We start from the raw sequence: 56150 nt of genomic DNA, 5'->3' as shown, positions 1-56150 counted from the left end.
ACTACCGGTCCATCAGGAGCAGATGCGCCGACACCGGAGAGCTGGGGCAGACGGCGTACTCCCACTGCGGCAGCCAGTTCTGGACCTACGACACCCCGGCCACCGTCGCCAAGAAGATGACCTACGCCCGCCAGTACGGTCTGGGCGGCGCGTTCCTCTCCAACCTGCGCGGCGACACCGCGGACGGCGATCTGAGCGCGGCCGTGGACCGGGCACTCGGCGGCCCGGTCCGCTGAACCGGGTCCGTCGGGGACCCGGTGGCCCCGATTCCCGTATTTGTGTTGCTTTGTGTCGCTTTGTTCCATGCGGGACAAAGCGACACGAAATGCTCCGGACGGCGGTAGCGGGGGCGGTCGGTGAGAGGGTGTGAGCGGGTTCCGGAAAACGCCGCCCGGATCCCTGTGGACAGCGGCCCGGAAAGGGTCCCGGCAGGCGTCTCGGCAGATGAGGGATGGGTCACGATCCGGAAAGATCCTCCGCTAGCACTAGGGCCGATGCTTTGCCGGCACATTACGCTTGACGCAAGGCCGCGCCCGGTGGCCATGGAGGAGTGAGATGAGGAGCAGTAACCCGGTCTTCTCGCGACGGGGGTTCAGCCGTGACAACGGCATTGCGGGCTTCAACGCGCAGCCGCAGGCCGGGGGCCCCGCCGTAGGAACCACCGCCGCGAACCCCTATGCCCAGGGCACCGGCAACCCGTACGCCACGAACCCGTACGCGCCGGCCGACATCCAGCCCGGTGGACCGCAGGCACCCGCGCGGTCCCAGGTGATGACCATCGACGATGTCGTCTCGCGCACCGCGATGACGCTCGGCACGGTCGTCCTCACCGCCGCGCTCTCCTGGTTCCTGCTGCCCGTGGACCAGGACAATCTGGGCAAGTCCTACGGCATCGCGATCGGCGCCGCGCTGATCGCGATGGTGCTGGGCCTCGTCCAGGCGTTCAAGAGCAAGCCCGTGCCCGCGCTGATCCTGGCGTACGCGGCCTTCGAGGGTGTGTTCCTCGGCGTCATCTCCAACACCGTCAGCACCTACATCAGCCCCGGCGTCGTCGTCCAGGCGGTCCTGGGCACGATGTCGGTGTTCGCCGGTGTGCTGATCGCGTACAGGATGCGCTGGATCCGCGTGACCCGCCGCTTCTACGGCTTCGTGATGGCCGCCGCGATCGGCTTCCTGCTGCTGATGGCCGTCAACCTGCTGTTCACCGTCTTCGGCGGCGGCGACGGGCTGGGCTTCCGCAGCGGTGGCCTCGGCATCCTCTTCGGTGTCATCGGCATCATCCTCGGAGCCTGCTTCCTCGCCCTCGACTTCAAGCAGGTCGAGGACGGCGTGACCTACGGCGCCCCGCGCGAGGAGTCCTGGCTGGCCGCCTTCGGCCTCACCCTGACCCTGGTGTGGATCTACCTGGAGATGCTGCGCCTGCTGTCGATCCTGCAAGGGAACGACTAGGGCGTGTTTCGAAAGTAGCGCCGTCCGCCCGGAGGGCGGGGCCTGCGGCGTCCGGTGCGTGCAATCGCAAGGCGGAGGGTCGCCCTCGTACTGGACGTACTTGGGGGATTCCGACAACGCAGCGAGTGTGCGTGCTGGGCGTCGCAGGCCAGGCGGGACTTTCGATACACGCCCTAGCCGCGCGCGGCGGCGTCCGATCCGGACGGCCGTCTGATGCGGACGGCCGTCTGATCCGGACAGCGTGACGAAGGGCCCGCAGGCAGCGCCTGCGGGCCCTTCGGCGTTTCGGGACTCAGGGGCCGGCAACCGACCGGGCCCGTCCTGTGGCTGTGGACCGGGCTCTAGAGCAGCCTGCGCGCGGCGCGCCTCAGGTCGTACTCGTGGATGATCGCCTTGGCGTGTCCGTACGAGAGGTTGTGCTCGCTCCGGAGCCAGCTGACCTTCTCCTCGAAACGGAAGAGAGATGGTCCTTCCTCGACGGTGTGCAGCCAGTCGGAGATCTCACGACCGGTGCAGTGGGGGATTCGGGAGAGCAGATTTCGATGGGTCTCTTCGGAGAAGACTTGGGACATCGGCGCCTCCGGACGCATTTTTGCGCGTGTGCTCCTTCACGCCACCGTGCCTGAGCGTTCGCGTATTGGCAACACTCCGTGGGCTGTGCATAGGCTGCGATGTGCCCGATACGACTGAGCTGCTCACCGCCCTGGACCACTTCGCCGATCAGCTGCGGGCCGCCCCGCAGAGTCGTCTCCAGCGGGGCGCGGCGGCGGAGGGGCTGGGGCTGGCCAGGGAGTTGGCACTGCGTGCCCAGCGCGTCGAGGCCCCCGGGCGCGAACCCCTGATCATGCCGGACGCCGGGATGTTCGCGGTGGCGGATCAGCTGACGGTGGCCGGCACGGATCTGGCGGAGGAGCTGCGCCGCGCCCCGGCCTCCCGGGCGCGGGAGGTGGACGAGGCCGTACGGCTGATCCGCGGGGCCGAGCGGCGGGCCTTCCCGTAGGAGTTCCGCCGGAGCCGGTCCCCCTGCCGGCGTCGCCCGCCGACGGGCCGGGGCCGGAATCCCCCTCGCGACCGCACACGGGGAAGGGCGTCGGCCGTCAGGCGGTGAACCCGTACCCCCACCCATGGGTGGGGGCGGAAGGGCTTCCTCCAGGCGGTTCGGCGGGTGGTGGCCGGGAGGGCCGGGGCGCGGGCCCGGAGGGGTCGCGCGGGCCCCTGGGGCGGCCCTGGCGGGCTCGGCGGCGGGGGCGGGTCTCCTGGGCGTGGGAGCGGATGTCCCGGGCGCAGACGGGCGCTGAAGGGCACAGGGTGCCAGGAGAGGATCGGCCGGGAGTACGGTGCGAAGGGGTGCGGAGGTCCGGAACCGGTGGAGTGTCGGGGGCCGGGGTTCGGGGCGCGGGCGGATGTCCCGGAGGATCAGGCTGCGCCTGCCCCTCCCGTGAGCCCGACAGGTGCTCTAGAGGGACGCTATGACACGGTCCGCCAGTATGTAGACCGTCTCCTCACCGCAGACGAACGTCAGGGCGTACGCGCCCGAGACGCTGGAGCCGCCCAGCAGCACCGGGGTGTCCCCGTCGCGCAGCGCCTGCGCCAGGCGTTCGGCGGTCTCCCGGTGTCCGGGCGTCATGCACAGGGTCGTGCCGTCCGCGAACACGTACACGTCGAGCGTGCCGAGCGGGCCGGGCCGTACGTCGGCGAGCTCGGTCCGCGCCTCCGCGAGCTTCTCCAGCCGGGACACCGTGCGCTCGTGGTCGGTGACCACGGGCGTCTGGACCGGTACGAAGTCGGGGTGCGAGGGGTGCCGGCGGCGGGCGGCGGCCAGTTCGGGGGAGTCCTCGGCGAACTCCGGCGACTCCGGCAGCTCCGCCACGTCCTCCAGCGCCTCGGCCATCTCGTAGTCGACGGCCTCCAGGCCCACGAAGTCGGCCTGGCGCGGCACGTAGTACGGGAGTTCGTCACCCGGTGCCGACAGTCCGCCCACCAGTGGCGCGGGCGCGTCGCCGCCGAGCCGGGCGGTGGCGTCCGCGGCGTCCCGGGACTCCTGCGCCGCCCAGAACGCGCGTGCCTCGGCGAGTTCGCGCTCCCGCTCCTCGGCGAGTGCCTCCGCGACCGCGGCGCGTATCTCGGCGGCGGGGGTGGACCGCGCCTGCGGCACGGCGGCCGTGCCGTGCGTGATCTGCGTGGTCGTCCCGGCGGTGGCGGCGAACAGCTCGGTGCGAAGAGCCGCGACCTGCTTGCGGAGCCCGTGGGCGGCGTGCAGGGCAGCGGCGCCGACGACCGTGGCAGCGGCCGTCGTCAGCAGCAGGGCAAAAGACATGGCGCTCACTGACGTACTCCCGGTTTCATTCGACACACCCCCGACTTCCTACATCAGCTTGCGATGACCGTGGGGCTCCTGTCAGTGCATTACGTCACGAAATGGACAGGACTTTTGGCCCGGCGTTTAGCGGGGGAGTGGTGCTGACCTGCGGAAACGATTCTCCCCCAGGAGGTAGGTCACATCCTGGGGGAGTTTCGGTCACGACTTGAGATCCCTGGGAGGATACCGGCGCGGGTCCGGCGCGAGCCGCGCGCGGGATTGCGCCCGAGGGACAGGGGTCCGGTCCCCGCCGAGGACGGGTGCCGGTGGCCGGCCGAGCGGCGGATGCCGGGGGTCGCTCAGCTGAGCCGCACGTGTTTGATGGTCGCGCTCGGTTTCGCCTTGCTGCGGGCAGGTGCCGCCCTCGTCCCTCGGGCGACCCCTACCCTCCGCTGCGGCTCAGCTGAGCCGCTCGATCACCATCGCCATGCCCTGTCCGCCGCCCACGCACATCGTCTCCAGCGCGAACTGCTTGTCGTGGAACTGGAGGCTGTTGATGAGGGTGCCCGTGATGCGCGCGCCGGTCATGCCGTACGGGTGGCCGACCGCGATCGCGCCGCCGTTGACGTTCAGCTTGTCGAGGTCGACGCCCAGATCCCGGTACGAGGGGATGACCTGCGCGGCGAACGCCTCGTTGATCTCGACCAGATCGATGTCGTCGATGGTCAGCCCCGCGCGGGACAGCGCCTGCTTGGACGCCTCGACCGGCCCGTACCCCATGATCTCCGGGGAGAGCCCCGAGACGCCCGTGGACACGATCCGGGCGAGCGGCGTCAGGCCCAGCTCGGCCGCCCGGACATCGCTCATGATGACCAGGGCCGCCGCGCCGTCGTTCAGCGGACAGCAGTTGCCCGCCGTGACCAGCCCGTCGGGGCGGAAGACCGGCTTCAGGCCCTCGACGCCCTCCAGGGTCACGCCCGCGCGGGGGCCGTCGTCCTTCGAGACGACCGTGCCGTCCGGGGTGGTGACCGGGGTGATCTCGCGCTCCCAGAAGCCCTTCTTGATGGCCGCCTCGGCGAGGTTCTGCGAGCGGACCCCGAACTCGTCCATCTCGCGGCGCGTCACGTCCTTGAGCCGCGCCAGGTTCTCCGCGGTCTGGCCCATCGCGATGTACGCGTCCGGCAGGAGGCCGTCCTCCCGGGGGTCGTGCCAGCTGTCGACCCCGCCCTCGGCGAGCTTCGCGCTACGGGCCTGGGCGTCCGCGAAGAGCGGATTCTGGGTGCCGGGCTGGCCGTCGGAGGAGCCGTTGGCGAACCGGGACACCATCTCGACACCCGCCGAGACGAACACATCGCCCTCACCGGCCTTGATGGCGTGCAGGGCCATCCGCGAGGTCTGGAGCGAGGACGAGCAGTACCGGGTGATCGTGCAGCCCGGAAGGTGGTCCATCCCCATCTGCACGGCGACGATCCGGCCGAGGTTGTGCCCCTGCTCACCGCCGGGCAGCCCGCACCCGAGCATCAGATCGTCGATGTCCCCCGGGTCCAGCTCGGGGACCTTGGCGAGAGCGGCCTGAATGATCGTCGCGGTCAGGTCGTCGGCCCGCAGATCCTTGAGGGAGCCCTTGAAGGCCCGGCCGATCGGGCTGCGGGCGGCGGAAACGATGACGGCTTCGGGCATCACGGCTCCAGAGGGAGAGAGGGTGGACGGTTCGGAAGCTACCCCTTGGTAGCGACGAGGTCACCGGTACCGGGGTGTGACACGGACCTCAATTCTAAGCGAGCGCTCGCTTTTGTGGTCGGTGGCGGGGACGGGTGTCAGCCGTCCGCCGCCCGGGTCCGCGTACGGCGCCTCCGGCGACGGCGGCCCGCCCCGGGCACGCGGTCGGCGGCCTGTTCCCGGTCCGAGCGGGGACGGTCCGAGCGGGGACGGTCCGACGGCCCGGCGGTGTCAGCCGCGGGTGGCCCGGGTGGAGGACGGTTCCGCGGTGCCGTGGGCCGTGGAGGCCGGGGACTCCTGGGGGATGCGCCGGCGGCGGCGGTGCTTGAGCAGGGCCCAGGGGGCCCGGGCGCCCGTGACCTCGGTGCCCGCTTCCCTGGCCGCCGTTGCCGCCGCCTTCGCCACCGGGAGCATGTCCTCGTCCCGGTCCGCGTCCAGGTGGTCCGTCTCGGGCCACAGGCCCAGCGCCGCGCAGAGCGTGGGCAGCATCGCCATGGCGGCCGTCGCATAGCCCTCGGCCGAGGGGTGGTAGTTGTCCATGCTGAACATCTCGCGCGGATTCTCCGCGAACTCCGGCCCCAGCAGATCGCCCAGCGACACCGTACGGGCGCCCTGCTCCACCGCGACGATCGTCTGCGCCGCCGCCAGCTGCCGCGACGCGCGCCGCGCCAGCCATCTCAGCGGCTGGTACACCGGCTCGATGGTCCCCAGATCAGGGCACGTGCCCACCACCACCTCCGCGCCCGCCGTACGCAGCCTGCGCACCGCGCCCGCCAGATGGCGCACGGACTCCGTGGGCGGCATGCGGTGCGTCACATCGTTCGCGCCGATCATGATCACGCAGATGTCCGGCATCCGGGAGGTGTCCGAAAGGAGCTGGGTCACCTGCCGCTCCAGATCGTCCGACCGCGCGCCGGCCAGCGCCACATTGCACACGTCCACGGGCCGCTCGGCCACCGCCGCCAGCCCGGACGCCAGCAGCGCCGCAGGGGTCTGCCCGGCCCTCCGTACCCCCTGTCCGGCCGCCGTCGAGTCCCCCAGCACCCCCAGCGACAGCGGGTCCTCGCGGCCGAAGGCCAGCCCGTACAACCCGTCCCCCCTCGGCGGCAGCGGCGCGATGCCCCCGCCGACCGAACGCTTCGCCAGCTGGACCTCCGCGAGCAGCAGGCCCACGGCCGCCACTCCGACCAGGCCGATGCCTCCGCCTCCGTAGGCCGCGCCCGCCGCGATACGCCGTGCCACTCTCGCCCTCGACACCGAGCCACCTCCTCTCATCAAGAGCTAACTGCCCGGTAACGGCCGTCGCCCAATCCCGTCCATGTCCGCATACTCTTGCCGCATTCACTACGGAGATCCCGGAGAACAATTGTGCGCTTCCACACCTCGATGATCAGTCTTGTCGGCAATACACCGTTGGTGAAACTGAACAGTGTGACCGCGGGCATCCAGGCGACCGTCCTGGCCAAGGTCGAGTACTTCAACCCCGGCGGCTCCGTGAAGGACCGCATCGCGCTGCGCATGATCGAGGCGGCCGAGGAGAGCGGAGCGCTGCTGCCCGGCGGCACGATCGTGGAGCCGACCAGCGGAAACACGGGGGTGGGGCTGGCGATCGTGGCCCAGCAGAAGGGCTACAAGTGCATCTTCGTCTGCCCGGACAAGGTCTCCACGGACAAGATCAACGTGCTGCGGGCGTACGGCGCGGAGGTCGTCGTCTGCCCCACGGCCGTCGATCCCGAGCACCCCGACTCGTACTACAACGTCTCCGACCGGCTCGTCCGGGAGACCCCCGGGGCGTGGAAGCCGGACCAGTACTCGAACCCGAACAACCCCCGTTCGCACTACGAGACCACCGGCCCCGAGCTGTGGGAGCAGACGGACGGGAAGATCACCCATTTTGTCGCGGGCGTGGGCACCGGGGGCACGATCTCCGGCACCGGGCGCTATCTGAAGGACGTCAGCGACGGCGCGGTGAAGGTCATCGGCGCGGACCCGGAGGGCTCCGTCTACAGCGGCGGCTCGGGACGTCCGTATCTGACCGAGGGCGTCGGTGAGGACTTCTGGCCCACCGCGTACGACCGCACGGTCACGGACGGCATCGTCGCCGTCTCCGACAAGGACTCCTTCCAGATGACCCGCCGTCTCGCCAAGGAGGAGGGCCTGCTCGTCGGCGGCTCCTGCGGCATGGCGGTCGTCGCGGCCCTGCGGGTGGCCGAGGGGCTCGGGCCGGACGACGTGGTCGTCGTCCTGCTCCCGGACAGCGGGCGCGGCTATCTCTCCAAGATCTTCAACGACGAGTGGATGGCCGACTACGGCTTCCTGGAGGACTCCGGGCCCTCCGCCTCCGTCGGTGACGTCCTGCGCCACAAGGAGGGCGGCAAGATCCCCAGCCTGGTGCACATGCACCCGGAGGAGACGGTCGGCGAGGCGATCGAGGTCCTGCGGGAGTACGGGGTCTCCCAGATGCCCATCGTGAAGCCGGGCGCGGGCCACCCGGACGTGATGGCCGCGGAGGTCATCGGGTCGGTCGTCGAGCGGGAGCTGCTCGGCGCGCTCTTCACCCAGCGCGCGTCGCTCACCGACCCGCTGGAGAAGCACATGAGCGCGCCGCTGCCGCAGGTCGGCTCGGGCGAGCCGGTGGCCGATCTGATGAACGTCCTCAGCGACCCGGGGACCGCGGCGGACGCGGCGATCGTGCTGGTCGAGGGCAAGCCCAAGGGCGTCGTCAGCCGTCAGGACCTGCTGTCGTTCCTCGCGGTCGGCGGGAAGTAGACGGTCCGGGCGGCCGGGCCGCCGGCGGGACCCGCGGCCCGGCGCCCGAACGCGGCGAGGGGCACGGCCGGGCCCGCGGCGGCCTCCCGGCCGTGGGCCGTCCGGTGTACGGCGGTGAGGCGGTCGTGCGGCCGGTGAACAGGGCGTGCGGCCGGTGAGCAGGGCTGCGGTCCGGATTCGGGTGCCGGGCCGTCGGCTGTACGGGCGGTGAGCCGGCCGGGCGGCCCGAACCGGGCCGGGTCCGCCCTCGGACGGGCCGCTGCCCGCGAACGGGCGGGCCGGGCGGGCTTCGCGGAATCGGTACGCGCGTGTCACGCGGGCGCAGCACCGGCTTAACACGCGTCCCGCACAGTGGTGGATGCCGACGGGAATCCGCGCAGGGACTCCGGTCGGCACCAGAGCGGCGTCTCGGACGTCCGGAGCGGCTCCCGGACCGAGAACGCCCCAGGGCGCGGCGGTCTGGCCCGATCGGCCCGCGTCCCCCGCGGAGACCGCCGCCGTCCCGCCCTCCGGCCACCCCCGGGGGTGCGGCGGTCTCCGCGCCGGCTTCCCGGCGGCGCGCTGGGCGTGAGCCTCTCGGGGGCGAGGGCCGCGGGGCGCGGGCACCGGCCCGTCACGGGCCTGCCGGGGCGCCCCCGGGTCACTCCTCCCAGTCGGAGTCGGGCGTGCTCTTGCGGCGCGTCCAGGGCCACCAGCGACCCGCGTGGACCGTGTTCACCCCGACGATGCCGAGCCAGGTGACGACCAGCCCCTCGATGCCGGCCTGGACCACGCCGATCGCGGAGAGCGGGATCGCGAGGATCATCGAGATGATCGCGAAGCCGAAGCGCTCGCCGAAATTGGGATCGGTGGCCTGCGGCGGGCGGGTACCGCGGGCGACCACCATCTGCTGTTCGGCGAGCTGACGCCGGACCCGGCGGTCCACCGTGCCGTCGAGGCGCTGCTCGACCTTCTCCAGAAAGGATTCGACGAGCGCCGACTCGTACTCCTCGCCCAGGTCACGGCGGGCGTGGAGGGTGGCGTCGAGTTCCTTCTTCAGCTCAGAGTCGCTGGCTTCCATGGCGAACACGCTACGGGCGGTCACACCTCCCGTCAGTGGGGGTAGCACCACTCTTTCCCGCGGGGTTGCCGGAGCAGCCGTGGTGACGCCCGCCCGCCGGGCGCCGCGCTGACCGATGATGTGACTGCGACGGCAACACCCCTCGCCCGGCGGTGGGGTGGTGTCGGCGGACGGGGTACGGGGACGAGGCCCACGGCACGGGGCGTCGGCCGGCGCCCCGGCGGGGCCGCCCGCGCCCGTCGGGAGACGGGACCGGGCCGGACGAGGACACGGCTCCGTATCGACGGCGCGGGCAGGACGGACGGTACGAGCAGCACGAACGGTGTGAACGGCACAAACAAAGCGGCACGAAACAGTACGAAACCGCAGGAAAAGCGCGAACGGCATGGACGGCATGGACGACACCAGGACGACGGCACACGGACGAGAGGGGACGGTATGACCGAGAGCCCTGCCGCACGGCTCCAGCAGCTCTTCGAGGGGCACCGGCTCACCCCCACCCAGCGCCGCATCGCCCACAGCATGGTCCGCCGCGCCGCCGACGTTCCCTTCCTGTCCAGCGTGGAGCTGGCGGAGGTCGCCGGGGTCAGCCAGCCCTCCGTCACCCGTTTCGCCGTCGCGCTCGGTTTCGACGGCTACCCGGCGCTGCGCAGGCATCTGCGGGATGTCGTGCCCCCGGAGAGCGAGCCGGCCGGAGACGTCCCCAACGAGTACCAGCAGGCCGTCCTGTCCGAGATCGAGAATCTGCGCCATCTCGCCGAGCTGCTCGCCGACCCGGCGCCCGTCGTCCGCGCCGGGGCCCTGCTCGCCGCCTCCCGCCCGCTGCCCGTCCTCGGACTGCGGGCCGCCGCCGCGCAGGCCCGCGGCTTCGCGTACTTCGCCGCCAAGGTCCACCCGGACGTACGCCTCCTCGACGAGGGCGGCAGCCTTCTCGCCGACCGTATCGAGGACGCCCGGCACGCGGGCGCGAGTACGCTCCTCTGCTTCGCGCTGCCCCGCCACCCCCGGGAGGTCCTGGACGCGCTGACCCACGCGCGCTCGGCGGGGCTGACCGTGGTGACCGTCGCCGACTCCGCGTTCGCACCGGTCGCGGGCCACAGCGACGTGCTGATCCCGGCCGCGGTCGGCACCGGACTCTCCTTCGACACCGCCTGCGCGCCGATGCTGCTGGGGCGGGTCCTGCTGGAGGCGATGTGCGACGAACTGCCCGGCGCACAGGCCCGCCTGGAGCAGTTCGACGCCCGCGCGGCGGAGCGGGGTCTCTTCGTCGACTGACATCGGCCGCTCAGGGATCTGAACATGTCATTTCTCAGGCGCGGTTAAGAAAGGGCGGCTAATCTCCGCGCGCAAGGAACATGCGCGGGACACCGATGAGAGGAGCACGGACGTGGGGCGCGGGGCGCAGTCGCTGGCGAGGGTGGCGGTGGTCGTACGGGCCGGGGCGGCGCCCCTGTGGTGGCTGGGGCTGTTCGCCGCAGGTATCGGCGCGCTGCTGCCGGGGCTCACCGGGCGCCGTATCGGGCTGCTCAGCGGGGCGGCGCTGTTCATCGTCGCCGCGGCCGTCACCGCCGTCGTACGGCGTGGCCGGTACACGCACTTCGCCGGGGCGGCGACCCGTGCGGGGCGCACCGACTTCCTCCAGGACCGGAAGGTGACCCTGCGGCACTGGCGGCGCGCCCGCCGGTGGTGGCTGCTGCTCGCGTTCCTCGCCGCCGTCGGCAGCTCGTTCGCGCTGCCGGGCGCGGGCGGCGGGCTGCTCGCGGGCATCGGCGCGGGGCTGTGGGCCAAGGCGGTCTGGCTCGGCCGCCGGGAGCGCGACGACGAGACCCTGCTGTGGCTGCGTACCGACTGGGTGTCGCGCGGGCCGGTCGGCAAGCCGGTCAAGGGGTTCCGGACCACCGGGATCGCGGCCGGGGACGCCGCGCCCGGTGGGGCGCGGCGCCGGTGACCCGGTCGGGCTGGAGGTCTCAGACCTCCAGCTCGGCCTCGATCTTCTTCAGCTGGTGGCGGGCCATCGCCAGGTTGGAGCGGTTCTTGTCCAGCGCCAGGTAGAGGAAGAGACCGTCGGTTCCGCGGCCCCGGAGCAGCCGGATCAGGTGGTACTGCGAGCCGAGGGTGATCAGTATGTCCTCGATACCGTCCTTGATCCCCAGCTGCTCCATGGTGCGCACCTTGGCGCGCACCACGTCGGTGTTGCCCGCGGCGGCCACCGCCAGGTCGAGGTCCTTGCCGCCGCCGACGGTGCCGAGGGCCATACCGCTGGTGTAGTCGACGAGCGCCGCTCCCAGGGCGCCCTCGATTGCTGTCGTCGCTTCCTTGAGGGCGGTTTCGGTGTTGGCCATGAGAGACGTACTTCCCTTCCTACTGCGTGATGTGTTGCGTGAGGGTTTGGTGGTGCGTGTGGGGGTGGCGTTCATGGGTCAGGAGAGCTCCGGCCGCTCCAGGACGCCGTCGACGAGTTCGCCGATACGGGCGCCCGAGCGGCGGGCCTCCAGATGGAGCCGGCCCACGTTGACCCGTGGTCCGGCGAGGAGGGTGAGGACGGCCGCGGAGCCCGCCGCGTAGGTCGCGACGTAGCCCCGGTCGCCCCGGACCAGCAGTTCGCGGAACCTGCCCTGCCCGGTGGCCTCCGTCAGACGTGCGGAGACGCCGAGCGCGGCGGCGGTGAGCGCGGCGACGCCCTCCGCGTCGCCGCTGTCGGCCGCGAGCACGAGACCGTCCGTACTGGCGGCGAGCGCGCCGGTCAGCTGGGGCATCCGCACCCGGAGCCGCTTCAGTTCGGCGAGCACGTCCTCCTCCGCCGTCATGAGCTGTCTCCTCTCGGCGCGCAGCCGCAATGCGCGCCTCATGAGGTGCGGGCCGTGCGGCGGACGGTGTGGTGGTGGGCGGGGCGGGCGGTCACAGGGGTGCCTCCAGTGCGTCGCGGATCCGGCGGAGCAGCGCGGTGTCCGGGGCGGCGGTCGGCCCGAGCCCCAGGGGCCCGAGCCCCGGGAACCCCGCGTCCGCGGCCCAGCCGCCGGGGCCGGGGACGGTGTCGGCGCCGGGCCGCGCCTCGGCCCTCCGGGCGGCGGGCGGGCCGTCCGGCCCCTGCCGGGTGGACGCGGAGGTGCCGGGGGCCGGGGAGTTCGCCGCCGGGTCGGTGGGGGCCGGGCTTCCTGGCGCCGCGGTGCCGGTGCTTGTGCCGGGGACGGGTCCGGTGCCGGTGCCGGGTCCGGGGTCGCCCGTTGCCGGGGCGCCGGGTGCCCGGCCGGTGGCGCGGGTCCCCGTACCCCCGTGCCGGCCGCCCGAGCGCTGACCTCCGGGCGCCGGGGCCGCGGCCGGGCCGGGGCGGGCGTGGCGTGGTGTGCCGGGTGTGCCGGGAGGGTTGCCGTGGGCGGCCGGGCCGGGGCCGCCGGGCGGGAGCGGCGCGGGCGCCGTTCTGAAGCGCGGGGAGCCCTGGGGGCAGGGTGCCGACGGGGTGCCGATCAGGCCCTCCGCGGCCAGCCGGCGGACCTCGATCAGGGTGTTGAACGCGGGCCGCCCCAGCTCACGCGCGATCGCCGCCGGGGTCCGTACGCCGTCGGCCAGCGCCAGGAGCGACCTGCGGACGGGACTGAGCGCCTGACCGGCGCGGTACGGGCGTACGGCGACGGGGGCCGTGTCGACCGACGGGTGCGGCCAGACCGAGTGCAGCAGCCGCCCCCGGCGCAGCGCCTCGCGCTCGACCGACCTGGTCGGCACCGGACGGACACGGCCCAGCCAGTGGTGGACCCCGTAGCGGAACCGGGTCGGCCCCGCGGCCGGGGCCAGGGCGAAGTAGGCCGCGTCGTACAGCGCGGCGAGATGGCAGATCTCCAGCTCGCCGCCCGCGACCTGGCCGCTGTCGACGAGATAGCGGGCGACCTCGTTGCGCGCGCCCGCGCGCGCGATCGCGTCCTCCCAGCGGTCGGGCCGCAGCCGGCCGCTCGCCATGAGCAGGACGTCGAGCCCCGGCGCGGCGGGCGCCTCGGCGTGCACGACCTGGCCGTCCGCCAGATACAGCGCGCCGTGGTCACGGATCAGCACTCCCGTGGCCCGCTCGTCCGCGAGCCGCACGAGCATCGGCGATATGACGGTGCTCATCCCAGCACCAGCCTCTCGGCGAGGTTCTGCATCCGCAGCCGCGCGAGCGCGAGATTGCCGAGGTCCCGGTCCAGCCAGAGGTGCAGGAACACACTGCTGTCGAAGGCGGTCTCCACAAATCGGATCAGGTGGTAGCAGGTACGGGTGGTCACGATGAAGTCCTCGACCAGGGGACTCTCGTCCTGGGCGGCCGGGCCGACGGTCGCCGGGCCGACGGCCGCCGCGCTGCCCGCCGCCGGGCCACCGGCCGGAGCGGAGTCGGCGGCACCGGTGGCGGAACGATCCGAGCCGATCGAAGCGGAATCAGCTGTGGCGACCCTGGCCGGGCCGGTACCCGGCCGGCCGCGGCCGCCGTCGGCGCCCCGGCCGAACCCGGCCTGACCCGCGCCGACCTGACCGGCACCGATCGGACCGGGCCCGGACCGGCCGGCGCCGACCGCGCTGCCGTCCGGCTGGAACGGAATCCCCGCGCCGGATGCCGGGGGCGACTCGGGGCCGCCCGACGCCCTCGGGGTCAGCAGCGCGAACGCCGCGTACTCGGTCGCGACCCGGGCCAGCTCGGCGGTCTCCGCCGCCGTGGCCTCGTGGTCACCGCCCGGTGTCTCGCCGATGGTGCCGAGCGCGAGGCCGCTGACCCAGTCCACGATGGACGCCCCGCGCGCGCCCGGCACCAGCATGGCTTCCAGCAGACACTCGTCGATTCCGGGCACACCGACTCCCTTCTCCGCCCCTGGACGTTCCGCGCGCGGTCGCGCGGACGCTGTGACGGAAAGGTTACGCAACGTTGCCGCCGTTGTGGGAACTTGTGGCATTTTCCACAGGAACTTGCCACGGGCCAGGTAGGGTTCGCGCGCCAAGGATCCGATCCGGCCGTTCATCAGCCGTGCCATCGGCTCCAATGGCGTGCGGTCGCAGAGTATCTGACCAGCCGTGATGTCGGGGGCCGGGCCCCCTGGAACCGGATGCATGGACCATCCGAGACGCTTTTCGGCCGGGGCGGCCCGTCGTCCGCCGGGCGCCACCGATCCGCGGTCCCGAAGGCCGCCGGGCCACCCGTGCCGACCCCCGCGTACGGCTCGCGGCCCGCCCCGAGGGTGTCCGCCCGGAACGCGCACGGCCCGTGACGCCCCCTCGGGCGCCGCCGCCGCGCGCCCGTCTCCCGCCGCTACAGCAGTGCGTCCCGCTGCCCGCCACCCGACTCGGCGGCGATCTCGTCCACGCTCTGCGGAGCCCGTACGAGCGCGAACCGCACCCCTTCGCCGCCGAACCCGCCGCCGGTACCGCCGCCGGTACCGCCGCCGAACCCGCCGCCGAACCCGCCGCCGGTACCGCCGCCGGTACCGCCGGGTCCGCCGTCGCCGGCACCGAACGTGTACCCGTACACCCCCGGCCGGGGCAGGCTGTTGTACCCGTAGTGGTTCGAGAAGTAGTACGCCCCCGTGTCCAGCGCCGCCACCACATCACCCTGCTCCAGCGGCGGCAGCTCCCGGGCCTCGGCCAGCAGATCGCCCGCGAAACAGGCGGGCCCCGCGATGTCCTGCACCACCGGCGCGCCCGCCTTCGGCAGCCCGCCGGAGCCGTAGGCGGCGATCCGCAGCGGCCAGGAGGCCGGGTCGTAGACCGTACGGGTCGCCACCTGCACACCCGCGTGGGTGACCGCGATCGGCCGTGACCCCGAGACCTTGGTGTACTCGACCCGTGCCAGGATCAGCCCGTGCTTGGCGAGCAGCGCCCGCCCGTACTCCGTGACCAGCCCGTAGCGCCCGTCCAGCAGGCCCGGGACCTGCTCCTTCAGCAGGGCCGCGTACTCGGCGAAGGTCGGACTCTCCTCGTCGGAGGAGAAGTTGACCGGCAGTCCGCCCCCGATGTCGACGGTGTCGATCTGCCGCCGCCCGGCCGCCGCGTTGATCTCCTCGGCGAGCGCGTACACCTCCCGTACGCCCTCGATCATCCGCGAGAGCGGAATGCCCTGCGAGCCGGAGTGGGTGTGCAGCCGGGTCAGCCACGGCCGGTCCAGACACATCCGCACCACCGCCTCCCGCGCGCCCTCGTCGCGCAGCGCCACCCCGAACTTGGAGGTCGCGGTGGCGGTGGACAGCGCGCCGATGGAACCCCCGCCGATCTGCGGATTGACCCGCAGCCCGAGGGGCGAGCCGGTGCGCGAGGAGGGCACGAGCGCGTCCAGCCGTGCCAGCTCCTGCGGATTGTCCGCGTTGACCGCGATCCCGAGCGCCAGGGCCTCCCGCAGTTCGCCGGGGGTCTTCGCCGGGGAGTCCAGGACCGTGCGGCCGGGGGCGATCCCGGCGGCACGCGCCAGGGCCAGTTCGCCGGGGCTCGCGACCTCGGCGCCGATGCCCTCGGCGTTCAGCAGCGCGAGCACGGGCACGAGAGGCGCCGCCTTCACCGCGAAGGCGTGCAGCACGGGCGCGTCGGTGACGGCGGCGAACGCGTCCCGCAGCGCGGCCGCCGACGCCCGGATCCCGGCCACGTCCAGGAGGGCGGCGACCGGCTGCTCCTCCGTCAGAAGTCCCTGCTCCACAGCGGCGCGTACGGCCCGATCACGGCGTTCCACAGTCATGTGTGCCAGCCAATCACCCGGCCCCGCCCGGCGCGACTGTTGACTAGGTCTATTCATGTCATCACTATATGAATAAGCCCAGTCGTCGGGAGGCATCGCCATGTCAGGACCCCGCCCCGTACGGGCGTCGCGCGGCAGCACACTGAGCACCTTGGGCTGGCAGCAGGAGGCCGCCCTCCGGATGCTCCAGAACAATCTGGACCCCGAGGTCGCCGAGCACCCCGACCGGCTGGTCGTCTACGGCGGCACCGGCAGGGCGGCCCGCGACTGGCGCTCCTTCGACGCGATGGTGCGTACCCTGCGGTCCCTGAAGCAGGACGAGACGATGCTCGTCCAGTCCGGCCGCCCGGTCGGCGTGATGCGGACCCACGAGTGGGCCCCGCGCGTCCTGATCGCCAACTCCAACCTCGTCGGCGACTGGGCGAACTGGGAGGAGTTCCGCCGCCTCGAAGCCCTCGGTCTGACCATGTACGGGCAGATGACGGCCGGTTCCTGGATCTACATCGGCACCCAGGGCATCCTCCAGGGCACCTACGAGACCTTCGCCGCCGTCGCCGCCAAGCGGTTCGGCGGGACCCTCGCCGGGACGATCACCCTGACCGCGGGTCTCGGCGGCATGGGCGGCGCGCAGCCGCTCGCCGTCACCATGAACGACGGCGTCGCGATCTGCGTCGACTGCGATCCGCGCGCCATCGACCGCCGTATCGAGCACCGCTACCTGGACGTGCGGGCCGACTCGCCCGGCCACGCGCTCCAGCTCGCCACCGAGGCCCGGGACGCCCGCCGCCCGCTGTCCATCGGTGTCCTCGGCAACGCCGCGGAACTGCTGCCGGAGCTGCTGGCGGCCGGCGCGCCCATCGACATCGTCACCGACCAGACCTCGGCGCACGACCCCCTCGCGTACCTCCCCGCCGGTGTCGACTTCGCCGACATGGCGTCGTACGCGGCCGAGAAGCCCGCCGACTTCACCCGGCGGGCGCGACAGTCCATGGCCCGCCATGTGGAGGCGATGGTCGGCTTCCTGGACGCGGGCGCCGAGGTCTTCGACTACGGCAACTCCATCCGGGGCGAGGCGCGGCTCGCGGGATACGAGCGCGCGTTCGCGTTCCCCGGCTTCGTGCCGGCGTACATCCGGCCGCTGTTCTGCGAGGGCAAGGGCCCCTTCCGCTGGGCCGCGCTCTCCGGCGAGGCGTCCGACATCGCGAAGACCGACCGCGCGATCCTGGAGCTGTTCCCGGAGAACGCGTCCCTGCGCCGCTGGATCACCCTGGCCCGTGAACGCGTCCGCTTCCAGGGCCTGCCCGCCCGTATCTGCTGGCTCGGCTACGGCGAGCGCGACCGCGCGGGCGAGCGCTTCAACGACATGGTCGCGAGCGGGGAACTGGCCGCTCCCCTCGCCATCGGCCGCGACCACCTCGACTGCGGCTCGGTCGCCTCCCCGTACCGGGAGACCGAGGCGATGCTCGACGGCTCCGACGCGATCGCCGACTGGCCCCTCCTCAACGCCATGGTCAACGTCGCCTCCGGCGCGTCCTGGGTCTCCATCCACCACGGCGGCGGCGTCGGCATGGGCCGCTCGATCCACGCGGGCCAGGTGACGGTCGCCGACGGCACGGCTCTGGCGGGGGAGAAGATCCGCCGGGTTCTGACCAACGACCCCGGCACGGGCGTCATCCGCCATGTGGACGCCGGGTACGACCTCGCGGAGTCCGTCGCCACGGACAAGGGCGTCCGCGTTCCCCTGCGGGAGGGTTCATGACCTCCGCACCCGGCGGCGCGCCCGCGGACCCGCCCCGGAAGCCCGGTCGGCACACCGAGGGGCGGGCGGGGACACCCCACCGGGCCGCGGACGGGTACGGGTACGGGGACGGAACGGCGGGTGCTCCGGGGGCGGGCGCGGACGGGCCCGCCGGTGTTTCCGGGGCGAGCGGGGACGGACCCGCCGGTGTTTCCGGGGTGGACACAGATGGACCGGGACCCGCCGGTGTTCCCGGGGCGGGCGCGGGCCCCTCGTTCCACGCCATGTGGCGGGAGCTGGCCCCGATCGGGCGCGAGGAGAGTACCGGCGGCTACCGCCGCTACGCCTGGACCGCCGCCGACGCCGACTGCCGTTCCTGGTTCCGCGAACAGGCACAGGCGCGCGGCCTCGCCCACGAGACCGACCGCAACGGCAACCAGTGGGCCTGGCTCGGGGACCCGGCCGCCGGGGACGCCGTCGTCACCGGGTCGCACCTCGACTCCGTGCCCGACGGCGGCGCCTTCGACGGCCCCCTCGGCGTCGTCTCCGCCTTCGCCGCGCTCGACGAACTCCGCCGCAGGGGCGCCGAGTTCACCCGGCCCCTCGCGATCGTCAACTTCGGCGATGAGGAGGGCGCCCGCTTCGGCCTCGCCTGCGTCGGCTCCCGGCTCGCCTCCGGGCAACTGACCAGGGAGAAGGCGTACGCGCTCACCGACGCCGACGGCATCACCCTCCCACGGGCCATGGAGGCGGCCGGCCACGACCCCGGCGCCATCGGCCCCGACCCCGGGCGCCTCGCCCGTATCGGCGCGTTCGTCGAACTGCACGTCGAACAGGGCCGCGCGCTCGACCTGTCCGGCGACCGGATCGGGATCGCCTCCGCGATCTGGCCGCACGGCCGCTGGCGGTTCGACTTCCGCGGCGAGGCCAACCACGCGGGCACCACCCGGCTCGCCGACCGCCGCGACCCCATGCCGGCCTACGCGGAGACCGTTCTCGCCGCCCGCCGCGAGGCCGGGCTCGCGGGCGCGGTCGCCACTTTCGGCAAGGTCGCCGTCGAACCGAACGGCGTGAACGCCATCCCCTCCCTCGTCCGCGGCTGGCTCGACTCCCGCGCCGCCGACCGGACCACGCTGGACACGGTCGTCGCCGCGATCGAACGGGCGGCCCGGGACCGCGCCCGGAGCGACGGTGTGGACCTCAGCGTCGTACGGGAGTCCTTCACCCCGGTCGTCGAGTTCGGGCACGCCCTGCGCGACGAGCTGAACCGTCTGCTCGGAGGCCGGGTCCCCGTCCTCGGCACGGGCGCGGGACACGACGCCGGAATCCTGTCCGCCGCGGTCCCGACCGCCATGCTGTTCGTACGCAACCCCACGGGCGTCTCGCACTCCCCGGCCGAGTTCGCGGCCGAGGACGACTGCGTGGCCGGGGTGCTCGCACTCGCCGACGTACTGGAGGGCCTGGCATGCCGGTGACACCGGCGGTATCCACGGCGGCACCGGCCGCGCCGGCGGTGAGCTACTGGGCGGAACACGCCTGGCTGGAGACCCGTGCCGAGCCGGGCGTCGCCCTGGACGTACGGGCCGACGGCCGGATCGGGGCCGTACGCACGGGGACCACCGCCCCGCCGCCGGGCGCCGAGATCCTGCGCGGCCTCACGATCCCCGGCCTCGCCAACACGCACTCGCACGCCTTCCACCGGGCCCTGCGGGGCACCGTGCAGGTCGGCACCGGCACCTTCTGGACCTGGCGGGAGGTGATGTACCGGACCGCGTCCCGGCTGACCCCGGAGTCGTACCACGCGCTCGCGCGCGCCGTGTACGCCGAGATGGCGCTCGCGGGCATCACCGCGGTGGGGGAGTTCCACTACCTCCACCACGGCCCCGGCGGCACCCCGTACGCCGACCCCAACGCCATGGGCGAGGCGCTCCTCGCGGCCGCCGCCGACGCCGGCATCCGGATCACCCTCCTCGACACCGTCTACCTCCACGGCGGCCTCACCCGCGACGGCCACCAGCCCCTGAAGGGCCCTCAGCTCCGCTTCGGCGACGGCTCGGCGGACGCCTGGTACGACCGCTGGTCCCGGCTGAAGCCCCGCGGGGACGCGAGGTGGGACGCCGGGATCGGCGCGGCGGTCCACTCCGTACGCGCGTTCGCGCACAGGGACGGATACGAGGAGTTCGCGGCCCGCACCGACGGGGTGCCCGTCCATGTCCACCTCTCCGAACAGCCCGCCGAGAACGAGGCATGCCTCGCCGTCCACGGCTGTTCGCCGACCCGGCTCCTCGCCGATTCCGGCTTCTGGAAGCCGACGACGACGGCCGTCCACGCCACGCATCTCACCGACGAGGACATCCGTGTCCTCGGCGCGTCCGGCGCCGGTGTCTGCATGTGCCCCACCACGGAACGCGATCTCGCCGACGGCATCGGCCCCGCCGCCGCCCTCCAGCGCGCGGGCTCCCCGCTCTCCCTCGGCAGCGACAGCCACGCGGTGATCGACCTCCTGGAGGAGGCGCGCGCCCTGGAACTCCACGAACGCCTGCGCACCCGCACCCGCGGCCACTGGACGGCCGCCGCCCTTCTGCGTGCCGCCACCGCCGACGGGCACGCCTCCCTCGGCCGCCCCGACGCGGGCCGCCTGGAGCCCGGCGCGCTCGCCGACTTCACCACGGTCGCCCTCGACTCCGTACGCACGGCGGGCCCGGTGCCGAGGCTGGCGCCGGAGGCGGTGGTCTTCGCGGGCACGGGCGCGGATGTGCGGGAGGTGGTGGTGGGGGGCCGCCGGATCGTCCGGTCGGGCGTCCATGAGCTGGTGCCGGATGTGGCGTCGGAGCTGGGCTCGACGATTGCCGCGCTGCGGTCGTGAGGGTGCGTGGTGGTCGGCCCCCGGGCCGGGGCGGTCGGGGTTGCGGCGCCGGGCCCCGCGCCGGGGTTGCCGCCGGGTGCCGGGCGGCTTGTCGGGGCTCTGCCCCGAGCCCCGCGCCTCAATCGCCGGCGGGGCTGGGTTTGGGTGTCCGGCGCCGGGCCCCGCGCCGGGGTTGCCGCCGGGTGCCGGGCGGCTTGTCGGGGCTCTGCCCCGAACCCCGCGCCTCAATCGTCGGCGGGGCTGGGATGCCGAGCCCTGCGCCTCAATCGCCGGCGGGGCTGGGATGCCGAGCCCTGCGCCTCAATCGCCGACGGGGCTGGGGTTTGGGCGTACGCGGTCTCACAGGGAGAACAACCATCGATAGGAACCCATGAGCGCCAGCATTCTCCTCACCAACATCGGAAGCCTGGTCACCAACGTGCCCGGCATCGGTGATCCCTCCCCGCTCGGCCTCCTCACCGACGCCGCCGTCGTCGTCGAGGGCGACCGGGTCGCCTGGACCGGCCGGGCACAGAGCGCTCCGGACGCGGACGAGGTGTACGACGCCGGGGGGAACGCCGTCGTCCCCGGGTTCGTCGACTCCCACGCCCACCTCGTCTTCGCGGGCGACCGTACGCAGGAGTTCAACGCCCGGATGTCCGGCCGCCCCTACCAGGCCGGCGGCATCCGTACGACGGTCCGGGCCACCCGCGCCGCGAGCGACGGGCAGCTGGAGGCGAACCTCACGCGCTATCTGGCGGAGGCGCTGCGCCAGGGCACCACGACCTTCGAGACCAAGTCGGGGTACGGGCTCACCACCCACGACGAGGCGCGCGCGCTCCGGATCGCCGCGCGGCACACGGAGGAGGTCACCTACCTCGGCGCGCACATCGTGCCGCCGGAGTACGCGGACGACCCGGCCGCCTATGTGGAACTGGTGACCGGCGAGATGCTCGACGCCTGCGCGCCCCACGCCCGCTGGGTGGACGTCTTCTGCGAGAGGGGTGCGTTCGACGGGGACCAGGCCCGCGCGGTCCTCACCGCCGGGAAGGCCCGGGGCCTCGTCCCCCGCGTCCACGCCAACCAGCTCGGCCCCGGCCCCGGCGTCCGGCTCGCCGTCGAGCTGGACGCGGCCAGCGCGGACCACTGCACCCACCTCGACCCCGGGGACATCGACGCCCTCGCGAGCGGCAACACCGTCGCGACCCTGCTCCCGGGCGCCGAGTTCTCCACCCGCGCCCCCTGGCCGGACGCCCGGCGGCTGCTGGACGCGGGCGTGACCGTGGCGCTGTCGACGGACTGCAACCCGGGGTCGTCGTTCACGTCCTCGATGCCGTTCTGCGTCGCCCTCGCCGTACGGGACATGGGCATGACCCCGGACGAGGCGCTCTGGTCGGCCACGGCGGGCGGTGCCGCGGCCCTGCGCCGTACCGACGTCGGCCGCATCGCCCCCGGCGCCCGGGCCGATCTCGTGGTGCTGGACGCGCCGAGCCATGTCCATCTGGCGTACCGGCCGGGGGTCCCGCTGGTGCGGGACGTATGGCGTCAGGGGCGCAGATGCCGGTAGGACTCCGGGTTCGCCCGCAGGAACTCCGCGAAGCCCTGCGCCGGACGGCCCGCCAGCTTCGCCACCGCGTCCGAGACCGTCGCCATCTCCCCGGCCGCGATCGCCTCGTACGAGGTGACCCAGCCGGTCACCTCCCACTCCTCCGCGCCGTACCCGGCCCGTGAGGCGTACGCCTCGTCCTCGCTCTCGGCCACGTAGGTGACCTCCCGTCCGGCGAAGCGGCTCAGCTCGGCGGCGGCCTCCGTCAGCGAGATCGCCGCCGGGCCGGTGATGTCGTACGTCAGCCCGTCGTGGCCGTCGCCGAGCAGAACCCCCACCGCCGCGTCCGCGATGTCGTCGTGCGCGACCGCCGAGACCCGCCCCTCACCGGCCGGGCCCCGGATCACCCCGTCCGCGCCCGCCATCCCCGCCAGCGCGGCGAGATAGAAGCTGTCCCGCAGGAACGTGTGCCGCAGGCCGGTCGCGCGGATGTACTCCTCCGTGTGCCAGTGGTCGCGGGCGAAGGTGAACGTCGCGTCCGGCGCGGCCCCCAGGAACGACACGTACACGATCCGCTCCACACCCGCCGCCACGGCCGCGTCCACGGCGGTGGTGTGCTGGCGCACCCGGCCGAGGGACTCGTGCGCGGAGACCAGGAGCAGCGTCCCCGCACCGTCGCAGGCCCGGCGCATCGCCTCGCCGTCCCCGTACGCGGCGGGCGGGGCGGCGGAAGCCCCCGCGACCTCCGGCAACCGCGCCGGGTTCCGGCCGAGCAGCCGGGGCGCGGCCCCCTGTTCGGCAAGACGGCGCGCGACCCGGCCGCCGATACGGCCGCTGGCGCCGGTGACGGCGATGACTGGGGGCATGGGCGAGTCCTTCGGTGCGGGAACGGGCGCCGGTGCGAGCGCCCGTCAGGCGGGGACAACAGGGCGTGTACGGGCCAAGTCTGCGCCAGGGCCGTACGCGCCGCAGCCGCGCCACAGCACGGTCGGCCGGTCGATGCCGTCGGGCCCAACGCGAGCCGATCCGCGTGATACCTCCGCCGTCGGCTGCTCCGTGATGGCATGGAGCCCATGAACCATGAAGAGGCGCGGTCGCACATCGGGGCCTGGTGTGCCGAGCACCTGGGTGAACATCTGGGCGCGCAGGTGGCCGCACTGGCGCGGACGGGCTTCGTGCTCCAGCGCGTTCGGCCGGACCGGCCGGCGACGGGCGGCTGCCGGCTCGGCGGGCCGGCCCTGCTGGAGCCGGGGGCTCCCTGGCCGGACTACGAGGGCATCCCGCTCACTCTGCTCGCCGTAGTGGACCTGACGGAGCTGGCTCCGTGGCTGGGGGACGAGCTGCCGCCGCCCCTCCGGTCCGGGCTGCTCAACTTCTTCTACCTGCAGCCGGATCCGGGGCACCGCGAGCTGTACGACAGATACTCCGCACTGTTCGCCCTCGACTTCTACGACCCGCGCCTTTGCCGGGTTGTTCCCGCCGACCCGCTGCGCGCGGTCGAGGCGGAGACGCCGCCGGGAGCCCTGGTCTTCGACCGGACACCGCTGCACGCCGCCCCGGTCGTCACCCTGCCTTCCATGAACAATGGTGACGAGGTCTACGACAACCTCGACTACGGTGACGCGTCCGAAGCCCTCGACCCCTTCGGCCCCGCCTTGTACGTGATGTACTCGCTGGACGAGGACGAAGAGATCAGGCTCCTCTACGCCAAGGAGGGCCTCGAACGCGGGCCTGTCTGCACGGACCAGTTCTTCGGCTGGCCGTGGTGGATCGATCACACCCCGAAGAACACCCGGCACAAGCACCTGCTCACGCTCGGCGGCAAGGAACTCTGGTCGTGGGGCGACGGCGGCTATCTGCACTTCCTGATCGAGCCGGAAGCCCTCCGGAACGGTGACTTCTCACAGGTCGTGGCCGAACCCGATGGGTGGTAGCGCGCCGCCGTACCGCCCCTGCTCACACCCCTCGGTGCCCCAGCCGCACCGGCAGCTCCTCCACGCTGTTGCCCACGAAGCTCGCGTGCCTCGGCAGCTCCGCCTCCGGGACCGCCAGATCCAGGTCCGGGAAGCGGGTGAACAGCCGCTCCAGGGCGATCGTCGCCTCCATACGGGCCAGGGGCGCGCCCAGACAGTAGTGCGCGCCGTGCCCGAGGGAGAGATGACGGCCCGGCGACTCCCGGCGCACGTCGAAGCGGTCCGCGTCGGGGCCGTGGGCGGCCCGGTCCCGCCCGGCGGCCGAGTAGCCCGCGAGGACCGGCGTCCCCCGGGGGATCACCGTCCCGTCGAGCGTGATGTCCCGCACCGGGTAGCGGAACGGGAAGTAGCTGACGGGACTGTCCCAGCGCAGGGTCTCCTCCACCGCGTCCGACCAGGACGCGCCGCCGGAGCGGATCAGGCCGAGCTGGTCGCGGTGGGCGCAGAGCGCCCGTACGGCGTTCGTGATCAGGTTCAGCGTGGTCTCGTGGCCCGCCACGACGAACAGCATCAGCGTGCCGATCAGTTCCCCCTCGCTCAGCCGGTCACCGTCCTCCCGCGCGGCGATCAGCGCGCTGGTCAGATCGTCGCCCGGGTTCTCCCGGCGGGTCGCCACGATCCCGGCGAGCGTGGCGGCCATGTCACGGGTCGCGGCGATCGCCTGCTCGGATGTGACGGTGGTGCTGACCGCCAGGTCCGACAGCTCGTGCAGCCGGTCGTGGGCCTCTTCGTCCACCCCGAACAGCTCACAGATCACACTCAGCGGCAGCGGCAGCGCGAAGTGCGTCCGCAGGTCGGCGACCCCGCCGCCCGCCTTCGCCGCCGCGTCCAGTCCGTCCAGCAGCCGGGCCGTCAGCGCCTCGATCCTGGGCCGGAGCCCCTCCACCCGCCGGGCGGTGAACGCCTTGCTCACCAGGGAGCGCAGCCTCCGGTGCTCGTCCCCGTCACTGGTCAGCATTCCGGGCAGGACGGCGAAGTTCATCAGCGACCACCCCTCGGGTATCCGGCCCTCCCGGAGCGCGGTGAAATGCGCGGGGCTCTTGGAGACCTCGGGATGCGCGAGGAACTCCTTCAGTGCCTCATGCCCCAGTACGGCCATCCCGGGCACCTCGTCGGGAAGGACGATCCCGGCCGAGGTGCCCTCGGCGAGCAGCCGGGCGTTGGCTGCGTGGGGACAGCCGCCACGGGCGTCCATCCGGTGCGGCGGGGTGACGTGCGCAGTGCTCACGTGGGCTCTCCTGACGGGGTGGACGGGTGCCACGGTCATGTCCTGTGACACCGCCAAGTGTCCGTCCGAAAAGGCCAGTTGAGCCAGAGGTGTCACACGCCGCCGTGCTGGTGCTGCTCCGGCAGCCGGCTCTCCGGGTGCGCCCGGACCAGTACGTTGGGCAGCCCCTCCCGGGCGAAGAAGCCGAGGACCTCCCGGTCCGAGTGGCGCAGACTGACTCCGGCGGTGGCGGTCTTCTCGCCCACGGCGACAAGACCGCCGACCGCCTACGGAAGCCCTAGACGTCGGCGTGGTTCTTGGCGTACGTGAGGAGTCCGGTGAAGGCGCTGGGTGTCAGGTGGAGGTGGGGGCCGGACGGGTTCTTGCTGTCTCGGACTGCGACCACGTTGGTGAGCCCAGAAGCCACCTCGACGCAGTCGCCGCCGTTGTCGCCGCTGTAGGTGCTCTTGGACCACGTGGCCACGGCGTACCCGGGGGCTACCTCTATGCAGTTGCCGCCGTTTTGGCCGCTGTAGCTGCTTTTGATCCACGTCGCCGCGCTGAGGATGTGCTCCATACTCGGTCGCCCTTCCAGGCGGTGGGCTAGATGGTGGTGTTCTTGGCGTACGCGAGGAGTCCGGCGAAGGCGCGGGGTGTGAGGTGCAGCGCCGGGCCGGAGGGGTTCTTACTGTCACGTACGGGGACGACGTCGGTAGATCCGAGGGCCACCTCTATGCAGTCGCCGCCGTTGGGGCCGCTGTGGGAGCTTTTGATCCACGTCGCCGCGCTGAGCCGGTGTTCCATTCCCGGAGTACCCTTCCATGAAGTCGCTGATCAGAGCGGCAGATCCGTGAGCCGATAGGGCATCCGCTCTGAGCACATCATAGGTCCGGGCGTGCCGGGAGTAGACGGCTGGATCGTCGTTGAAATGGCCTCGGTCCAAGGACTCGGAGTAGACCCACTGGTGTCCGTCGGACAAGGTGATCAACGACATCGAGTTCGCAGGGCGATCGAGTGGTCGATCGGCTGGGGCCACCTGGATGCGGATGTTTGGGCGCAATCCCATGGCCAGTAGATGGGTGCACTGGTCGCGCATCACGTCGGCGTCGCCAACGAAGTTACGTAGTGCGCTTTCGTCCAACACCACTATCAGGAGTGGTCCATCCTGGGCCATGAAGCGTCGCTGTCGGCCGAGTCGTGCCGCCACGAGATCTGCGCCGTTGTCGCCTCTCAATGCGGGAGAGAGCAGGGCACGGGAGTAGTCGGCGGTCTGTAGAAGCCCTGGCATGAACTGCGTCTGATACACACGCAGCGCCGTCGCCTCCGCATCCATCTCCGCCCGCCTGCGGAACCAATCCGGATGATCCGCAGGCGAGTACCAGTCGATCCGGGCCCACAACCGGGCCAATATCCCACCGGTCTCCAGCAGTTCGTCACATCGCTCCACGAACGGCTGCTGCGGCACCCGCGCTCCTGCCTCGATCTTGGCGACCAGGGAGCGGTCGCACGGGATCTGGCTCGCGAGCTTGTCCTGGGAGAGTCGGGCCCGGTCGCGGTGTTCGCGTAACAGTTCGCCGAACAGTGCGGCGGATGTGGTGGCTCCGGACTTCTCGCCCGGCTTGTCGTTGCGTCGTCCCATGGCCTTCTCCTTGTGACAGTCCGTCGTTGACACGTTCGCTGACCTGTTGAAAGTAACGGCGAGCCATCAAGCTTGAACTCCCAACACTGTTGTATTTCACCTGATCTGATGAGGGATTAGATGATTCCGGTTAGTTTGAGGTGCTCTGTGCGCCTTCTGGCCCTCTGAAGAGGAGCGTGAACATGGTGAACCGCACGATCCGTCCATACGAGGGGCCGCCCTTCGGCCCGATGGCGGTGGACGGGTGAACGGCGGGTGTGGTGGCGACGCGGTGGTGTCGCGCTGGAGCCGTCATCCGGGCTGTGTCGGACGCGCCCGCGCTCAGTTGCGCAAGGCGCTGGCGGGTTGGGGTCTCACGGCCATCGAGGACTCGGCGCTGCTCGTGCTGTCGGAGCTGCTCACCAACGCCGTGTGTCATGCGTTCACGGCGCCGGAGCGGGAGATCGAGACCCGCTGTACGCGCTCGCCGGAAGGGCTGCGGATCGAGGTCCGGGACGCGGGCGAGGGACGGCCCGTGCCGAGTGCGCCCGCGCCGGAGGCGACCGGTGGGCGGGGGCTGTGGCTCGTCGACGCGCTGGCCGACCGGTGGGGTGTGACCGAACGGGAGGGGCCCGGCAAGGTCGTGTGGGCCGAGCTGTCCATCCCGCGGGACACCGGCGTACGAGGCGACTCGGCGGGCCGGGAGGCCATCAGCCGTGCGAACGTGCCGACATGAACGCCGCCGCGCTCACCGGCAGCGCCCCGGACCCCCTCAGTGCCGACTGCGCCCACTGCGGCCGTCCCGCCACCGCCCCCATCCCCCTCCGCTGGATAGAACGCTCACTCCAATACGTATGCCCCCACTGCGCACCCACCCTGACCCCCGGCCCGACGCCCGGCGAACACCCGGTCTGTCAGTGACGTGGTGCAGGATCGGTGACCGGCTCGGCAGTACCCGGGAACGGCGGTACTCGGGCCCTTCCAGGGAGTGGGGAATCACCGTGGCGATCGTCAACCGGCAGGTGGCGGAGCGTGCGTTTCTTCAGCCGCTGTACGAGGACCCGTACTTTCCGGATCACGTCCTCGACAAGGGCAGGGCGATCCTGCTGCGGCTGTGCGAGCGGATCGAGGCGGAACGGCCCTCGGATCTGGCGGCGCTGTATGTGCTCACCGAGGCGGCGACGGAGGAGTTCAACCGGCTGGAGGCCGAGTTCGAGGCCGCGGGCAGTGAGATCGAGACGGTCGCCCGGGAGGAGATCGGCGAGGACTTCTGGTTCGTGGCGACGGCCTACGGATTCACGGACGCGGACCCCGAGAAGCTGATCTCCGCCCGGGACTGGTGACCCCCGGCCCCGCTCCCCGGCTGCGGCCCGTCCGCCGGCCTCCGCGGAGGGCACCGGGCGGCCCCGCGCCGGGTCAGCGGGTGTTCGGGGTCTGGTCCTGTGAGCCGCGGGGCATCAGAGGTTCACCGAAGCGGACGGGAAGCGCCGCCAGACCCTTGGACCACGGTGACCTGATCCACGCCAGGTCGGACTCCGGTACCGCCAGCTCCAGATCGGGCAGCCGGTGGCGGATGGTGTCCACGGCGGTACGGGTGATCAGCCGGGCCGGGTCCTGCGCGGGGCAGGTGTGCGGGCCGGCGCCGAACGCCAGATGGGAGCGGTTGCCGATCACCGGTGCGCCGTTCGCGGGCAGGATCTCGGGGTCCTGGTTGGCCGCCGCCAGTCCGAGCAGCAGCATGTCACCGGCGCGGATGCGCTGGCGGCCGAGGACCAGATCGCGGGTGGCGTAGCGCGCGGGGAAGTTCTGGGTCGGCGGGTGGCGCCACAGCACCAGGTCGAGCGCGTCGTCCACGGTGAGGTGCCCTCGGGTGAGGGACGAGCGGAAGGCGGGGTCGCAGAGCAGGACGCGCAGGGTGGTGGCGATCCAGTTCACGGTGGTCTGCTGGCCCGCGACGAACATCACCACCAGGTTGTGCAGCACCTCCTCGTCGGTGAGTTCCGCCGGGTGGTTGAGCAGTGAGGACGTGATGTCCTCGCCCGGCCGGCGGCGCTTCTCCTTGATGAGCGCCGTCAGGAGGGTGTCCATCCGCTTGCCGGCGTTCACGGAGTCCGCGTTGGTGGCGACCATGCCCGCGATGCCCTGCACCAGTTGCTGCCCGGTCCGGTCATCGAGACCGAGAAGCCCGATGATCACCTGGAGCGGCAGCTTGCGGGCGTAGTGCGGCACGAGATCGGCCTCGCGCCGGTCGGCGAAGGAGGCGATCAGCCCCTCGGCCATCGCCCGGACGCTGCGGCGCAGTTCATGACCGTTGATCCCGGCGATCGCGTCGGACACGGCGGTACGCATCCGGCGGTGCTGCTGCCCGTCCGTGAACAGCAGCGCGGGCCGCCAGCCCACCATCGGCATGATGGGCGACTCCGGCGGCACCCGGCCCTCGCGCAGCAGGGTCCAGCGGCGCGGGTCGTGCGAGAAGTCCTGCTCCTCGCGGGTGAGCCGCAGCAGCTCGCGGTGACCGAGCACCAGCCAGGCCCCGATGCCCGGCGCGATGGTCACCGGGGCCACCGGGCCGTACTCGCGGCGCAGTTCCTCGTAGAACGCGGGCAGGGTGTCACCGTCGAGGTCCGGACCGTACAGCGCGGGTGCGGCGGGACCGCGCCCCGTGCCCGCCGCACTGGGCCGGGGACCGGCCTGGAGACCGGGCTGGAGACCCGCGGGGGCGGGGGAGTGCTGCGCGGGTACGGAGTGCTGCGGGAAGTTCATGAACGCTCCGTCACTGGGTGGGGGCCCTCGTGGGCGTCGTCGACGAGATGGCGCAGCAGGGCGATGAGCGCCCGCACCGAGGAGCGCAGATCCCGGGCGTCGCAGGAGACGAGCGGGGTGTCGGGCAGCAGATCGAGGGCGGCGCGCAGTTCGTGCTCCTCGTGCCGGGGGCTGCCGGGGAACGCGTTGACGGCGACGGCGAACGGCAGCCTCAGATCCTCCAGATTGCCGATGGCGTCGAAGGACGCGCCCAGATCACGGGTGTCGACGAGCGCAAGCGCCCCGAGGGCGCCCCGCGCCAGATCCCGCCACGCGGGCAGGAACCGCTGCTGGCCCGGGGTGCCGAACAGATAGAGCACCAGCGCGCCGTCGATGGTCATCCGGCCGAAGTCGAGAGCGACGGTGGTGGTCGTCTTGCCGGGGTGGACCCGGGTGTCGACCTGGGCGCCCGCCTGGGTCATGACCTCCTCGGTGGACAGCGGCTTGATCTCCGAGACGGTGCGGATCAGCGTGGTCTTGCCGACTCCGAGCGGGCCGACGACGAGGATCTTGGCCGCGCCCGCGACGGTGGCGGTGACGTACTTGCCGTGCTGTGGCCCCGCGCCGGGAGACGCGGAGGTGCCGGGACCCTGTGGGGGGAGGGTGCCCGGGTGTCCCGACGCCCGGGCATGGGCGTCAGAGACGGCTTTCGAGGCCATGGAGAACCTTTCTCAGCATGGTCACATCGGCTCGATCGGCCGGTGGGATGGGGGGACGTATCACGATCAGACCCCACTGGACGAGGTCCGACAGCAATACCTGCACCACCGAGGGCGGCTGGCCGAGATGGGCGGCCACCTCGGCGACCGACAGCAGACCCTGGCAATGACGCAGGATCATGTGATGCTCCGGCTGGAGGGACGCGGGAAAGGCGGCGTCCGTGGCCATCACCAGGGTCTCCCACGACAGCGGCTCACTTCCGGTGTCGGAGCGGCCCCCGGTGATCACATACGGCCTGACCGCGGAGGTGGTCCGTTCCTCCGGACGGTCCGTCATGACGAACCGGTCACCGGATCCCTCGGCCGGCTGCCCAGGTGCGCTCCTATCTTGGCCACCAGCAGCTGCATCTGCTGGGCGACCAGGCCGACATCCGCGTCGGTGCCGGTGGCCACGCCGAGATGGGCGCCCACCCCGGCGTGGGTGAAGAGCACGAAGCCGTGCTCCGACTCCAGCATCAGCTGGCGGACCCCGGCGCCGGAGCCGAACACCAGCGAGGCGGTGGAGCGCCCCGTCATGTTCATCGCGGCACAGGCGGCGGAGAGCGACTCGGCCTCGCCGACGCTGAGCGCGGCCACCGGGCCGGTGAGCTGCTCGGCGGAGGCGTGCCCGAGGCGCAGTCCGTCCTCGGAGACGACGACGACGTGGCGTACGCCGGGGATCTCGGTCAGAGGGCGGAGCATCCAGCCCAGGTCGGGAAGTCTCGTTATGGTCCCGGTCACGGCCGGCCTCCCTGATACGCGTCGGGTGCGGTGGTCTGGGGCTGGGTCGTGCTGTGGCCGGCGGCGGCCGCGCGGCCCCGGCGGGTGCCGGACACCACACTGGCGACCGAGGCCCCCGCGGCCTCCGGCGTCCAGGCGGGCCGCTCGGGCAGCGGCGGCGCGGGCGGCTGCGGCTGGAGTGCCTGCTGGGCCGCCGCCTCGACGGCGGCACCGCGCCGGCTGCGTCTGCGGGGCAGCGCGTCACGGGTGTCGGACCGCCCCTGCACCGCGTCCTGCTGGGCGGTGGGGGGCTGCGCGGTGGGGTGCTGGGCCGCCGTGCCCCGGTGCGGGACGGCGGGCGCGGGGGAGCGCGGTGCGGTGGCGCCGCGATACCCGGCCGCCTGGTAGGCGGGCCCGTACGGCACGGGGGTGTGCTCTCCGGGGCCGTACCCGTCGTCGTCGCCCGGTGCTCCGCTCTCGTAGATGGCGGGGACACCGGTGGCGCGCGCCCCGTGGGCCCCGGCGCCGTGGGACCCCCCGGTCCCGGTCCGCCGCGCTCCGGTGTCGTACGGGCCGGTCGTCCCCGGCCCCGAGTCGTACGGGCCGGTCGTACGGGACCGAGTGTCGTACGGGCCGGAGGCGCCGGTGCCGGTTGCCCCGGTGGTGTACGCGCCCGGAGTTCCGGTCCCGCGCGCGCCCGGATCGTACGGACCGGAGGCCCCGGTGCCGGCTGCCCCGGTCGTACCGGGCCCCGTGCCGTACGCCGTACCGTGCCCCGTGTTCCCGGTTCCCCGGGCGCGGGCGGTGTGCGGGCCCGGGTCGTACGGCTCATGACCGCGGCCGTGGGCGGGCCCCGGTACCGGCCCGCGGCCCGGACCCGTGCCCGTAGCCCTGTCGCCGCCGGGAGGCGGACCGTCGTACGACCCGGTGCCACGCGGCCCCGCACCCGTACCCCTTCCCGTGACATACGGGTCGGTCGCGTACGGGCCGGTCACCCGCGCACCCGTGCCATGGGCGCTCCGGTGCGCGCCCGTCGGCCAGTCGTGGTCCCGCAGCCGCTCCCGCTGCGGGGGCACGGTGTTCTCGTGCGAACCGTGCGAACCGTGCGAACTGTGCGTGCTGTGCGTGCCGTGAGCGCCATGGGCGCCATGGGCGCCATGGGCGCCGTGCGCCGCCTCGTGCGTACCGTGCCTCCCCTGTGTTTCATGCGCCTCGCGCGGCGCCGAGAAGTGGGACAGCGGCTCGGTCAGCAGCCGGTACGGCACGAACGTCACCGCCCGGGTCCCCCCGTACGCCGACGCGCCGGTCAGCTCGACGCCGAAGCCCATCTCGCGGGTCCAGCGCCCGACACAGGCGAGGCCGAGCCGCGGCACCGCGCCGAGGTTCGCCAGGTCCAGCTCGTCGCGGAGCCTGGCCGTCGCCTGCTGCATCACGTCGGGCGGCATGCCGAGGCCCGCGTCGTCGATCTCCACGACCGCCCCCGCGCCGACCTCGCGGATGGTGACCACGACCTGGGTGCGGGAGGGGGAGAACACCGTCGCGTTCTCCAGCAGCTCCGCGAGGCTGTGCATCAGGCCCTCCACCGCGGGCGGCACCACGTACAGCGTCTGGCCGCCGTGGATCTCGACCCGGGTGAACTCCACGATCCGGGACTGGGCCCCGCGCACACAGTCGTAGAGCGACACCGGCCGGGTCTCGCGGCGGGCGGGCCAGACCCCGCACATGACCAGCAGGGTCTGGGCCTTGCGGGTCATCTGGGCCGCCGCGTGGTCGGCCTTCATCACCTCGGCCATCAGCCGCGGGTCCTCGATGGTCCGCTCCACCGAGTCGAGCACCTGCTGCTGGACCGTGGCCATCGCGTGCATGTTGCGGGCGACGGACTCGAAGGCCGCCTGCACGGAGTCGCGCAGGGCGCGCTCCCGGCGGACGGCCTCGTCCGAGCCCAGCGCCTCGATCACGGCGTCCAGCGCCCCGGCGAACTCCTCACCGATGTCGGCGGCCGGTGAGAGAGGGCCGGGAACACCGTCCAGCCGCTGCCCCGCGCGGAGCCGCTCGGCGATCGCGGGTATCCGCACGGACGCGAGATGCGCCACTTCCGCGCTGCGGGCGTCGGCGGTCAGCAGCCCGGCCCGGTAGCGGGCGCGCCGACTGCTCAGCAGCCTTAACAACAGGAGCGTCCAGGAGAGCGCCAGCACCGCGACGGCCGCGCACGCGCCCGCGAGGATCTGACGCCACTCCGCCGCGGTGTACAGCGCGGTGAGGGCGCCCGCCGCGCCGACGGCCATCAGGGTCAGCAGCGGCCACCAGACCGGGGCACGGTCGCTCGCGCGGCTCATCACGCGGTCCCCGGCGCTCTGCGCCGCCCCGCAGGTCCGGACGGACCGGGCGCCGCGGACGGCACAGACGGTCCCGGCCTGCTCGGTTTGTCACTTTTGAGAATCAGGTCACTGCAAAACACGGCTGTATGGACCAGGATCACTGCAGACTGAGTCCTTCCCGGACACGTCGGACACCCGCAGGGGGACGGGAGCAATCAGAATCCTACGATCAACGGGGCCTGTTCGAATATCAGTTGGCCAACTCAGGTCAAGATCGGACGTTACGTCCCACTCAGAACTCGGGCATCACACGTATCGTGTTTCCCAAATCTTCACAGGTCCGTCACGGGATGACCGGGCCGACTGCCCTGGTGTGATATCCCCGGTAGCGTCCTGCTCCGGGGAAATGCACACTGGGGAGGACCAGGGGGGTCAAAATTGAGCGCCGTACAGAACGGTGTCGCGCACAAGCGCGCCGCCACCATTCGTGGCTTGCGCATCCGTGTGGTGAAACCAGCTGAACTGGACGAATCGGAGATCAACTCCTGGCGGGAACTGCGCGCCGGTTCCGGCGCACCGGCCAGCCCGTTCATGGAACCCGAATTCACCCGTGCCGTGGGCCGGGTCAGCCCGGCCGCCCGGGTGGCCGTCCTGACCCGGGACGGGGCGTCGGCCGGATTCTTCCCGTACGAACGCGGACCCCTCGGCCACGGCCGGGCGATCGGCTTCGGCGTCTCCGACTGCCAGGGCGCGATCATGGCGCCCGGCCTGGGCATCACCGCGCGTGAACTGCTCCAGGCCTGTGGGCTGTCCACCTGGGAGTACGACAACCTCGAAGCGGGCCAGGACCTGTTCATCCCCTCGGCGGCCGAGCGGTTCGAGGCGCCGATCGCGGACATCGGCGACGGCTTCCCCGCGTACGAGGAGCGGCTGCGGGCCGAGTCCCCCAAGTTCCTCAAGTCCACCCTCGCCAAGGAGCGCCGGCTCGGGCGCCGGGAGGGCGAGGTGCGCTTCGTCTTCGACGAGCGCGACCCCGAGCTGCTGCGCACGCTCACCGGATGGAAGTCCGCGCAGTACCGCAGGACCGGCCGCCGCGACCGGTTCGCCAAGGAGTGGATAGCCGGCCTGGTGAAGCTGCTCCACGAGGAGCGCACTCCCGGCTGCTCCGGGGTGCTCTCCGTGCTGTACGCGGGGGACCGGCCCGTCGCCGCGCACTTCGGACTGCGCTCCCGGACCGTGCTGTGCTGCTGGTTCCCGGCGTACGACGTCGAGTTCGCCCGTTACTCGCCCGGGCTCATCCTCCATCTGCGCATGCTGGAGGCCGCCGCGGGCCACGGCATCGGCATGTTCGACTTCGGCCGGGGCGACGCCGTCTACAAGGACGCTTTCAAGACCGGCGGGCTGGAGGTCTACGAGGGCTTCTCGTCCCGTCCCGGACCGGGGGCCGCGCTCCAGTGGGTGGCCCGCGAGCCCGTGCGGCGCGCCCACGGATTCGTGCGCGAGCGGCCGGCCCTCGCCCACCACGCGAAGCAGACGCTGAACCGGCTGGGCAAGCTGCGGGGCAACTGACGCCCGAGCCCCGCGCGGCCGTGAGCCCATTCGAAACAAGGAACCGGATGAACACCCAACCACCGAAGCCGGGCCCGATCCACGTCGCCCAGCTCGATCTGGACGGCCCCGACGGCGAGGTCCTGTCCTTCGGCCCCGCGCTGGGGGCCGGGCCCGCCATCACCGGGGGCGACGTCTACACCCTGGTCCGGATCGGGGGCCGCCCGGTCGCCACGGTCGTCAGCCGGGTCCCGCCCGGCAAGACACCCGCCGACGCGGTCGCCGCCGACGCCCGCGCCCAGCTGGCCCGTACCGGGACACCCGACCCGGGCGCCGTCCGGGCGGTCCCGCCGCGCACCAGCGTCGTCGTCGCCACGCGTGAGCGCGCCGACCAGCTCGCCCGCGCGCTGGACTCGCTGCTCGCCCAGGACCACCCCGACTTCGAGGTCGTCGTCGTCGACAACGCGCCCGTGACGAGTGCCACGGAGGACCTGGTCGAGAACAAGTACGCGGCGCGGGGCGTGCGTTATGTGCGCGAGGCCGTGCCGGGGCTCGCGATCGCGCACAACCGGGGGGTCGCCGTCGCCACCGGCGAGATCGTGGCGTTCACGGACGACGACGTGGTCGCGGACCCGAACTGGCTGACCGCCCTCACCGCGCCTTTCGCCACCGACCCGGGGCTCGGCTGCACCACCGGACTGATCCTGCCCGCGAAGCTCGGGACGCCCGCCCAGATCCTGCTGGAGAGCCACGGCGGCTTCGCGAAGGGCTTCACGCCCCGGACGTACGACCCGGCGGACCCGCCCGCCGACGAGCCGCTGTTCCCCTTCACGGCGGGCAGCTTCGGCTCCGGCGCGAACATGGCGTTCCGCGCCTCGGTGATCAGGTCCGTCGGCGGCTTCGACCCGGCGACCGGCACCGGCACCCCCGCCCGGGGCGGCGACGATCTGTACGCGTTCGTCAGCGTGCTGGCCGCGGGCCACCGGCTGCGCTACAGCCCGGACGCCCTGGTCTGGCACCACCACCGCGAGACCTGGAAGGACCTCACCAACCAGGCGTACGGATACGGCGCCGGGCTCACCGCGTATCTGACCGCGACGCTGGTCCGCCGCCCCGCGCTGCTGCCCGCGCTGCTGCGCCGGCTGCCCGGCGGCCTCGCGCGCGCCCGGGCCATCACCGCCCGCAGGGACTCCGGCGGCGCGGCCGTGCCCGGGGCCCACGGCGCGCACGACTACCCGTGGCCGCGCCATCTCTCCCGGCTGGAGCGCCGGGGCATGCTGGCCGGGCCCCTCGGTTATGTGAAGGCGCGCCGCAAGGTCCGCGGCGTACGCCTGCCGTGGAACACGGAGCTGCCGTGACCGGGGCCGGCGGGACGGCCGCGCCCACCGTCCCCGTGTTGCTCTACCACTGCGTCGTGGAGGATCCGCCCGCGTGGATCGCGGAGTTCTCGGTCACCCCCGAGGTCTTCCGGCGGCATCTCGACGCGATCGTGGGCAGCGGGCGCACCCCGGTCACGATCAGTACGCTCGTCGCGCATCTGTCGGGCGGCGCTCCCCTGCCCGAGAGGCCCGTGGCGATCACCTTCGACGACGGGTTCGCCGATCTGCCGGGGCCGACCGCCGAACTGCTCGCCGAGCGCTCGATCGTGTCGACCGCGTATCTCACCACCGGGGCCATCACACCGGGCCGGACCAGTCTGCTGCCGCCCGCGCCCATGATGACGCTCTCGCAGGTGCCGCTGCTGGAGCAGTACGGCATGGAGATCGGCACGCACACGATCACCCACGCCCAGCTGGACACCCTGAAGGCGGCCGAACTGCGCCGGGAGCTGCGCGAGCCCAAGGACGTGCTGGAGGATGTGCTCGGCCACGAGGTGGGGCATCTCGCGTACCCGCACGGCTACAACAGCCGGGGTGTGCGCAGGGCCGCGCTCCGCGAGGGCTACGCCTCGGCGGTCGCGGTGCGGCACGCGCTGAGTTCACAGACGGACGAGATGTACCGCATCGCCCGGCTCATCGTCCGCCGTACCCATACGGTGGCGGACGTCGAGGGGTGGATGGCGGGCCGGGGGGCGAAGGTCGCGCCGTTCCGCGACGCGCTTCCGACGGTCGGATGGCGGTGGTACCGGCGTGCTCGCGCGACGGTCAAGGGTCCGCGCTTCGCGGGATAGGTCAGGAGACCCAGGTGCAAGAGAGTCCCCGTCGGGACGGAAGTGACGGTTCCGACACTCCGCCGGAGGACCGGCGGCCCACGCCGGGCGGCGAGACCATGCGGCTTCCCGTCCTGGGCGGCGGCACCCGCGGCCGTACGGGCAAGGGCGCCGGTACCGCCGGCGGTTCCGGTACCGGCGGCGGCCGCGCGGGTACGGGCGGTACGGGCGGCACCGCGGGTACGGGCACGGCGGACGCGCCCGGCGGGGGCAGGGCCTCCGGCGGCGGCCGTCGCGGGAAGGCGGGTGGCACGGCGACCGCGGGCGGCGCCTCGGGCCGTACCGCGAAAAAGGACGGCACCGGCGGCGGTACGGGAGAAGCCACCGCGACCGGCACCGATGCCACCACCGGCCGCACCACCGGCCCCGGCACCGCGACCGGCGGCACCACCGGCGGCAGCGAGACCATGCAGCTCCGCGTACCCCCGCAGCTCACCGCCCTCGCGGAGGGCGCCACCGCCGACGGGACCGCCGGGACCGGCAGACGGCGCGGCCCCCAGCGGAAGGGACTCATCCCTCCCGGCCTGTTCAAGGGCGATCTGCTGCTCGCCTGGCTGCCGCTGGCGCTGGCGGTCGTCCTGTGGCTGGTGTCGCTGCCGTTCGTCGGCCATCGGACCATGGGCGACTACGGCCTCCTGGACCGGATGCCCGTCACCTTCTACCTGGCGCTCGCCGTTCTCACCTGCGGCTTCCTCTTCAGTCTGCGCCGCGCGGGCACGGCTCCCTGGTGGCCCGCCGCCTACTGCGTCGGCCTGCTGTTCGCCCTCAAGGCCGTACCGGCGGTCCTGTACGACGCGGTGCGCTACCCCTGGGCGTCCAAGCACGACGCGGTCATCAACCAACTGCTGCTGAACGGTGAGCTGAACCCGTACCGCGTCCAGTCCGGCAACATGGGCGCGTACGAGCAGTGGCCCGGCTTCTTCTCCCTGAACGCCGCCATGGTGCGGACCTTCGGAGTCGAGAGCGCCGCCGCGTACGTCAACTGGGCGCCAATCGTCCTCGGTCTGCTGATGATGCCGGTGCTGGTCGTGATCTACCGCACCTTCACCGAGGACTGGCGGCTGGTGTGGGTCGGCGTCTGGATCTTCCAGGCCGCCAACTGGGTCGGCCAGGACTACCTCGCCCCGCAGGGCTTCACCTTCCTGCTGCACCTGACCGTGCTGGCCGTGGTGCTGCGCCACTTCGTCCTGCCCGGCTCGGCGGGACCGCTGCGCGACCGCACCCTGCTCGATCCGGTGGCCGCGCCCGTACCGCCGCCGACGACCGTGCGCCAGCGGGCCGTCTGCATCGCGATCCTCGTTCCGCTGATCTTCGCGATCAACGCCTCCCACCAGCTCACCCCGGTCATGCTCTGCGTCTCGCTCACCGCGCTGATGCTCACCCGCCGCTACCGCAACTGGGGTGTGCTGGCGACCGCCGTCGTCATCATGCTGTTCTGGGACCTGACCATGGGCCGCCCGCTGTTCATGGAGACGCTGGGCACCCTCAAGGACTCCATCGGCCGGCTGATGGAGAACTCCCGCGCGGGATACGCCGGACAGCTCACCGGCCCCGGGCCCGAGCTGGCCGGGCGCGCCAACATCATCATGGTGCTGTCGGTCGCGCTCCTCGCCGGGATCGCGCTGCTCGCGCGCCGCAAGCTGATCCGCAGCGCGCTGCCGCTGCTGCTGGTGTCGGCCGCGCCCGTGCCGCTGTTCGCCGTCAACGACTACGGCGGCGAGATGCTGTTCCGCGTCTACCTCTTCGGGCTGCCCGGCGCCGCGTTCTTCGCCGCCGCCGCGCTCGTACCGGCAGCGGCCGGAGCGGGGGCCAAGGCCGGGGCGGCCACGGGCGCGCCCCCCGGATCAGCCGCGGCCGGAACCCCAGGGGCGCGGCGGCGGACCGGACGGGGAGACCTGCGGACCAGGGTCACCGCGATCGCGCTGCCGGCCGTTCTGGTGGCGCTGGTGGCGGGCTTCATGCCCTCGTACTACGGCAAGGAGAAGATGTACTACACGCCTCCGGCGGAGACGGCCATGGTCACCCGTGCCATCGACCGGGCCCCCAAGGACGCGCTCATCCTCGCCACGACCGGCTCCTTCCCGCAGGCTCTGCACCGCTACGAGAAGGTCGAGCACTGGTTCTTCGCCGAGCAGGAACTGCCGGAGAACGAGAAGATGCTGAAGGACCCGGCGAAGTACCTGGCCGAGGGGATTCCGGGCGGGGTCCCCGCGGCGATCGTGATCCTCACCCGCACCCAGGACATCTACAGCGCGGGCGAGGGGCTGCTGCCACCCGGCGGCTTCGACGAACTGCGCGAGAAGCTGGAGGCATCGCCGCTGTTCCAGGTGATCGAGGAGCATCCGTACGGAGTCGTACTGGAATACCGGCCGGCCGGCACGCCCGGAACCCGAAGTGGGGGAACCTCCTGATGAAGAAGGTCGACGAGACCCGGCTCAGAGTCATCATGGCGGCGTCCGGATGGGTGGCGCTCACGGCGACCGCCCTGCCCGAGGGCTGGCCGGTGCGCTGGATTCCGGCACTGCTGTTCATCTGCTTCGGGCCCGGACTGGCCGTCCTCCTGCCCCGGCCCGAGGGGCTGCGGGAGGGGGCCAGGCTGGAGGTGTGGGCGCTGGCCGCACCGCTCAGCCTCTCCCTCGGAGTGCTGATCTCGACCGGGCTCTTCCTGCTGGAGGTGTTCTCGGCGACGGCGTTCCTGGTGCCGCTTGCCCTGATCACGACCGTGGCGGCGTTCCTGCCCGGCTTCCCGCTGCCCGCCGCCCTGCCCGGTGCCGCCGAGCGTGTCAAACGCAAACACGCGGACATCGGTTGATGAGCAGGCACCGCGCCGGGCCCCGGCGGCTGTACGCCGTCGTCCTGGTCGCGATGGCGCTGTTCGTCGCCGGAATCGGCGTCTGGGCGGGCGGCTTCGGGGGCAAGGGCGACGAGGACCTCCCCAAGAACGCGGCCTCCGGCACCCTGCCGACGGGGCCCTGCGCACCGGACGACAAGCTGGCGCCGGAGTGCGGGGCCTGGTGGGGGGCGTACATCCCGTACGACGAGAAGGGCTCCCTCACCGAGCCGGTGTACGCCTTCGAGAAGAAGATCGGCCGGAAGCTCGACCTCGTCTATACGTATCACGACATGTCGGGCAACGATCTCGACGGGAAGCTGCTCACCGACGAGGAGCAGGAGCTGGGCCGCGACCGCATGCTGATGCTGGCGTGGGAGTCCACGGTGTGGACCGAGCCGCATCACGAGAACTACACGGAGACACAGCTCGGCTGGAAGAACATCGCCTCCGGGCAGTACGACGAGGAGATCATCGACCCGCAGATCCGCCGGATCAAGGCGTACGGCAAGCGGGTCTTCTTCTCCTTCGACCAGGAGGTCGACGCCCGGATCAAGGAGGGCGCTGGCACACCCGCCGAGTACGTCGCCGCCTACCGGCATCTGTACGAGCGCTTCGAGAAGCTGGGCGCCGACAACGTGGTGTGGGTGTGGACGGTCTCCGGCTATCTCGGCAGCGCGGACGAGATGAAGCAGCTCTACCCGGGCGACGACTACGTCGACTGGATCGGCATGGACCAGTACAACTACTTCGGCTGCCACAACACCGACAACTGGAAGGACTTCGAGGAGAGCCAGCGCCCCACGTACGACTGGCTGCTGGAGAACATCTCCGCGGAGAAGCCCCTGATGATGGCGGAATTCGCGACGGCGCCCGATCTCGCGGACCCAGATCGCCAGTACCAGTGGTACAAGGAGATTCCGTCGGTCATCGGCTCCATGCCCAAGGTCAAGGCGATGGTCCACTGGAACCGCGCGACCTCGGACGAGAAGAGATGCGACCTCACGGTCAACGAGGGCCCGGCGCTGAAGGGGTACCGCGAGGCGGGCGAGAGCCGCTACTTCCGCCAGACGGTCCCGACGCGCTGACCCCGGGGCGCGGCCCGTGTTCCCGCCCCGGGCGCGGGCCCTCGGTCCTCAATCGCCGGACGGGCTTGGTTTGTGCCCCCCGTTGGTCCCGTGACCGTCCTTGTGCGTGCCCTTCGTCCTCAATCGCCGGACGGGCTTGATGGGCGCCCCCACCGGTTCCGTGACCGCGCTTGCGCGCGCCCTTCGTCCCCAATCGCCGGACGGGCTTGGTTTGTGCCCCCGTTGGTCCCGTGACCGGCCTTGTTCGCACCCTTCGTCCTCAATCGCCGGACGGCTCGGTGGTTCGGACCGGGGCGACCCCGGCAGATTCAGCCCCGCCGGCGTTTGAGGCGCGGTGCGCGCCTGCCCGGAAGGCGGGGTGACGTACGGCGTCACGCCCACGAGGGAGCCGGGACAGATGAAGGAGCCGCCCTTGCGGCGACAGCGGCCGCGGGTGGCCATGCCCGCGCACCGAGGCCCCCGCGGAGTGATCTGGCTCACATGCTGTTATGGCGATCGGTCATGCGGTGTCTTGTGCTCGAACCCCTCGAAACGAAGGAGACACCGTGACAGGGAACATGGATGTGGTCGTGATCGGCGGCGGATATGCGGGCGCCTTGGCGGCCAATCGTCTGACGCGGCGCGACGACGTGACAGTGACGCTGGTCAACCCGCGTTCGACCTTTGTCGAGAGGGTTCGCCTGCACCAGGTGGTGGGAGGGTCCCACGCGGCGGTTGTCGACTACCGGGAGATCCTGGGCGAGCGCGTCCGGTTGGTCGTCGACACCGCGGCACGGATCGACGCCCCCGGGCGCAGCGTGACGCTGGCGAGCGGCGGCACGGTCGGCTACGACTATCTGATCTACGCCGTGGGCAGTGGCAGCGCCGACCCGCGCGTCCCCGGAGCGGCCGAGTTCGCCTACCCGATCGCCACCCTGGAGGAGGCACAGCGGCTGACGACGGTGGTCGGCGCCGCGCCCGCAACAGCCGCGGTGACGGTGGTGGGAGCCGGCTCGACCGGTATCGAGACCGCCGCCGAGCTGGGCGAGCAGGGCCGCCGGGTGACCCTGGTGTGCGGCGGGGCGCTCGGCCCGTATCTGCATCCGCGGGTGCGGCGCTTGATCGCCAAGCGGCTGGCCAAGCTCGGGGTGACCGTACTCGAAGGCCCCGACACGAAGGTGACGGCGGTGACCCGCGAAACCGTGCAGCTCAGTGGCGGCCGCACGCTGCCGAGCACGGTGACGATCTGGACCGCCGGGTTCGGCGTGCCGGACCTGGCCACGCGGAGCGGGCTGAGCACCGACGCCCTGGGCCGCCTGCTCACCGACGAGACGCTGACGAGCATGGACGATGTGCGCATCGTCGCGGCCGGGGATTCGGCGGCACCGTCGGACCTGCCGCTGCGAATGAGCTGCCAGACCGCTCGTCCGCTGGGAGCGCACGCTGCCGACACGGTGCTGGCCCGGATCGCCGGTGCGCAGCCTGAGGTCATCAACGTGGGTTTCTTCGGCCAGTGCATCGCCCTGGGCCGTCGCGCCGCCACCGTACAGATCGCCTCCAAGGACGACACCGCGAACAGGTACTCCATCGGTGGCCGCCTCGGCGCAGGGATCAAAGAGCGCGCTTGCAAGGGCGTCGTCAGGGATCTGGCGGACGAGGCACGCAAGCCCGGCTCGTTCACCTGGGGGTTCAAGGACGACAAGCGTCGGCAACTGGTGCGGGCCAAGCGCGGCGAGGTCGCTGCCCACCGCTGAACCAGCAGTTCAGCCAAGCTTCGCGGTCGGTTGGGCCGACGCCGGAGTCACCGACACAAGGCAAGGAGAAACCCCCTTGAACCCCACTTTGTGGATGGCGACCGGACTGCTGGCCGCGGTCGCCCTGACCGGCGGCATCAGCAAGGCGTTCATACCCAAGGAGAAACTGGCCGCGCACGACGGCGGGAAATGGACCCAAGACGCCGGCGTCGGTTTCGTCAAGGCTCTCGGGTTCCTGGAGCTCCTGGCCGCGGTTGGCCTGATCCTGCCCGCCGTGCTCGACATCGCACCGGTCATGGTGCCGGTAACCGCTGTGTGCTGGGTTGCTCTCATGGTTGGCGCGATGATCACTCATGGCCGCCTTGGTCAGTACAAGCTCGTGATGCTGAACTCGGTCTATCTCGTGCTCGCGGCCATTGTCACGTGGGGTCGCTTCGTCCTCGAACCCTTCGCCGAGTGACGAAAGACGTGCCGCCGACCGGGGCGAACGGATACCCGTATGCACCATCGACCATCGCCGGAAACCAGGGCCTGCTGCGAAGGAGACGGGTCGGGATATGAATAGCCACGCCGCCAACGCGGCGACCGAGACGTTCGTTGCCCACCGCAACCTTCTCTTCACCGTCGCCTACGAGATGCTCGGATCGGCGGCCGACGCCGAGGACATTCTCCAGGAGACCTGGCTGCGGTGGGTCAAGGTCGACCTGGGTCAGGTGAGCGACCAGCGCGCCTACCTGGTCCGGATCACGACCCGGCAGTCGCTCAACCGGCTGCGCAGCATGCAGCGCCGCAAGGAGGTGTACGTCGGCCCCTGGCTGCCCGAGCCGCTGCTCACCGCACCGGACGTGGCCGAGAACGTCGAGCTCGCCGAGAGCGTGTCGATGGCGCTCATGTTCGTCCTGGAGACACTGTCGCCGACCGAGCGCGCCGTCTTCGTGCTGCGCGAGGTCTTCGACGTCGGCTACGACGAGATCGCGGCCGCCGTCGGCAAGAGCCCCGCGGCCGTCCGCCAGATCGCCTACCGCGCACGTCGGCACATCGATGCCCGTCGACCCCGCTCGGTGGTCTCCGTGAGCGCGACCCGGGCGGCTCTGGAGTCCTTCCAGCGGGCGCTGGAAACCAGGGACCTGCAGGGGCTGCTCGACGTGCTCGCGCCCGAGGTCGTCGTCGTCACCGACGGCGGCGGGATCAAGCAGGCGGCGCTGCGGCCGATCATCGGCGCCGAGAAGGTGGTCCGCTTCCTGGCCGGCGGTCTCGGCAGGACCGATGCCACGATGACCGCTGCCCCGGCCGTGGTCAACGGCAGTCCGGGACTCGTCTTCCGCCTGGACGGCGAGATCGACGGCGTGATGGCGGCCCGCGTCGAGGACGTCCGCATCACCAGCCTGTACTACGTCCGCAACCCGGAGAAGCTGCGTCGCGTCGCGTCCGAGACCCCGCTCACCCTGCGATGAACACGGTCGGTGCAGTCTGAACGGCACTGCGCCAGTAGGGCCTTTGCCAGCCGGTCCACCCGGCAGTCGGTGTCCGGCGGATCAGGTGACCGCCTTGACGTCGCGTCGCGCCGACTGACTGCACGGCACGATAACCGACTCGGCGAGCTCATGGATGAGTACGGCCGGCCGACGGCGGAACGGATCGGCGAGGAGGCCGCACGCGCGGCGTCGCCAGCACAACGAGCCCCGCCGACGTTTGAGGCGCAAGAGGCTGCGCCTTGCTCGCGAGGCAGGGGGGCAACGCGCGTCCTGCTGGGGCGACGTCAGCGCAACGAGCCCCGCCGGCGTTTGAGGCGTGGGGCTGCGTGTCGTCCGCGGGGTGGTGGCACACCGTGTGCCTGCTGGGGCGACCTCGGCAGTTTCAGCCCCGCTGGCGTTTGAGGCGCGGGGATACGCCTTGCCCGCGAGGCAGCGGGACAACACGCGCCCTGCTGGGGCGACCTCAGCACACCGAGCCCCGCCGGCGTTTGAGGCGCGGGGCCCGGGGCAGCCCCCCGGAAATAGCTACTCGCGGGAGGCCCACCACACCGCCACCGCGTACACCGTCGCGAACCCCGCGAACACCGGCAGCGCCCCCGCTGCCATCGCGTCCTGGGCCGCCCAGCCCGCCACCGCGAGGACCCACACCACGACGGCGGTGACCTGCTCGTTCGCGCCCAGCTTCCGCAGGGTGACCGCCGCGAGAGCGAGGCACAGGACCTGAAGGACCACGGGGAGCGCGCGCAGAATGCTGGAGGGGCTGTCCAGCCCGGCCGCCGCGGCGAGGAAGTCCCCGAGCGCTCTCGTCCACGCGTCCCCGGCCTGGTCGAGATGGAGCCCGAGGAGCAGCGGCCCGGTGTACAGCGCGGCCACCGTCACCACGAGGATCGTGCCGACCAGCACGGGCCTGGGCCGCTGGAGCGCGACGGCGGCGCAGTACGCGATGACGAGGAGGATGCCCGCCGTGAGACTCACCGGCGGCAGCGCGCCGAGCAGTTCCCCGCCGAGCAGACTCGCCCGGCCCAGATCCTCCGCACGCGAGAGCGGCACCCAGAACAGCCCGGCCGCCAGCCCCAGCACCAGCCAGAGCCAGACGGTCAGCCGGTCCTCGTCGGTGTCCGGTGGAGCCGCCGGGCGTTCGGCCGCGCGTTCGGGCGGCACGAAGACCGGGATGCCGAACGCCGGGGTCGCCGTGTCGTGCCCGCTCCAGACATACGCGGCGGTGCCGTACTCCTGCTCGTCCTTGGCGAGCCGCTCCCGCCGCTCCGCCGCCTTCCGGGCCCAGTTGGTGCCGTACTCGATCTCCTTCTCGGGCCCGCGGGCCACCAGACGGGCCCACAGCTTCGACGGCTCCGGCTCCCGCCCCGACAGCGCGGCGCGCAGTCCGGGCGCGCACACCACGGCCATCAGGGTCATCGACAGCAGCATCGCCCAGCCCGCGCCGGAGATCCCGGTGGGCCCGAAGAGCAGGGTGGCGCTCCCCAGGACGAGGACGCACATCGTGCCCTGGATGACGGCGAGCATCCCCGTACGCCCCTGGACGCGCAGCACCCCGATGTACAGCTCGACGGCGACCCTCGGCAGCGCGGCGGCGGCCAGCAGCCGCAGCACGGTGGAGCTGTTGTCGGCGTACGCGGACCCGAACGGCGCGAGGATCAGCGGCGCGAACACGACCAGTACCAGCACCACGGGCACCAGCAGCAGCGTCATCCGCCGCAGCGCGCCCCGTACGCCCGCCGCCAGCGTCTCGGGGCTGTGGGAGGCGTGCGCGGTCAGCGAGGAGGCCATGTTCATGGCCATGAACTCCATCGTGCCGCCGACGGTGTACGCGATGTAGAAGTAGCCGTTGTGCGTGGCGTCGAACCGCACCGCGACCATCACGGGCAGCAGATTGATCATCGCCATGGAGAACAGCGCGCCGAACGAGTCCCCGGCCAGGAACCGCCCGATCTCCTTCATCCGCGGCGGCTCGCGGTCACGGTCGGCCGCGGCCTGCTGCGGGATCAGCCTGCGGAAGATCAGCCAGGCGAGCGGCACGATCGACAGGGCCATGGCGAGCGCCCAGGAGACGAAGATGCCGAGTACGGGAAGCGCGCTCGCGAACACGGCGAGCAGGACGAGTTTGCCGACGGAGAACACCGCGTTGCCGATCGGCACCCAGAAGGCTCTGCGCAGCCCGGTCAGCACCCCGTCCTGGAGGGTGAGCAGGGCCCAGGAGACAGCGGCGGCGGCGAAGCACAGTCCGGGCCACAGCCCGCGGAGCGGCTCGTACGAGGGCCCCCACAGGTCGAGCGTCAGCAGGAAGACGACCGAGGCCACGAGGACGACGGCGGAGCTGAAGAGGTAGGTGCGCCACACGAGCGGCCCGGTGGCGCGGCCGGCGCGCGGCACATAACGGACCACCGCACCGGTCATCGTGGTCGCGGTGATGGACGCGAGCAGCCGCATCGCGGCGATGGCGGCGGAGCCCTCGCCGACGGCGTCCTTGGTGTAGTAGCGGGCGGCGACGAGCCAGAAGCCGAGGCCCAGGGCGGCGGAGACGCCGGTGGAGAGCATCAGCGCATAGGCGTTGCGGAACAGGGAGTCCTGGCCGTGTCCGGAGTCGTCGCCCTCCGGCCGGTCCCCCTCCGGTTCGTCGGCCGCGGGCGCCCCGGGGAGCGCGGCCGACTCCGGGAGCTTGCGCAGGCGAGTGGTGTCCGCCGACTCGGGCAGCTTGCGCAGCCGGGTCGTTTCGATGTCAGACACTGGTCCCGTCCTGGGAGGACGGGACCGCCCTCAGCTCCATGGTGTGGTGCTCGGCGCCGGGCCCCGAGTGCTGCGGGGCGTGCCGGCCTGTCTGCGGCTGCGCGGGGTCGGCGCTCCCGTCGCGGCGCTGCCGCACGATCCGGTCCCCGCGGTCGGCGGGGTCCACAGCGTCCACCGAAGCGGCGAGTTCCGCGCGGCTCCGCTGGGCGAGGCCCTGCTCCTCGCGGTCCCGCGGGCCCGGCTGTTCGTGGTCCTGCTGCGCACGGTCCCGCGGGGGCGGCTGTACGCGGTTCTGCTGCGCACGCACCTGCTCGGCGCGGTGTTCGCCGTACGCGGCTGCCTGGACGTGGATCGTCCGGGACGAGCGGGTCTGCTGGAGGGGCGTCCTCGGTGTGCCGCCGGGGCCGCCGGGCCGAAACGGCGGCGCGGGACGCACGTCGGACCGGTCGAGGACGGCCAGGATGCGGTCGGCCTTCAGCGGGTCGCAGGGCAGCGTGTGGCGCCCGAAGTAGGCGGCGGCCTGGGGCAGGGGCGAGGGGTCGGTGAAGTACTCCCCGGCGTAGTCGTCGAGCGGCGGGTCGTAGAGGTAGCCGGTGACGATCCGGTGCCGGGCGAGCAGGGCCCTGGCCGCGTCCCGGTCCTCGACGAGCAGCGGCACCTGGAACAGCGGCTGCACGGGCCCCGGCCGGGGGATCGCCCAGCGGGAGGCCAGCAGCTTCCGGGTGCCCTCCCGGTAGGCGTGCAGCCGGGTGTCGAGCCCCGCCAGCAACCGTTCGGTCCGTCTCAGGCGCAGCAGGCCCGGCCGCTGCCGGTAGTCGTGCATGTCGACACGGACCCAGGAGTTGAAGCCGGTCAGCGAGGGCGCGGTCGGCAGGGCGCGCCGCAGTTCCTCCGGGCGCAGTGCCATCCGGATGTCCTCGCGCTCCTCCATGCCGAGCCGCCTCATGACGGCGCGGGCCGTTGGGGCGAGCCGCAGCCCCCGGACCATCGCCTCGGCGTACGGGCGCACTCCGTAGGTGATCTCCGACAGCGGGCCCCCGGGTTCGAGGAGTTCGTCACGGGCGCGTTCCAGCGGGCGGCGCAGCGCGGGGTCGGCGACGGCGAGGATTCCCCCGGTCTTGGCGCCGGTGTGCTTGCCGAGGCTGAAGCCGGCCGCGTCGCCGAAGGAGCCGACGGGCCGTCCGCCGATCTCGGTGCCGATGGCGTGGGCGCAGTCCTCCAGCAGTGGTATGCCCAGCAGATGGCAGCGCGAGCGCAGTTCGAGGACCGGGTCGGGGTTCCCGTACAGATTGGTGGTCAGAACGGCGGAGAGCCCGTGCCAGACGGACTCGGGCACGGCGTCGACGTCGATCGAGCCGTCCTCGGGCCGCAGGGGGGCCATGACCGGGCGCAGTCCCGCGGCGAGCGCCACGAAGAAGATGACGTCGTCGTTGACGGGCGACATCAGCACGCGTCCGCCCGGTCTGCACCAGTGGCGCATCGCCAGCCACAGCGCGATCCGGCCCGACGGCACATAAAGACATTCTCTGCCCAGCCGCTCGCGCATCAGCTGTTCCAGTGCTGTGTACGCGGACGGCCGGCCCTCCCCAAGAGCCATTGTCGTTCCCCCCACTAACCCGTGCTCAATGTGGACCAAACCGGACTGTCCCGTCAATGACGGGAAGGGGCCTGTTCCGTAACGGAACAGGCCCCCCGCGCCGTTCCGGCGGTGCGCCGGATCACTCGTCCAGCGTGAGGCCCTTCCGCAACGTGACCAGCGTACGGGCGAGGAGTCGTGAGACATGCATCTGTGAGATTCCCAGCTCCTCACCGATCTCCGACTGCGTCATATTGGCGACGAAACGAAGGGAGAGAATTTTACGGTCCCGTGGTCGAAGACCCGCGATCAGCGGCTTGAGGGACTCGACGTACTCGATGCCCTCCAGGCCGTGGTCCTCGTACCCGATCCGGTCCGCGAGCGCTCCGGAGACGCCGTCGTCGCCCTCGTCGTGCTGGGCGTCCAGGGAGGAGGCGGTGTACGCGTTGGCCGCGGCCATGCCCTCGACGACCTCGTCGCGTTCGATACCGAGGTGCTCGGCCAGCTCGCCGACGGTGGGCGAGCGGTCCAGGCGCTGGGAGAGCTCGTCCCCCGCCTTCGCCAGGTCCAGCCGCAGTTCCTGGAGCCTGCGCGGAACCCGGACCGACCAGCTGGTGTCCCGGAAGAAGCGCTTGATCTCGCCGACGATGGTGGGCATCGCGAATGTCGGGAACTCGACACCCCGGCTGAGTTCGAAGCGGTCGATCGCCTTGATGAGGCCGATGGTGCCGACCTGGATGATGTCCTCCATCGGCTCGCTGCGGGAGCGGAAGCGGGAGGCGGCGAACTTGACCAGCGCGAGATTGAGCTCGACGAGCGTGTTGCGGACGTAGGCGTGCTCGTGGGTGCCCTCTTCGAGGTGCTCCAGCCGGGCGAAGAGCGTCTTCGACAGGGCGCGCGCGTCGAGCGGTCCCACCTCGTCGAAGGGGGGAATCGGAGGCAGTGCGTCCAGGATCGGAGGCATGTCGTCCAGTACGGGAGGCGGTTCCTCCAGGACGGGAAGCGGTTCCTTCAGGACGGGGGTGGCGGGTGTGCGGTCTGACAGTGCCGACGGCGCGGTGGTGGGGGTACGCGGTGCGTCGAGCCGGGGTGACATGGTCTCCTCCATCGTTCTCGGCATATGGCTGCCGATGCCCATACCTTCAGCTGCGGTGAGCGGCGCCTCCAAAGCCGGCCGTGGGTCTGCTGTCCCGTGGTGGTCTCTTACAAGCCCTACCCGTTTCCCCCGGCCAGAAGCAAGTGCCAATTGTCGGCGATGTCCCTTTTGTTGAGGCGTTCCGGTGGCTCCGCCTCGTAGTGAAGGCGTACTGTTCGACGGACGTCACAGCTCTCTGGACAGCCGTGCGATGAACGGGTCGCACGGTCGAAAACCTGGTGAAACTCGGCGAAAAGGGAACGGACATGGACCGCGCGACGGCCGGCAGCGTGAATCAGGGCCGCCTTCTGGTCGAGGTTCGGACCGAAGGCCGCAGCGAGGTGCTCCAGCCGGCGGGTGAGCTCGATCACCATACGGCGGATCTGCTGAGGGTGCCTCTTGAGGCGGCCCTCGAAGCGGGCCGCTCCCGGCTGGTCGTCGACTGCTCCCGGCTGGATTTCTGCGACTCGACCGGACTCAATGTGCTGCTCTCCGCTCGGCTGAGCGCCGAGGCGGCCGGAGGCGGGGTCCATCTGGCGGGGATGCAGCCCGTGGTGGCGAGGGTGCTGGAGATCACCGGGGCGGACGCCGTGTTCACCGTGCACGAGAGCGTCGAAGCGGCGCTGGACGGCTGATGCCGGGTCCGGACGCCACGCGTGGCGCGCCCCCGTGACGACGCCTCCCCCGGCGCACGGCGCGGCCCCGGACGGGGCCGGGGGGCGTGAGCAGCCCGAGGCGGTTTCCGCTGGGTTTTCCGTTGTTGGCGAAGGTGAGTGTTGTCACTGATCCGCCGGGCAGGAGAACTCCCACAGGTCCCGCGCCGAACGCCGGTCGTCGGGCACTCTGAGTACGGGAACCGGAGCAGTGGTACAGACATGTGGAAGCCGGGAACTCAAGCCGGAACCCGAGCGGGGGCCTCAACGGGGCGTCGGAGCAGTGGCGAGCCGGTGGGCGTGCAGACAGAAAACAGGCGAACTGGTGATTCGGTGAGGTGAAGCGCTGATGAGCACCACCCGGCCGCAGTCGGGCGACCTCGGTCCCGAGCCGAACGGCGCCACGGGCGGCGGTTCCTCCGCTGCCGCGCAGGCGCCTGCGTCGCACAGCCCCGCCCCGGCCGATCAGGCCCTGCGCGGCCCGGCCCCGGCCGACTCGCCCCTGAGTGCTCCCGCGCCGGCGGATCCGGCCCCCCGGGAGCCCGCCCCGCCGGCTCCCGCGCCCGATGCCGCGGCCCCCGGCCCCGCACCGGCGGACGGACACGGTCCCGTCCCGGCCTCCCTCGGCCCCGTGCGGCGGCTCGGCCTGGCGAGCGCGAGCGGCATCGTCCCGCTCGCCCGCGACTTCACCCGTCAGGCGCTGTACGACTGGGGCTGGCTGCCCGCCGCCACGGCCGACCGCAGGGCCGCCGCCGAGGACGTCCTGCTGGTCGTCTCCGAACTGGTCACCAACGCCTGTCTGCACGCCGAGGGCCCCGAGGAGCTGAAGGTCGGCTGCGACGGCAAGGTGCTGCGCCTGGAGGTCACCGACCGCGGCACCGGGCAGCCCGCGCCGCGCACCCCGCACCGGGCCGGGCGCCCCGGCGGGCACGGCATGTTTATCGTGCAGCGGCTGTGTCTGGACTGGGGTGTCGTACGGGTCCCGGGCGCGCCCGGCAAGACCGTATGGGCGGAACTCGCCGCACCTTCGTGAGGAGGCGCGGGCCGTCCTGTGACCGTCCGCGCAACCATCGGCATCTCTTGTAGAGCACGTCAATAAGGCGTGCTCTTTGTCTTCCCTCCCCGGGGTCCCCGGCGTACCTTGAGCGCCCGATCTGATGTGCCGTCAGTAAATGGGCGGTGGGTCGCTCGGGCGCAGCAATGGATTCCGGCATGAGGGGAACTTCGAGGTGAGGTACCAGAAACGGACAGGTCTCGCGCTTGCGGCAGCGGTGGCGGGCCCGGTGGTGCTGATCGCCGCCCCGGCCGCGCAAGCCACCGTCGTGGACGTCAACTACCAGTGTGTGACCCCGATCGGTCCCAAGAGCGCGGTCTCGCCGATCGACATCAAGGCGGTCAAGAGCGGCAGCGGCTACAAGCTGACGATGTCCTTCCAGAAGGGCGTGTCCTCCAGCCCGGTGGCGCTGGGCAAGAACTCGATGACCCCCAGCGCGAAGATCAAGCTGGGCGGTGCGGAGTCGGGTTCGGTCCCGGTCACCGGACCGGCGAACACGGAGGAGATCCCGGCCAACGCGCCCATCAGGATCAGTGATCTGTCGGGCACGTACACCCCGTCGAAGAGCGGAAAGGTGACCTTCACGGCCGGCGTGCTGACCATCAAGGCACTCGGCACGACGACGACCTGCACGCCGTCCAACAACCCGAAGCCGTCGCTCGAACTGGACGTCACGGGCTCGGGCGGCTCCGGAGGCTCGGGCGGCTCCGGCTCCGGCGGTTCGTCAGGCGGTTCGTCGGGCGGTTCGTCCGGTGATTCCGGCGGAGGTTCCAGCGGTGGCTCGTCGAGCGGCGGCGCCGAACTCCCCAAGACCGGCCCGCTGGACTCCGCCGTCGCGCTCGGCACGCTCGGCGGCACGGTACTGCTGACCGGGACGGCCGGAGTGCTCTGGCTGACCAGGCGCGGCGCCCGGCGCACCGCGGGCTGACCGTGCCGGCACGCCTCCTCGCGACCCTCGCCGCGCTGCCGCTGTGCGTGCTCGGGATGCCCTCGCCCGCCCTCGGCGCGGAGAGCCCGGCATGGACGGTGGAGCCCGCACCCGGCGGGGAACGCCCGTACATCTACGCGGAGGGAGTGCCCGGAACCGTGCTGGAGGACCGGCTCTCGGTGAGCAACCCGGGGAGCCGGCCGCTGACCGTACGGCTCCGCCCGGCCGACGCGTACAACACCGGGACGGGCGCGCTCGCGGTGCGCGGCCCCGGCGAGTCGACGGGCGCGGGCACCTGGATCACCCCCGCCGTGACCTCCCTGACCGTCCCGCCCCGCACCCGCGCCGAGGTCCCCTTCTCCCTGACCATTCCCGCCGGGGCGGTCCCCGGCGACCATCCGGCGGCGGTGACGGCCTGGGTCCCCGGCCCCGGGCAGCCCGGTGACGGCCCGTCCGGGCGAGCGGCGGCCCCCGGCGGCTCCTCCGGCGGGAGCGCCTCCCGTGACGGTGCGTCGGAGCCCGCGTCCGGTGGCAGCGCCTCCCGCCCTTCCGCGCGTCCCCGGGAAGCGGCCGTCCGTATCCACCTCCGGGTCTCCGGACCCACTCTCGCCGCGCTCACCGTCGAGGACGTCTCCCACGGGGACGGTGTGATCCGCTACTCCCTGGTCAACCGCGGCAATACGGCCCTGAGGCCCCGGGTCACGATCACCGCCGACGGTCTCTTCGGCGAAGTCCTGCGCCGCACCCCCCGCGCGCTCCCGCCCGAACTGCTCCCCGCCCAGCGCGTCACCCTCACCGAGAGGTGGGCGGACCCGCCGCTGCTGGACTCGGTCGACATCGAGGTGGCCGCGACGGCGGGCGACGACACCCGGGCCCGGGGGAGTGCCTCGGCGGCGTTCGTCCCCTGGCCGTGGGCGGCTCTCGCGGCCGGGCTCGCCGCCGCGGCCACGGCCCTGCGTCTCATGCGCCGCCGCCGGCCCGGCCCCTCCGTCTCCCCGCCCTCTTCCCCCGACACCCCTGAACAGTCCGGCAGCGAACAGCATGTGGCGAGGTCAGGAGCATGACGATGTACGAGACCGGTGCGCGCAGGACACCCGTACTGCTGCTGGTACTGCTGTCCTTGCTGCTCGTCGTCCCGGCCCTGGCCGCGCCGGCCGCCGCGGCCGAGCCCGGGCCCGGGATCAGACTCTCCCAGCCGCAGGCGGGCAAGGGCGGTGAGATCACCGTCAGCGGCAGCGGCTGGCGGCCGGACACCCTGCTCATCCTGCTCATCTGCGGGCAGAACATGATCGGCGGGACCGACAGCTGCGCCAACGCCGACGGACGGGCCGTCACCACCGACGCCCAGGGCTCCTTCAGCAAGAAGCTGCCGGTCGCCGAACCGCCCAAGCCGTGCCCCTGTGTGGTGCACGCCGCGACCGTGATGGGGGAACAGGCCGCCGTGGACGCGCCGTTCACCGTCGCCGGGCACCCCACCGCGCCGCTGCCCCGGCCGACGGGCGGCGGAAAGCTCGCCGTGCTGGCCACGACCCGCCTCGAAGGGGACTCCGGCGTACTCGTCTTCTTCGGCGCACCGCCCTCCCGGCACATCGTCTTCACCGTCGGCAACCTCGGCACCACCCCGGTCAAGGACCCGGTCTTCCGGCTCGGCACCTCGCACGGCGTGTACGCGCCGCAGTGGGAGGAGCAGCAGTGGCGCGGCACGATCGAGCCGGGCCGCAAGGCGCTGGTGAAACTGCCCGTCGAGCTGGCGGCCGGGGCCCACGGCGACTACGAGGTCTCGGTGACGTACGGCGACAAGCTGATCGTGGCGCAGCCGTGGGGCGTTGGCCGGCCGTGGGGCGTCACGATCTTCTGGGTGCTGCTGGCGATCGTCGTGCCCGCCGCCCTCTTCCGTATCGGCATGGCGGTGGTCGACCGGGTCCGCCCGGACCGGGGAGAGCGCGCCCGGGGAGAGCGCGCCCGGGGACAGGGTGCCCAAGGGCGGGGTGCCCGGGGACAGCGCACCCGAGGGGCGGGCCGCCACCGCACCCGGCCCGCCTTCCCCGACGTCACCGTGAAGCTGCCCGCCCTGCTGGGCCGCTCGTCCGGCCGGCCCGCGGGCCCGGAGGGAGAGAGCGCCACGACGGCGCCCCCTCCGGCGAGCACGACCACCACGGCGGCTCTGCCGTGGTTCACCCCTGACTCCGCACCGTCAGAGAACCGACCCACGACGAAGGGACATTCGTGAGCACGCAACGGAGGATGAGCGCGGCCGGAGTCGCGCTGATGCTCGGCGGCGCGGGAATCCTGCTGGCCGCGAGCCCCGCCCAGGCCGCCGAGGTCTCGTACGCGACGGAGTGCATTCCACCGTCGATATCCGGTCTGCCACCCGTGCAGGGGACTACCAAGGCGCTGATCACGGCACCCGCGGAGGCCAAGGTGGGCGACGAGATCGAGGTCGTCTGGAAGACCGTGCAGGCCGCGTCCAAGAACCCGGACGTCCTCGATCTGGACAAGGACACCGTCAAACCCAGCGGGACCGTCAAGATCGGCGGTGCCGCGACCGGCACGCTGAATGTGGAGGGCCCCCGGCAGAACCCGGCCATCCCGAAGAACAGCCCGATGATCCTGCCCGATATGAAGGGCAAGCTGAAGCTGGAGAAGGCGGGCGAGATCACGCTGACGCCGGACACGTACACGATCAACGTCTCCAAGCCGCTCTCGACGGACACCAAGTGCTCGCCGAAGGAGGCCGTGCCGGCGGCGGTGACGATCAAGGTGACCCAGGGCGGATCGAGCACGACCGGCGGCAACTCGACCACGGGCGGGAACAGCACCACCACGGGGGGCAACACGACCGGCGCCGGCGGTACGACCACGAGCGGCGGCTCCAGCGGCGGCCCGACCGACTTCCCCGGCAAGACCGTGCAGACCACCTACAGTTGCACCTCGCCCGGCCCGGCCGGCATCAAGGCGCCGATCACCGTCAACGCCAAGAAGAACGGTGGCTCCTACGACCTCACCGTCAAGACCGGGGACTCCGTCATGAACAGCCCGGCCCCGCTTCCCGCGGGAGCGATGAAGGGGTCCATGAAGCTGGTGCTCGGCGGCGCGGACAAGGGCTCCGTCGAGGTGCTCGGGCAGCCGAACAAGGATGCCATCGGGGCGGGCAAACCCGTCGGTATCGGGGAGCTGAAGGGGACGTACAAGCCGGGCGCGACCGGCAAGTCCACGCTCAGCCCCGGCAAGCTGACCATCGATGTCGATCTCGGCGGGCAGAAGATCGTCATCCCCTGTGAGGTGAAGGGCACGGCGGGCGTCTCGCTGGAGCTGGACACCCAGAAGCAGGACGGTGGCGCGAGCGGCGGTTCGGACGGCGGCGGTTCGGACTCAGGGGGAGCGGGTGGCTCCGGTGAGGCCGGGGGCAGCGCGGGCGGTTCGGGAACCGACGGCGGTCTCGCGGCCACCGGCGCCGAGGACGGCGGCGCGCTGCGGGCCCTGGCGCTGGTCGCCGGGACCGTGATCCTGCTGGGCGGCGCGGTCTTCACGTTCACGCCGTGGGGCAGGCTGCGCGGCAGCCGCTGACGGGCGGCTGCGCGTACGTACGCCTCCGGCCCGCGGCGTTCCCGGTGCGCGCCGTGCGCCCCCGCGACCCGTGGGCCCGGCGGTGTGCCGCGTACACGGTGGGGGGTGTCCCGTTCCGCGGACACGGTGCGGGCGCCCTGGGCCCGGCTTCCCGTAGACGCGGCGTGGC

General features: G+C 72.3%; 51 protein-coding genes and 2 pseudogenes (1 of these 53 running past the window's edge). 28 read left to right on the top strand and 25 right to left on the bottom strand.

Going from position 1 to position 56150, the window contains the following annotated elements:
- Positions 1 to 236: the 3' portion of a glycosyl hydrolase family 18 protein gene (locus ACFYT4_RS03870; protein ID WP_389264954.1), read on the top strand. Its footprint begins 1291 nt before the window's first position; only the last 236 of its 1527 coding nucleotides appear in the window; its start codon lies off the left edge, out of view; it ends in the stop codon at positions 234 to 236.
- 319 nt (positions 237 to 555) lie between these two features.
- Complete coding sequence (locus tag ACFYT4_RS03865) at positions 556 to 1449, top strand: Bax inhibitor-1/YccA family protein (RefSeq protein ID WP_389264952.1); 894 nt, start codon at positions 556 to 558, stop codon at positions 1447 to 1449.
- A gap of 341 nt (positions 1450 to 1790) precedes the next feature.
- On the opposite strand, the gene ACFYT4_RS03860 is transcribed toward ACFYT4_RS03865, so the two are convergent.
- The gene (locus ACFYT4_RS03860) at positions 1791 to 2021 is read right to left on the bottom strand and encodes a DUF4287 domain-containing protein (RefSeq protein ID WP_389264950.1); all 231 of its coding nucleotides are present in this window, start codon (positions 2019 to 2021) and stop codon (positions 1791 to 1793) included.
- A gap of 101 nt (positions 2022 to 2122) precedes the next feature.
- On the opposite strand from ACFYT4_RS03860, the gene ACFYT4_RS03855 reads away from it, so the two are divergent.
- Complete coding sequence (locus tag ACFYT4_RS03855) at positions 2123 to 2449, top strand: hypothetical protein (RefSeq protein WP_389264948.1); 327 nt, start codon at positions 2123 to 2125, stop codon at positions 2447 to 2449.
- A 456-nt stretch (positions 2450 to 2905) separates the two neighbouring features.
- Here ACFYT4_RS03855 and ACFYT4_RS03850 read toward each other — a convergent pair whose 3' ends face one another.
- From ACFYT4_RS03850 to ACFYT4_RS03840, 3 genes are all read right to left on the bottom strand, one after another.
- The gene (locus tag ACFYT4_RS03850; protein WP_389264946.1) at positions 2906 to 3766 is read right to left on the bottom strand and encodes a hypothetical protein; all 861 of its coding nucleotides are present in this window, start codon (positions 3764 to 3766) and stop codon (positions 2906 to 2908) included.
- Positions 3767 to 4207: 441 nt separating this feature from the next.
- Positions 4208 to 5428 (bottom strand): acetyl-CoA C-acetyltransferase, encoded by a 1221-nt coding sequence (locus ACFYT4_RS03845; protein ID WP_389264944.1) that lies wholly within the window; start codon positions 5426 to 5428, stop codon positions 4208 to 4210.
- 270 nt (positions 5429 to 5698) lie between these two features.
- Entirely contained in the window at positions 5699 to 6742 is a 1044-nt protein-coding gene (locus ACFYT4_RS03840; protein ID WP_389264942.1) for an SGNH/GDSL hydrolase family protein, read from the bottom strand.
- Positions 6743 to 6835: 93 nt separating this feature from the next.
- On the opposite strand from ACFYT4_RS03840, the gene ACFYT4_RS03835 reads away from it, so the two are divergent.
- A complete protein-coding gene (locus tag ACFYT4_RS03835; RefSeq protein WP_389264940.1) occupies positions 6836 to 8236 on the top strand; it encodes a cystathionine beta-synthase in 1401 nt (466 codons plus the stop codon).
- Positions 8237 to 8876: 640 nt separating this feature from the next.
- Here the strand turns inward: ACFYT4_RS03835 and ACFYT4_RS03830 are convergent.
- Entirely contained in the window at positions 8877 to 9296 is a 420-nt protein-coding gene (locus ACFYT4_RS03830; protein ID WP_389264939.1) for a hypothetical protein, read from the bottom strand.
- Between the two features lie 438 nt (positions 9297 to 9734).
- On the opposite strand from ACFYT4_RS03830, the gene ACFYT4_RS03825 reads away from it, so the two are divergent.
- On the top strand, positions 9735 to 10571 hold the full coding sequence (locus tag ACFYT4_RS03825; protein ID WP_389264937.1) for a MurR/RpiR family transcriptional regulator: 837 nt from the start codon (positions 9735 to 9737) through the stop codon (positions 10569 to 10571).
- A 112-nt stretch (positions 10572 to 10683) separates the two neighbouring features.
- Positions 10684 to 11244, top strand: coding sequence for a hypothetical protein (locus tag ACFYT4_RS03820; protein ID WP_389264935.1), 561 nt, complete (start codon positions 10684 to 10686; stop codon positions 11242 to 11244).
- Positions 11245 to 11263: 19 nt separating this feature from the next.
- Here ACFYT4_RS03820 and ACFYT4_RS03815 read toward each other — a convergent pair whose 3' ends face one another.
- The 5 genes and pseudogenes from ACFYT4_RS03815 to ACFYT4_RS03795 all read right to left on the bottom strand — a co-directional run bounded on the left by ACFYT4_RS03815 (position 11264) and on the right by ACFYT4_RS03795 (position 15975).
- On the bottom strand, positions 11264 to 11638 hold the full coding sequence (locus ACFYT4_RS03815) for a hypothetical protein (RefSeq protein ID WP_389264933.1): 375 nt from the start codon (positions 11636 to 11638) through the stop codon (positions 11264 to 11266).
- A 78-nt stretch (positions 11639 to 11716) separates the two neighbouring features.
- Positions 11717 to 12103 carry a roadblock/LC7 domain-containing protein gene (locus ACFYT4_RS03810; RefSeq protein ID WP_389264931.1) on the bottom strand — a complete coding sequence of 129 codons (387 nt, stop codon included), beginning with the start codon at positions 12101 to 12103 and terminating at the stop codon, positions 11717 to 11719.
- A gap of 91 nt (positions 12104 to 12194) precedes the next feature.
- Positions 12195 to 13397 (bottom strand): hypothetical protein, encoded by a 1203-nt coding sequence (locus ACFYT4_RS03805; protein ID WP_389264928.1) that lies wholly within the window; start codon positions 13395 to 13397, stop codon positions 12195 to 12197.
- Between the two features lie 470 nt (positions 13398 to 13867).
- Positions 13868 to 14107 (bottom strand): annotated as a pseudogene (locus tag ACFYT4_RS03800) (hypothetical protein); the annotation flags it as partial.
- 455 nt (positions 14108 to 14562) lie between these two features.
- Entirely contained in the window at positions 14563 to 15975 is a 1413-nt protein-coding gene (locus ACFYT4_RS03795; RefSeq protein ID WP_389264925.1) for a diaminopimelate decarboxylase, read from the bottom strand.
- Between the two features lie 100 nt (positions 15976 to 16075).
- Between ACFYT4_RS03795 and hutU the strand changes: the two genes are divergently transcribed.
- The 4 genes from hutU to hutI all read left to right on the top strand — a co-directional run bounded on the left by hutU (position 16076) and on the right by hutI (position 22125).
- Positions 16076 to 17734, top strand: a complete 1659-nt coding sequence (gene hutU / locus ACFYT4_RS03790; protein WP_389264923.1) for a urocanate hydratase — start codon at positions 16076 to 16078, stop codon at positions 17732 to 17734.
- A 263-nt stretch (positions 17735 to 17997) separates the two neighbouring features.
- Positions 17998 to 19188 carry an allantoate amidohydrolase gene (locus tag ACFYT4_RS03785; protein ID WP_389265284.1) on the top strand — a complete coding sequence of 397 codons (1191 nt, stop codon included), beginning with the start codon at positions 17998 to 18000 and terminating at the stop codon, positions 19186 to 19188.
- Positions 19179 to 20579 (top strand): formimidoylglutamate deiminase, encoded by a 1401-nt coding sequence (locus ACFYT4_RS03780; RefSeq protein ID WP_389264921.1) that lies wholly within the window; start codon positions 19179 to 19181, stop codon positions 20577 to 20579. The genes ACFYT4_RS03785 and ACFYT4_RS03780 overlap by 10 nt, the downstream gene beginning before the upstream one ends.
- Before the next feature lie 370 nt (positions 20580 to 20949).
- Positions 20950 to 22125 (top strand): imidazolonepropionase, encoded by a 1176-nt coding sequence (gene hutI, locus ACFYT4_RS03775; RefSeq protein ID WP_389264919.1) that lies wholly within the window; start codon positions 20950 to 20952, stop codon positions 22123 to 22125.
- Here the strand turns inward: hutI and ACFYT4_RS03770 are convergent.
- Positions 22104 to 22970: an NAD(P)H-binding protein gene (locus tag ACFYT4_RS03770; protein ID WP_389264917.1), complete on the bottom strand. Its 867-nt coding sequence runs from the start codon at positions 22968 to 22970 to the stop codon at positions 22104 to 22106. The two genes, hutI and ACFYT4_RS03770, sit on opposite strands and share 22 nt — an antisense overlap.
- 207 nt (positions 22971 to 23177) lie before the next feature.
- Here ACFYT4_RS03770 and ACFYT4_RS03765 point away from each other — a divergent pair, with 207 nt between their 5' ends.
- Positions 23178 to 24038 carry a DUF1963 domain-containing protein gene (locus ACFYT4_RS03765; protein ID WP_389264915.1) on the top strand — a complete coding sequence of 287 codons (861 nt, stop codon included), beginning with the start codon at positions 23178 to 23180 and terminating at the stop codon, positions 24036 to 24038.
- Between the two features lie 22 nt (positions 24039 to 24060).
- Here the strand turns inward: ACFYT4_RS03765 and ACFYT4_RS03760 are convergent, their stop codons facing one another.
- The 6 genes and pseudogenes from ACFYT4_RS03760 to ACFYT4_RS03735 all read right to left on the bottom strand — a co-directional run bounded on the left by ACFYT4_RS03760 (position 24061) and on the right by ACFYT4_RS03735 (position 26923).
- Positions 24061 to 25272 carry a cytochrome P450 gene (locus ACFYT4_RS03760; RefSeq protein ID WP_389265282.1) on the bottom strand — a complete coding sequence of 404 codons (1212 nt, stop codon included), beginning with the start codon at positions 25270 to 25272 and terminating at the stop codon, positions 24061 to 24063.
- 125 nt (positions 25273 to 25397) lie between these two features.
- Entirely contained in the window at positions 25398 to 25550 is a 153-nt protein-coding gene (locus ACFYT4_RS03755) for a hypothetical protein (protein ID WP_389264913.1), read from the bottom strand.
- A 32-nt stretch (positions 25551 to 25582) separates the two neighbouring features.
- A complete protein-coding gene (locus tag ACFYT4_RS03750) occupies positions 25583 to 25768 on the bottom strand; it encodes a DUF397 domain-containing protein (protein WP_389265280.1) in 186 nt (61 codons plus the stop codon).
- A gap of 15 nt (positions 25769 to 25783) precedes the next feature.
- A pseudogene (locus tag ACFYT4_RS03745) lies at positions 25784 to 25861 on the bottom strand (DUF397 domain-containing protein); the annotation flags it as partial.
- A 26-nt stretch (positions 25862 to 25887) separates the two neighbouring features.
- A complete protein-coding gene (locus ACFYT4_RS03740; protein ID WP_389264911.1) occupies positions 25888 to 26013 on the bottom strand; it encodes a DUF397 domain-containing protein in 126 nt (41 codons plus the stop codon).
- The gene (locus ACFYT4_RS03735; protein WP_389264910.1) at positions 25976 to 26923 is read right to left on the bottom strand and encodes a Scr1 family TA system antitoxin-like transcriptional regulator; all 948 of its coding nucleotides are present in this window, start codon (positions 26921 to 26923) and stop codon (positions 25976 to 25978) included. The genes ACFYT4_RS03740 and ACFYT4_RS03735 overlap by 38 nt, the downstream gene beginning before the upstream one ends.
- Before the next feature lie 271 nt (positions 26924 to 27194).
- On the opposite strand from ACFYT4_RS03735, the gene ACFYT4_RS03730 reads away from it, so the two are divergent.
- Together ACFYT4_RS03730 and ACFYT4_RS03725 are read left to right on the top strand one after the other, a co-directional pair.
- Positions 27195 to 27638: an ATP-binding protein gene (locus ACFYT4_RS03730; RefSeq protein ID WP_389264908.1), complete on the top strand. Its 444-nt coding sequence runs from the start codon at positions 27195 to 27197 to the stop codon at positions 27636 to 27638.
- A 265-nt stretch (positions 27639 to 27903) separates the two neighbouring features.
- Positions 27904 to 28245, top strand: coding sequence for a DUF5713 family protein (locus tag ACFYT4_RS03725; RefSeq protein ID WP_389264906.1), 342 nt, complete (start codon positions 27904 to 27906; stop codon positions 28243 to 28245).
- 73 nt (positions 28246 to 28318) lie between these two features.
- Here ACFYT4_RS03725 and ACFYT4_RS03720 read toward each other — a convergent pair whose 3' ends face one another.
- From ACFYT4_RS03720 to ACFYT4_RS03700, 5 genes are read right to left on the bottom strand one after another with little or no spacing between them, the layout of a single operon-like run.
- Entirely contained in the window at positions 28319 to 29665 is a 1347-nt protein-coding gene (locus ACFYT4_RS03720) for a cytochrome P450 (protein WP_389264904.1), read from the bottom strand.
- Positions 29662 to 30363: an ATP/GTP-binding protein gene (locus tag ACFYT4_RS03715; RefSeq protein WP_389264903.1), complete on the bottom strand. Its 702-nt coding sequence runs from the start codon at positions 30361 to 30363 to the stop codon at positions 29662 to 29664. The genes ACFYT4_RS03720 and ACFYT4_RS03715 overlap by 4 nt, the downstream gene beginning before the upstream one ends.
- Positions 30341 to 30700, bottom strand: a complete 360-nt coding sequence (locus ACFYT4_RS03710; protein WP_389264901.1) for a DUF742 domain-containing protein — start codon at positions 30698 to 30700, stop codon at positions 30341 to 30343. Before ACFYT4_RS03710 ends, ACFYT4_RS03715 begins: the two co-directional genes overlap by 23 nt.
- Positions 30697 to 31143 (bottom strand): roadblock/LC7 domain-containing protein, encoded by a 447-nt coding sequence (locus tag ACFYT4_RS03705; RefSeq protein WP_389264899.1) that lies wholly within the window; start codon positions 31141 to 31143, stop codon positions 30697 to 30699. The genes ACFYT4_RS03710 and ACFYT4_RS03705 overlap by 4 nt, the downstream gene beginning before the upstream one ends.
- Positions 31140 to 33458 carry an ATP-binding protein gene (locus tag ACFYT4_RS03700; protein WP_389264897.1) on the bottom strand — a complete coding sequence of 773 codons (2319 nt, stop codon included), beginning with the start codon at positions 33456 to 33458 and terminating at the stop codon, positions 31140 to 31142. The genes ACFYT4_RS03705 and ACFYT4_RS03700 overlap by 4 nt, the downstream gene beginning before the upstream one ends.
- Before the next feature lie 474 nt (positions 33459 to 33932).
- Between ACFYT4_RS03700 and ACFYT4_RS03695 the strand changes: the two genes are divergently transcribed.
- The 9 genes from ACFYT4_RS03695 (at position 33933) to ACFYT4_RS03655 (ending at position 44302) form a co-directional block, all read left to right on the top strand.
- The gene (locus tag ACFYT4_RS03695) at positions 33933 to 35009 is read left to right on the top strand and encodes a GNAT family N-acetyltransferase (protein ID WP_389264896.1); all 1077 of its coding nucleotides are present in this window, start codon (positions 33933 to 33935) and stop codon (positions 35007 to 35009) included.
- 47 nt (positions 35010 to 35056) lie between these two features.
- Positions 35057 to 36346, top strand: a complete 1290-nt coding sequence (locus tag ACFYT4_RS03690; RefSeq protein WP_389264894.1) for a glycosyltransferase — start codon at positions 35057 to 35059, stop codon at positions 36344 to 36346.
- A 35-nt stretch (positions 36347 to 36381) separates the two neighbouring features.
- Entirely contained in the window at positions 36382 to 37158 is a 777-nt protein-coding gene (locus tag ACFYT4_RS03685) for a polysaccharide deacetylase family protein (RefSeq protein WP_389265278.1), read from the top strand.
- A gap of 98 nt (positions 37159 to 37256) precedes the next feature.
- Positions 37257 to 39608, top strand: coding sequence for a hypothetical protein (locus ACFYT4_RS03680; RefSeq protein ID WP_389264892.1), 2352 nt, complete (start codon positions 37257 to 37259; stop codon positions 39606 to 39608).
- Positions 39608 to 40009: a hypothetical protein gene (locus tag ACFYT4_RS03675; RefSeq protein WP_389264891.1), complete on the top strand. Its 402-nt coding sequence runs from the start codon at positions 39608 to 39610 to the stop codon at positions 40007 to 40009. The genes ACFYT4_RS03680 and ACFYT4_RS03675 overlap by 1 nt, the downstream gene beginning before the upstream one ends.
- Positions 40009 to 41115, top strand: a complete 1107-nt coding sequence (locus tag ACFYT4_RS03670) for a glycoside hydrolase family 26 protein (protein WP_389264889.1) — start codon at positions 40009 to 40011, stop codon at positions 41113 to 41115. The genes ACFYT4_RS03675 and ACFYT4_RS03670 overlap by 1 nt, the downstream gene beginning before the upstream one ends.
- A 545-nt stretch (positions 41116 to 41660) precedes the next feature.
- Positions 41661 to 42848, top strand: coding sequence for an NAD(P)/FAD-dependent oxidoreductase (locus tag ACFYT4_RS03665; RefSeq protein WP_389264887.1), 1188 nt, complete (start codon positions 41661 to 41663; stop codon positions 42846 to 42848).
- Positions 42849 to 42924: 76 nt separating this feature from the next.
- Positions 42925 to 43308, top strand: coding sequence for a DoxX family protein (locus tag ACFYT4_RS03660; protein WP_389264885.1), 384 nt, complete (start codon positions 42925 to 42927; stop codon positions 43306 to 43308).
- 97 nt (positions 43309 to 43405) lie between these two features.
- Complete coding sequence (locus ACFYT4_RS03655) at positions 43406 to 44302, top strand: RNA polymerase sigma-70 factor (RefSeq protein ID WP_389264883.1); 897 nt, start codon at positions 43406 to 43408, stop codon at positions 44300 to 44302.
- A gap of 546 nt (positions 44303 to 44848) precedes the next feature.
- Here ACFYT4_RS03655 and ACFYT4_RS03650 read toward each other — a convergent pair.
- The 3 genes from ACFYT4_RS03650 to ACFYT4_RS03640 form a co-directional block, all read right to left on the bottom strand.
- The gene (locus tag ACFYT4_RS03650) at positions 44849 to 47068 is read right to left on the bottom strand and encodes a lipopolysaccharide biosynthesis protein (protein WP_389264882.1); all 2220 of its coding nucleotides are present in this window, start codon (positions 47066 to 47068) and stop codon (positions 44849 to 44851) included.
- Complete coding sequence (locus ACFYT4_RS03645; RefSeq protein WP_389264880.1) at positions 47061 to 48665, bottom strand: DegT/DnrJ/EryC1/StrS family aminotransferase; 1605 nt, start codon at positions 48663 to 48665, stop codon at positions 47061 to 47063. The genes ACFYT4_RS03650 and ACFYT4_RS03645 overlap by 8 nt, the downstream gene beginning before the upstream one ends.
- Positions 48666 to 48786: 121 nt before the next feature.
- Positions 48787 to 49752 (bottom strand): RNA polymerase sigma factor SigF, encoded by a 966-nt coding sequence (locus ACFYT4_RS03640; RefSeq protein ID WP_389264878.1) that lies wholly within the window; start codon positions 49750 to 49752, stop codon positions 48787 to 48789.
- A gap of 293 nt (positions 49753 to 50045) precedes the next feature.
- Between ACFYT4_RS03640 and ACFYT4_RS03635 the strand changes: the two genes are divergently transcribed.
- From ACFYT4_RS03635 to ACFYT4_RS03610, 6 genes are all read left to right on the top strand, one after another.
- Positions 50046 to 50414 carry an STAS domain-containing protein gene (locus ACFYT4_RS03635; RefSeq protein ID WP_389264877.1) on the top strand — a complete coding sequence of 123 codons (369 nt, stop codon included), beginning with the start codon at positions 50046 to 50048 and terminating at the stop codon, positions 50412 to 50414.
- A 367-nt stretch (positions 50415 to 50781) separates the two neighbouring features.
- Complete coding sequence (locus ACFYT4_RS03630; RefSeq protein ID WP_389264874.1) at positions 50782 to 51465, top strand: ATP-binding protein; 684 nt, start codon at positions 50782 to 50784, stop codon at positions 51463 to 51465.
- A gap of 196 nt (positions 51466 to 51661) precedes the next feature.
- A complete protein-coding gene (locus ACFYT4_RS03625) occupies positions 51662 to 52414 on the top strand; it encodes a peptidase (protein WP_389264872.1) in 753 nt (250 codons plus the stop codon).
- Positions 52415 to 52416: 2 nt separating this feature from the next.
- Entirely contained in the window at positions 52417 to 53478 is a 1062-nt protein-coding gene (locus tag ACFYT4_RS03620) for a hypothetical protein (RefSeq protein WP_389264871.1), read from the top strand.
- On the top strand, positions 53475 to 54644 hold the full coding sequence (locus ACFYT4_RS03615) for a neocarzinostatin apoprotein domain-containing protein (protein ID WP_389264869.1): 1170 nt from the start codon (positions 53475 to 53477) through the stop codon (positions 54642 to 54644). Before ACFYT4_RS03620 ends, ACFYT4_RS03615 begins: the two co-directional genes overlap by 4 nt.
- A gap of 14 nt (positions 54645 to 54658) precedes the next feature.
- The gene (locus tag ACFYT4_RS03610; RefSeq protein WP_389265277.1) at positions 54659 to 55981 is read left to right on the top strand and encodes a hypothetical protein; all 1323 of its coding nucleotides are present in this window, start codon (positions 54659 to 54661) and stop codon (positions 55979 to 55981) included.
- Positions 55982 to 56150 lie beyond the last annotated feature (169 nt).

The sequence above is a fragment of the Streptomyces sp. NPDC004609 genome (assembly GCF_042873655.1).
Taxonomy (GTDB): Bacteria; Actinomycetota; Actinomycetes; order Streptomycetales; family Streptomycetaceae; genus Streptomyces.
This window is presented reverse-complemented; position numbering and strand designations above follow the sequence as displayed.

What these genes read in the sequence shown, in the direction of transcription:
- ACFYT4_RS03645 (WP_389264880.1), bottom strand. Translation starts at nt 48,665, where the DNA reads ATGGCTCTTGGGGAGGGCCGGCCGTCCGCGTACACAGCACTGGAACAG.
- ACFYT4_RS03810 (WP_389264931.1), bottom strand. Translation starts at nt 12,103, where the DNA reads ATGACGGCGGAGGAGGACGTGCTCGCCGAACTGAAGCGGCTCCGGGTG.
- ACFYT4_RS03795 (WP_389264925.1), bottom strand. Translation starts at nt 15,975, where the DNA reads ATGACTGTGGAACGCCGTGATCGGGCCGTACGCGCCGCTGTGGAGCAG.
- ACFYT4_RS03805 (WP_389264928.1), bottom strand. Translation starts at nt 13,397, where the DNA reads ATGAGCACCGTCATATCGCCGATGCTCGTGCGGCTCGCGGACGAGCGG.
- ACFYT4_RS03830 (WP_389264939.1), bottom strand. Translation starts at nt 9,296, where the DNA reads ATGGAAGCCAGCGACTCTGAGCTGAAGAAGGAACTCGACGCCACCCTC.
- ACFYT4_RS03635 (WP_389264877.1), top strand. Translation starts at nt 50,046, where the DNA reads ATGGACCGCGCGACGGCCGGCAGCGTGAATCAGGGCCGCCTTCTGGTC.
- ACFYT4_RS03670 (WP_389264889.1), top strand. Translation starts at nt 40,009, where the DNA reads ATGAGCAGGCACCGCGCCGGGCCCCGGCGGCTGTACGCCGTCGTCCTG.
- ACFYT4_RS03700 (WP_389264897.1), bottom strand. Translation starts at nt 33,458, where the DNA reads ATGAGCCGCGCGAGCGACCGTGCCCCGGTCTGGTGGCCGCTGCTGACC.
- ACFYT4_RS03615 (WP_389264869.1), top strand. Translation starts at nt 53,475, where the DNA reads ATGACGATGTACGAGACCGGTGCGCGCAGGACACCCGTACTGCTGCTG.
- ACFYT4_RS03610 (WP_389265277.1), top strand. Translation starts at nt 54,659, where the DNA reads ATGAGCGCGGCCGGAGTCGCGCTGATGCTCGGCGGCGCGGGAATCCTG.
- ACFYT4_RS03630 (WP_389264874.1), top strand. Translation starts at nt 50,782, where the DNA reads ATGAGCACCACCCGGCCGCAGTCGGGCGACCTCGGTCCCGAGCCGAAC.
- hutU (WP_389264923.1), top strand. Translation starts at nt 16,076, where the DNA reads ATGTCAGGACCCCGCCCCGTACGGGCGTCGCGCGGCAGCACACTGAGC.
- ACFYT4_RS03715 (WP_389264903.1), bottom strand. Translation starts at nt 30,363, where the DNA reads ATGGCCTCGAAAGCCGTCTCTGACGCCCATGCCCGGGCGTCGGGACAC.
- ACFYT4_RS03770 (WP_389264917.1), bottom strand. Translation starts at nt 22,970, where the DNA reads ATGCCCCCAGTCATCGCCGTCACCGGCGCCAGCGGCCGTATCGGCGGC.
- ACFYT4_RS03655 (WP_389264883.1), top strand. Translation starts at nt 43,406, where the DNA reads ATGAATAGCCACGCCGCCAACGCGGCGACCGAGACGTTCGTTGCCCAC.
- ACFYT4_RS03765 (WP_389264915.1), top strand. Translation starts at nt 23,178, where the DNA reads ATGAACCATGAAGAGGCGCGGTCGCACATCGGGGCCTGGTGTGCCGAG.
- ACFYT4_RS03710 (WP_389264901.1), bottom strand. Translation starts at nt 30,700, where the DNA reads ATGACGGACCGTCCGGAGGAACGGACCACCTCCGCGGTCAGGCCGTAT.
- ACFYT4_RS03690 (WP_389264894.1), top strand. Translation starts at nt 35,057, where the DNA reads ATGAACACCCAACCACCGAAGCCGGGCCCGATCCACGTCGCCCAGCTC.
- ACFYT4_RS03845 (WP_389264944.1), bottom strand. Translation starts at nt 5,428, where the DNA reads ATGCCCGAAGCCGTCATCGTTTCCGCCGCCCGCAGCCCGATCGGCCGG.
- ACFYT4_RS03825 (WP_389264937.1), top strand. Translation starts at nt 9,735, where the DNA reads ATGACCGAGAGCCCTGCCGCACGGCTCCAGCAGCTCTTCGAGGGGCAC.
- ACFYT4_RS03675 (WP_389264891.1), top strand. Translation starts at nt 39,608, where the DNA reads ATGAAGAAGGTCGACGAGACCCGGCTCAGAGTCATCATGGCGGCGTCC.
- ACFYT4_RS03865 (WP_389264952.1), top strand. Translation starts at nt 556, where the DNA reads ATGAGGAGCAGTAACCCGGTCTTCTCGCGACGGGGGTTCAGCCGTGAC.
- ACFYT4_RS03680 (WP_389264892.1), top strand. Translation starts at nt 37,257, where the DNA reads ATGCGGCTTCCCGTCCTGGGCGGCGGCACCCGCGGCCGTACGGGCAAG.
- ACFYT4_RS03720 (WP_389264904.1), bottom strand. Translation starts at nt 29,665, where the DNA reads ATGAACTTCCCGCAGCACTCCGTACCCGCGCAGCACTCCCCCGCCCCC.
- ACFYT4_RS03850 (WP_389264946.1), bottom strand. Translation starts at nt 3,766, where the DNA reads ATGTCTTTTGCCCTGCTGCTGACGACGGCCGCTGCCACGGTCGTCGGC.
- ACFYT4_RS03735 (WP_389264910.1), bottom strand. Translation starts at nt 26,923, where the DNA reads ATGGGACGACGCAACGACAAGCCGGGCGAGAAGTCCGGAGCCACCACA.
- hutI (WP_389264919.1), top strand. Translation starts at nt 20,950, where the DNA reads ATGAGCGCCAGCATTCTCCTCACCAACATCGGAAGCCTGGTCACCAAC.
- ACFYT4_RS03780 (WP_389264921.1), top strand. Translation starts at nt 19,179, where the DNA reads ATGCCGGTGACACCGGCGGTATCCACGGCGGCACCGGCCGCGCCGGCG.
- ACFYT4_RS03840 (WP_389264942.1), bottom strand. Translation starts at nt 6,742, where the DNA reads ATGAGAGGAGGTGGCTCGGTGTCGAGGGCGAGAGTGGCACGGCGTATC.
- ACFYT4_RS03760 (WP_389265282.1), bottom strand. Translation starts at nt 25,272, where the DNA reads ATGGACGCCCGTGGCGGCTGTCCCCACGCAGCCAACGCCCGGCTGCTC.
- ACFYT4_RS03785 (WP_389265284.1), top strand. Translation starts at nt 17,998, where the DNA reads ATGTGGCGGGAGCTGGCCCCGATCGGGCGCGAGGAGAGTACCGGCGGC.
- ACFYT4_RS03860 (WP_389264950.1), bottom strand. Translation starts at nt 2,021, where the DNA reads ATGTCCCAAGTCTTCTCCGAAGAGACCCATCGAAATCTGCTCTCCCGA.
- ACFYT4_RS03815 (WP_389264933.1), bottom strand. Translation starts at nt 11,638, where the DNA reads ATGGCCAACACCGAAACCGCCCTCAAGGAAGCGACGACAGCAATCGAG.
- ACFYT4_RS03640 (WP_389264878.1), bottom strand. Translation starts at nt 49,752, where the DNA reads ATGGAGGAGACCATGTCACCCCGGCTCGACGCACCGCGTACCCCCACC.